The sequence below is a fragment of the Limibacter armeniacum genome, from assembly GCF_036880985.1.
Taxonomy (GTDB): Bacteria; Bacteroidota; Bacteroidia; order Cytophagales; family Flammeovirgaceae; genus Limibacter; species Limibacter armeniacum.
On sequence record NZ_JBAJNO010000008.1, the window covers coordinates 576,713 to 634,383 of the forward strand.

Sequence of the window (57,671 nt, forward strand, 5' to 3'; positions counted from 1 at the left end):
ACCGTGATAATTTCTACCTGTTTCTCTTCCTGACCAATGTATTTAAGCTGAAGGTCAGGATGATCCTTGGCAAATGAGTTTTCAAATTGACGAAGGAAATGTCCTGCTTCATGTTCTGTATTGTCAAGGTAAAACCTGTCAGCGTCGAAGTAATGCTCTGTCAGTTTCATTTTGGTCAGGCGTTCCATCATCTGTTGCTCTACAGTAGAGACCTGGCTGAATCCTGCAAAAACTACTTTCTTGATACCTAACTCCTTGACAGCATCCTCAAGCCTGTTGTAAGCTTGCCTGAAAGCCAAACCACCATAAGCAATTCCCTTCTTTTCCAGTTTCGCTCGAAAATTCCAATAGGTTTTGGACAGGTTCTCCCAAAATGCGAAGAACTCCGTCAATGATTTAGACTGACGCTCTTTTAGGGTTTCAGGTTCAGTTCCTAACTCTTCAGCCCAGCGTTCGATTGCTTTGATATCGTGGAGTTGGGTGAACATTTCTTCTGTTTGCTGCTCGTTGAGGTTGTTGTCAATCATATTGAAATCTCGGAGCATGGAGTTGCCTAGAGGAGCAAACTTTTCAAGCGTCACTTCAGGTTCTAGTTCCCGATAAGTTTCAAAAAGCTCAAACAGGAGGGTTACTCCATCCGCTTTTTGCAAATTACTGAGCTGTTTGGCAAAACCTTCCATAGAAAGAATAGCAGGAGAGAAGATGGTGTTCTCCATCACTTCACCTAGATACTGCTTGAAATACATACAGGCCCGCCTTGAAGGCAAAACGATGTAAAGTTCACTCAGTTGTTCTTTGTGTTGATGATAGACTTTTTGGGCTACTTCTCTCAGAAAAATTTCTTTCATGGTCTTTTTAGTATTAAGGAAAGAGACTAGCGGTGGAATTCAAAATATTCCCAACATCTCAAGTCTCCAACCTTATCTATAATCTATTATTTATAACTCATTTACTTCTGCCACTACAAAAGTGCTTCCTCCTATAAAAATCAGGTCTTGTGGATTGGCATGTTGCTTGGCTGCTTCTATTGCCTGATTGACGTCAGGAATAACAATACCGCTCAGCCCATGTTGAGTAGCTGCTTTCTGTAACACTTCAGCATCCAATCCTCTTGGAACATTAGGTTTGCAGAAATAGTAGGTGGCATCTTTTGGAAATAGTGGAAGTACTTTTTTCAAGTCTTTTTCAATCACTACACCAAGTACCATATGAAGGTGCTCAAATTCCTGATGGTTAAGCTGCTCCAGAATATAAGTCAATCCCCCTTCATTGTGTCCTACATCACAGATGATTGTAGGTTGCGTACTGATTTGTTGCCAACGGCCTTTGATGCCTGTTAGTGACACTACTTCAGAAAAGCCAGTACGGATATGTTCCAAGGTGATAGGTGTAGGCAGTTTGGGATTGAGCATTTCAATCAGTTGTAATACACCCAGTACATTTTTGTATTGATAATAGCCACTGAGTCCCAAAGTCACCTTTTCAAGAAAAGGGATATTTTCTTTTTGGATAGACACCTCATTAAGAGCATCTGTTTTTGTCAAGCTGTAATAGTCTGAAGCAAAAGCAATGTCAGCTTGAAGTGAGGTAGCTTTCTCTTCAAAAAGGGCTCTGATTTCTTCCTGTGATTCGCTGATGGCTACAGGTATATGCTGCTTGATGATACCAGCCTTTTCAGCTGCAATAGCTTGAATTGTATCACCCAAAATATCCGTATGGTCCATACTGATATTTGTGATCAGGCAAGCTTCAGGCGTGATGATATTGGTTGAGTCAAGTCTGCCTCCCAATCCTACTTCAATTACGGCATAGTCTACCTTTTCTTCTGCAAAATGATTGAAAGCCATTGCTACAGTCATCTCAAAGAAAGAAGGCTTGATTTGCTCCAAAGTTTGCTGATTCTTTTCCACAAACGCAATCACCTTGTCTTCTGGAATACTTTCTCCGTTGATACGGATGCGTTCTGTAAAGCTTTTCAGGTGAGGAGAAGTATAAAGTCCCACTTTATAACCTGCTGCTTGAAGAATCGCAGCGGTGAAGTGGGATGAGCTACCTTTGCCGTTGGTGCCTGCAATATGAATGGATTTGAACTTGTTATGCGGATTGTCCAATGCATGGCACAATGCAATTGTGTTAGACAGATCTTTCTTGAGTGCAGCTGCTCCAACCCGTTGGAACATCGGCAACTGATTATACATATAGTCGAGAGCTTGCTCGTATGTCATATTTTTAGAACCTAGAAGTCAGATGCTAGAGCCAAGGTAGGCCCATTTTTTATTTGAATTTCTTTGATCAATACCAAAAATGGCTGAACAGCAAATTTAGGCAATGTGCCCGCATTCTGTTCAGCCATCTTCAATTTTTTAGAAAGGGAAAGTCTCTTTTTATCGTGCCGTAATGATAAATGTGATTCGACCAACGGTATAGCCTGCCACCTCAGTGTCCAATTCAGTTGGCATAAAGATCAGTTCTTTGACTGCCTCTTCATAGTAAGTAGCTACAGCTCTTGATACAGAACGGAAAACCGTTTTGACACCCACTACTTCACCTACTTCGTCAATCTGAACTTCAATGACTACCTTACCTGTTTCAGTAGATTCGTCATTCACGACAGGGGCATCAACCCATTTCCAGCCTGGCATATCCAAGGCTGCTCCGCCACTACCTTTTCCACCTTTGTCAAGAATTGCCTCAGCATTGATATTACCTTCTTTGCTGCCTGCATCCCCAACACCTTCTTTGGCTGACCCATTATTGTTGGCTTTATTCTCGTCAGCAGTTCCGTTAGAACCAGACTCTTTTGGTTTTGGCAATAAGGCTGACTCATCTACAGTGCTACTATTGTCTTTTTTGACAGGGTCCTCCGGTACTTTTTCAGGCGTGTCTGCCTGCTTGTCTTTAGCAGGTTTAGCATCGTCCATCTGTACATCAGACTCAGCGTCTTTTACAGTATTGACAGCATCAGGTGTTTTAGAGATTTCCTCTTGCTTGTCTTCAATTGGTTTTGGTTGTGATTTTTGTTCAGGAATTGGTTTTTCCTCATCCTGTTTTGGTTTCACCTCCTCATTGACGCTTTCCTTTGGCTTTGCCTCATCCAAACTCTTGTTGTCATTTGGTGGGGCTTTGGATTGCGTTGATTCCGAGCCGCCAATCAAGTCGTTCTCACCCAGATTCACCTCAATGCCATAAACTGGTTTTGGAGGATCTGGCGGAGACCAAACAATTGTATATAAGGCAAGAAAGAACAAGCCAACATGCACCAATATTGTAGCAATGATGCCTGCTGCTTTAGCTTTCTTTTCTTTCCTTTTGTTATCGTCATTATATCCTTCCATAAGAAGAAAGTCGTATTTGATGTGAAATTACAGTGATTAATCAGGTTTGGCAGCAATACTTACTTTTGCTTTCAGCCTAGCTGCCATACTTGCTACATCTACTACCTTGGTGGCAGGAGCGTCCTTGTCAGCCGTGATTACAACTGAGCCTTCCTGCGTGTTGGGCAATACTGTTTTCAGTTCTTCTTCCAAGTACTCATAAGGAACTTGGACTTCATTGACAAAGTATTGATTATCATTGGTAATGCTGATGTACACCTTTGGAACTACCTTTGGCGGTGCCGGACGGCTAGTTGGAAGCGTAATTGGCAGACCGGAAGGTGTTACGAAATTAGAAGTCAGCATAAAGAAGACCAGCAACAGGAAGATCATGTCCGTCATGGAAGACATGTTGAATGATGGGTCAATCTTGTTTTCCGGTTTCAGTCCCATGTGTTATAGATTTTAGACTCGAGATAGGTGTTGTTGAGTAATTGAATACTCCGTTCCTGTGTCTCTGGTCTCTTATTTACTTGGAGTAATACTTACCTTAGCTTTTAGTTTTGAGGCAAGACTGGCGATATTCACCAGATTCTGGACAGGTACACCTTCTGCGACAGTCAGAATAATCAGCCCATCTTTTTCGGGTAATAATCCTGACAGTTCATCCTCTACATACTCGAAGGGTACTGCTTTTTTGTTGACGTAGTACTTGTCTCCTCTGCGGAGGCTGACCGTTACCTTAACCGTTTCCTTAGGCTTTTCAGTCTTCGTTTTCTTGTTTGTCGGAACGGAGATCGGCAAGCCGGCAGGTGTTACGAAATTGGAAGTCAGCATAAAGAACACGAGCAACAGGAAAATCATGTCCGTCATAGAGGACATATTGAACGTAGGATCAATCTTGTTTTCCGGTTTTAGTCCCATGTGTTATAGATTTTAGACTTGAGATATCAGTATTTAGGTATCTCAAGTCTTATGTCTTTAGTGTTAGATCTTAGTTTGGTTTCTGCAACAGGTCAATGAATTCGATGGTAGTTACCTCCATATTGTGTACTACCTCTTCAATCTGTCTTACCAAAAAGTTGTAGCTGATATATGCTGCAATTCCCACCAACAGACCACCTGCTGTGGTTACCATAGCACCATAGATACCTTCAGAAAGCAACTTAGGGCTAACAGACCCTTCTTCCTGTGAAATTGCAATAAAGGCAGTGATCATACCGATTACGGTACCAAAGAAACCGATCATCGGGGCTGCACCTGAGATCATACCCAACAGGCTGACGTTTTTCTCAAGGTGGTAAAGCTCGATCTTACCTACATTTTCGATAGAAACCTCAATGTTTTTCAGAGGAGAAGTGATGTGGTCAAGACCTGCTTTCAGCATCTTAGCCATTGGTGTACTTTCCTTACGGCAGTAAGCTTTTGCAGCTTCAATATCACCTTTCAGTACTGATGAGTTTACATTGTCCAGCAGTTGTCTAGGCTCTTTTTTAGCCTTGCTGATGACAACCATTCTTGTTACAAAAATATAGACTGTAATGATGGACATAACGCCCAACACAGCCATCGTCCACCCGCCTTTCTGAACCAGGTCAACGATTGAGATCGCATCTAGTGCCTCTTCCTGTAGTGCCGCTAATAATGTCATGGTTTTATTGTTATGCTTTTAATATGAGATGTTGAATCAAATTTTTGTCCAATTTTGAGTAGGTGTATCAGAATTTCCAAACCCAAGCACCTTTGAAATCTTGTTCGATGCTGCTCAGTTCGCTATTGGCAGAGCCTTGGTCTGTGAAGTCAGCTACCGATACCCTGTATTTGCCATTGTACTTGATGATTTTGCTTTCCTGATGTCCTTTAGCCTTGTATTGTTTCTGAGCTCTGGAAGCATTGGCTTCTGTTGTGAAACTAGAAACAATGATATAATACCTGCCTGTACGGCTGATGATTGGACCATCGGTTGTAACACTTGGTCTTGCTTTCTGTACAACAGGCTCAGGCTTTTCTTCTACCTCTTCAGTTGCGGTACTGCTATATTCCTCATCAGTAGTTTCACTGCTGGTAGTCTCAAAGCTTTCGTCTGATGTCGTTTCTTCACCAAATGAAGTATAGTCAGTACTGTCTCCAGCAGTTGCTAGCTCTTCTGTAGAAGAGGCTCCTTCAGAAGGCTGTGTTGTTTCAGATAGTGCAACATTGTCTGTGGTGTCATTTCCCATCAGTTTATCGTACGCCGAAGGATTGAAGAAGAAATAGATACCCAGTGCTGCAATGAAAATCAGTGGTACAGCCAGCCAGTAAATCAAGTTGTTGTTTCTTTGGTCTTCTTCATCGTCATTATAGCCCGGTGAAGAAGGTGTAGGCATATTCTGTTGAGGAGGCGTTGTCGCCCTGTATTCATCAACATCAGATTCTTCCTCAATGATAGGAGAAGCCGTGATTTTAGGAAGCCCAAAGCTATCAGGCAATACATTTTCCTCATCCAATTGGTGGAAGAGCAATCTGCCACCTAAACCGCCTTTGAAATAACCCAATCCTTTGATGCGGGCAATGTCACCAGTTTGCACCTGCTGCATAATACTGCTGACAAACAACTCCACTTGCATCCTAACCTCAGTCAGGTCTGCGTGTTCTTTATCTGAAATGAACTTGACAATGGATACATCCGGATCGAGGTTAACATCTTCAGTAAACTCAATATCCGCATGTGGTGGTGTAATCATGTTTCCGGCGTCACTTACCTCTGCGCCAGCTTCTCGTGAAGAAAAGGTTCCTAGTCCAGGTATTGCAGCAATACCCTGCTCCACTAATGCTTCCTTAATAAAGTTTGCAATCATCGCTATTGATTTGTAGTGCCAGTTGTTAGTTTTTTTACCGAGTGACGGGAGTTTAATTTAGGTTAAGTAGTAATGACAGACCAATAATCCGCCCTTCGGTAATTCCAGCATTATTCCAACAAAAATATATAATAGACAGCCCTAGAATGAATAGCTTGCGCCAGCCATAAACTGTATACCTCTCGCTTTATAGTTTAAGTAACGTTCGTAATTCTGACCAAACAGGTTCTGCAATTGCAGGAATGCGCCCAAGTGATCAGTAATGCTATAGTCCGCATGCAGACTAAGGTCAAAAATTGGTTTTAGTTTGGTGGTGGTTTCCTGTACAATGCCAAACTCATCAGGCTCAAATGCTTTGGCTTTGATGCCTCCATAATGGATCAAGTTGGTACCAAGGGTCAATTTTTCAAGATATTGATAATTAACCGAAAGCTTATTGATCATTGTAGGACGGTGCCAAGGTTCCTGAAGTTCGTCACTTACGCTGTAGGCGTTGAGTTGAGAACTTAAAGATGCTGTCAGCTCTCTAAAACGGGCTGAGCCTTCCAATCCGATATGGAAATTTCCAGTCGTTTCATCATTGTAAACTACATCAAATCTCGAAACATCTTCCCAATTATTTACAAAAAATCCTAGATTTTTTATAAGCGCATAACCGGCACTACCTCTTACCGAAACGTTACTGATCGGAATAAAGTCGAAACCTGCTGTCAGGTCTACCAGTTTGTCTGCATGAACCAATTGCTGAAGTTGTCCAATATAAGGGTTTTCCTCATTGAGAGAGCGTAATGTAACCCTTTCAAGGTTTCCTTCTATATCTACAAATGCACCGAGTTTACCCTCGTCAATGTTGTAGTAAGCATGCAAATTCGGGTAAATGTAGATATTCTTGTCAAGTTCTGTACTATCTGAACTGTAGGCAAAGCGTACGCCAACCGAATAAGTGAACGCATCAGCCTTGCCGTTAAATGAAGGTGACACATATAGGATATTACGGCTGTTTTTCAGCTCCACACTTTGTTCATTTTCAGTAAGGGACTGCTTAGCCTGATTGAGTACTGCTCCTACGTCCAATGACAGGCTGTTGTCTTTATTCAACTTATATTTGCCTGTAGCACTTAGCTCAAAGTTGTATTCTGTCGCGTCGAAGTTATCAGAGAAGATATAACCATCAAGCCTTGGCGTAACTTCAAAATCATTTCTGCTTCTGACAATATTATAGGCACCGCCAAATGTCAGCAAGTTGGTCATTTTGCGAATATCATCCTTATTGACTTCTTCTACAGGCTCATCGAAGCCGTAGTAGTGAACCACTCTGCGGGTATGTCCTATGTATGCAGAAATCTTATCAGACCCTTGATAGACTGTACCAAACAAATCTAGCTGGTTCAAACTGGAAGCTGACAAGTCTTTGTATACCGCACCTTCACCTGAAGAGAGGTGCTTGAAGCGAACCCCATAATCCATTCGGTCATTCTGACGTGAATTGAAAAAACCTTCAAGGTATGGCGTGATGTAATTACCAAATCCTGCTTTTAAATAGTTGCCATAAAGGTTCTCCGCTTTCTGGTGATGAATTCGTGCAGGATTTATTGGCGGATTCATTTCCGGAAGGTCATAGTTCAATAGCTTCAGGTCATAGCTGATAGGCTTGTCTGAACGTTCACGGACAGTCTTGTCCATCTTGTCAAAGTATCGGTTTGCCAAAGGAAGTGCCAACTGGCGGTCTTTCTGAATGACCACTTCAGCATCAGAAATATCTCCGTCATTAGTCCCATATTCTTCCTGAGCTTGAACCCATAGCGGGCTTGCTACTAGAAAGGAGATAAAAAGGCTTTTTATAAATCTATTGGTGTTCATCATTTACTATGCTCGAATTAGGTGTTGAGTAGGGGAGGTCATCAGGAGATTCCTCCCTCCATGTTGGTTACAGTTGCTTACTTCTTGTTTGCAGGCTTAGCATTGTCTTCGGCTACCTGTTTTTCAGGTTTTGCAGTGGATACCGATTTGGTGGAATCCTTTGCAGCTTCGGCCGCCTCTTCCGCTTCATCTGCCTCAATTTGGTTTAGCAGTTCCTGCGCCTTTTTCTTGTGGTAGTCACTTTCACTGTTTTCGATTACAGACTTCAGCGTAGCTTTCGCTTGGAAAGTATTGTCTTCGTCGTAATAGTTTTCAGCGATCAGGATATAAGCTTCATAAACCCAAGTACTGTAAGAAGCATATTTCTTACGCACATTAATCAGTTCTTGTGTGCTGTTTTTGAGGTCATCTTTGAGCCTTAGTGACAGACCAATCAAGTATTGTGCTTCAGCACCATATTTACTGTCTGACTTAGTGGTGATGTTGTTCAGCTCCACTATCGCAGCATCGTATTTTTTCTGCTTTACAAGAATTTTACCCCTGTAGAGTTCAGCCTCTAATTGGTAGCGTCTCATCTTGTCACTGATGATCTTGTCTACATAGGTTTTGGATGCAGCCCAGTCATTCAGCATAAAGTATGAACGCATCAGTCCGGCATATGCCAGTTCTGTATACAGGGACTTGTTACTGATTCTTTTCAGTTCCATAAATGCATTGGATGCTTCCGCATAATGTCCAAGTGCATAATGAGCATCGGCAATACGTCTTACGGCGTTAGGTCTTAGCTCATTTCCTTCAACCCCTTCAAATGCCTTGATGGATTCTTCCATTCTACCAAGAGACTTATAGCAGTTACCCAATGTCAGGTAAGCATCATCCCTGATTTCTCCTTTTGGAGCCTGTTTGATAAAACGTTCCAATGCAATGATTGCATCCGCATACTGCCCGTCCAAAAACAGTTTTTTGGCATTGTCATAATCCACTTTTAGCAGTGCTGTACTTTCAGGGTTTTCCTTTTCGTATCGGGCACGGTAAGTGGCAAGATCCTTTACAGGAGTTCCTTGGTTAGAGATTTCAGTCAAGGTCTGAATAGCACTTTTGGCATATTCAGAAGTCATGGATGTATCCAGTATTTTCTTGTAGTCATCAATTGCCATTTCTGGAGAACCCATATTCTTGAAAGCCAAGGCTCTTTCAGCATAAGTAGGCAATAGCAACTGACTGTTCTTGTGGTCATCAATCAGCTTGCTGAAGAATTGGATCGCTTGTCTCCAGCGTGCATTTTCAGCATAGATATTACCCAATTGGTAGAGTGCTTTGTCCCTGTGAGAGGAAGTCGGAAAGTTTTTTACGAGCATTTCCAATTGTTCTACAGCTTCATTGCTTCTACCATATGCACGGTAGGTATTACCTTTCTGGTACATGATGTAGTCCAGCGACTTATTGTCTGGACTGGTACTTACAGCGAGGTCATAGTTACGCAATGCTTGCTGGAAGTCTTTGTTGATATATTGGCAGTCAGCCAATCGGACATGTGCATCAGCTTTGCGCTCACGGTTTTGGTCACGTCCACTGCTTAGGTAACTACTGAAAGCATCAGCAGCTTTACTGTATTCTTTGCTATTATAAAGCGCATAACCAGTTCCGTACTGAGCACGTGCGTATTCAGTTGCATTTGGCTCTACTTGTTTGTAGCTAGCCAATGCTTGTGGATATTTGCGCCCATATGAATAGATTTCACCTTGCCAGAAATAAGCAGAGTTTTTCAGTTTGCTGTCATATGGGTATAGCAAAGATTGATTCAGCATATTGACCGCTTCTTCAAACTTACCGTCATTGTAATTCTCGACCCCCTTATTGAAGGCAATCTCCTGATAAGCTTCCTTGATCTGCCTGTTTTTGTTGCGGATCTTGTTGAAGTGCATCAGTGCCTTATCATAATCCCCTGTATTTAGGTAAGCCTCTGTTGAGAAGTTGTAAACATCTTGACCATGTGTGCCATTAGGGAATTTCTCGAAATAAAACTCACTGCCCTGAATGGTGGAAGTATAGTCTGAGGCATCATAACTGACTTTGGTATAATAAAATGCACCAAGTTCCTGCATGGCAGGGTCATACTCCAGTTTGCGACACTTGTCAAATGCTGCAATAGCCAATTCCTTACGGTTAAGCTTGATATAGCTAATACCCAAATGGTAAGCAGATACCTGAGCCAATGTGTCAGCACCATCAGCAGCCTTGCTAAGGTACGCTACACTCATGGCTGGTTTGTCTGTCTTGAAAAGGGAGTAACCCATACGGTAGTGTACATCCCTTGCTGCAGCCTTATTGTTTTTGATGTATTCACCAAAATACTTTTGTGCTTGCTCGTAGTCTTTCTTTTGGAAATAAGATTCTCCTGCAAACAGCTTAAGGTCTGACGGAACAGCTTCCCTTCTTTTCTCAAGGTCGGCTACAAAACTGATGACTTGGTCATATTTCCCTTGCTGGTAGTATATGCCAGGTATCATCACATAAGTTTCGGGTCTGATATCAGGGTCTTGTGAAGCCTTGTTTAGGTCTTCAAAGGCTTCTTTCAGGTTGCCATTGCGGTAGTTAATATAACCTGCATAATAGCTGGCCTTATAGGCATAAGCATGAACCCCTTTTTTCAGGAAACTGAATATTTTACCAGCTTCGTCGTACTGCTCAACGGCGAAGTACGAATAAGCCAACTGGTAAGCCTTTTCCATATTGGCAGGGTCCTCCATATCCATATTGCGGAGGTTCTTGCGGAAATACTTGACCGCTTTTTTATAGTCACCTCTTGAATAGTAATAAGAGCCTATATCAGTGTAAGCACGAAGAGAAAGGCTATGGTTAGGGTATTTCTCAATCAGCTCAGACATTTCCTGCTCAAACTCAGGGTGGTCTAGCTCAAGGTCACAGACACCAAGGTAGTATTGTGCCTGAACACTACGCTCACTTTGCTCATCTTTGGAAAGGTACTCTGAAAACAGCCGTCTTGCGGCTGAGTATTTTTGTTTTTGATAAAGGTCTAAGGCGTTTTCAAAAAGGTTTAAATTGTCGGTTTGAGATACATGGTCCTGTCCAAGCGCACTGAAGGACAGACCTGCACACATGACTAGCGTACTAAGACGTTTCAGCATATTGTATATATAAGTAAAGCGTGATAATCAGTGAAAAATGTTGAAAACAGTTGATGACCTTACATTGGCAATTTTTATTCCTGCTCTTGTATATTGGTCATATTTTTTTGAAAAAATAACATACAGTAGAATTCAAAAGTCTTTTCGTTTGCTTATCCTCTTAACACGAAGCACTCTGTAATGTTATATTCTCTTTGATTTAAGTGATCCCTTGCTATTCTATGTTTACGCCAAATAAATGTTGGAGACGTCATATTAAGCGTTGGGGCGTTTATTTATTGACAATCGAAAATAGTAATTTTCCATTTTTATATTAAATAATCCCTCGACTTTGTTGAAACGTTACGACTGATTTTTCTAGAAGGTTACAGGTACCATTGCTTGCGATATGTATCAAGATGAAATATTCCTGCAATCAGACTTTGTGAATGTAAAAGACCTAGGGTATCCAATCCACGGATGGATATAGGGTTGATTGAATAATCAATAGGATTCTTCTGATAAAATAGAGGAATTTATATATTGTAACTAACAATGTTATTTATTGGCTTTAAGTCAATTGTTTTCAAACTAACAAACACAATGAGGGCAACATCCATTCTCTCGATCTTTTTACTATGCCTGTATAGTCAGGTACTTTTAGGACAAGAGAAAACACACCTGACACCTGATGACCCTGCCATCCATAGAATTGATGCGCTGAACAATCATCATAATAGACAATCCTTGGCAGTACTAGACTCCTTGGGTGAGGTTTATCAAAACCCATCTGCTCCTGAGCTTGCTTTACTGCTGGAAAAGCGTGCACAGTTTTATGAGCGCATTTATGTGCTTGATTCTGCCATTCTCTACTTCAGTGAAGCAGTGCTGTTACATCCAAAGATTTCAGACAAAAGAGGGTTAAAAACCTTGGGGTTATGCTATAACGGCTTGGGGCATTGTTATTGGAAATCCGGTGACAATCAAAAAGGATTAGACTATTACCGAAAAAGCAATGAGGTCTATGAGGAAATAGGTTTTGAGCAGGGACTCGCCTACAACTATCAGGATATGGGGCTGATTTACCGTGAAAGAGGGGAATTTGTAGAAGCGATCCGTCATTACAAGCTCAGTATGCATTATGCCAAGAAAGTGGATGACAAGATGGGACTCGCCATCAACCTAAAGAATATGGGTAACATCAAAAAGAAGCTTGGACTGGGAAGAGAAGCACTCGAAAATTTTATAGAAGCGACAGCGGTTTTTGAAGCAGATAGCAGCATGGTGAAACAGCGCTACTACTTTACTTTTCTGGGAGAAAAGGCGCTGTTGTATCAAGAACTGAATGAATATGAGCAGGCAGAAAAGAATTACCTGAAAGCACTGAAGCTGGCAAAGGAAAGAAATGACCAATATTGGCATGCTACAATCCTGAGGAATTTGGGAAGTATGTATCTGAAACAGGATAAGCTGGAGCAGGCAGCCGATTGTTTCAATCAGGTAAGGGAACAGCTTGAAAATGGACAGTATAAAATGTCTACGATCTTTTTGTTCAAGAAGCTATCAAATTACCACAACATGTTGCATCATCAGGATAGTGCGATGTTCTTTATGGACAAGGCGGTGGTTTTGGCTGAGGGGGCTGACTCAAAAGAACATTTGATGGAAGTCTATAGGGAGAAGATGTACCTACTAGGTGAGTACAAGTATTGGGACAAGGCAATTGCTTTAGGTTTGAAGGTGTTGAAGTACGAAGAAGAACATCACGAATTGGGGCAGATGGCTGACACGGAAAGGAATTTGGCTAAATTCTATCAGGAGGGGAAGAAGGATTACAAAAAAGCAACAGAATATTACGGGCGTTATGCTATTCATAGGGATAGCTTGGACAAGGTGAACGAAGCCAATGACTTGATTAAGGCGGAGATCAAAGCTGAATACCAGATCGAGAAGAACAATATAGAACAGGAAAACCAACGGGAGCAGTTGATGCTCAAAAATGAGATTGAACAGGAGAAGTTGATGAAGACGACTGCACTGATAGTTTTACTCATGTTGACAGCCGGATTTGTGGTGGTATGGAGGTACTATCAGCAGAAGAAAAGAGCCAATGAATTGATAGCGGCACAGAAAGAGGAGTTACAGGTACAGCACGAACAGTTGGAAGAGCTCCTCAATTTCAAGGAAAATATGACCAGTATGATCGTGCATGACCTGAAAAACCCACTCAGTACCATCATTAATGTCTCCCGAAAAAAAGAAGCTGACCTAGTACGGATACAACAGGAAGGTAAACGTATGCTGAACCTTGTGATGAATATCTTGGATGTCCGCAAGTTTGAGGAAGCAACAATGTTGCTGAAGAAAGAAATCTACTCACTCAACTCGCTACTGGAAGAAGCAAAAGTACAGGTTAAGTTGCTGCAAAAGGATAAATCAATTGCCATGCACCTACCAGCAATGAGGCTTCAGGTTGAGGTCGATGTATATATGATGGAACGGGTATTTGTCAACCTGTTGACCAATGCGATCAAGTATTCACCTTTAGGTGGAAGTATTCACATTAGATGTGAGCAAGTAGAAGAGAACTGGGTAAAACTCAGTTTTGTGGATGAAGGAGTAGGTATTCCGAAAGAAGTACAGCAGCAAGTGTTTGAACCTTACCTTCAGGGAGTTGGAGAGAAGGTCAACTCTTCTACTGGGTTGGGCTTAAGTTATTGCAAATATACAGTGGAAGCACATGGGGGCGAGATTGGTATTGTATCTGAGGAAGGAAAAGGAACGGAAGTATATTTAACATTACCGTTAGTTGAAATTCAGAAAGGAGAGGTAGGATTGCAGCAAGAAGATAACCTGTTGCCAATTAATGAGGAAGAACAGGCTGTATTGGCACCGATCAGGAAACAGCTGAAGCAAGTTACTGCCACTGAGTATTCTGAGGTGGCAACCATTTTGAAGCAGCTGGACAAGGAAATACTTTCAGAACAGATGCTTGCTTGGATGGAAGCCATAGAGACTGCCAGTCTAACCGGAGACCAACAACGGTATGAGCAGCTTATAAGCTAAACTAACGGACATTAAAATTTGGGCTAAAATGACAAGGACTGTTTTAATTGTAGATGATGAATTGGCTAATATTAAGCTGATAGCCAACTACCTGATGGAGCAGGAAGGTAGCTTCAAGGTATTGACCTCACTGGATCCTGAGAAGGGATTTAAGGTGGCACAGACGTACCTTCCAGACCTAATCATATTGGATTGGGAAATGCCTAAGCTGAGTGGGATTACAGTGCTGAAAATGTTGAAACAACATCCGAATACAAAACAGATTCCCATCATCATAGCAACAGGAAAGATGACTTCTTCAGAGAATTTGGCAACTGCCCTAAATGCTGGAGCAGAAGACTACATTCGGAAGCCTTTGGATACTGTAGAACTGGAAGCAAGAATGCAAACAGTGTTTCGGTTAAGTGACCAATACAGGCAGATGGAAGAGATGCTGAAAGAAGAGGTGGAACTGAAAAACCGTAAGCTGGCTACCGCTACTCTGTATACCTCGCAGAGGAACCAAATGATGAGTGGAGTGATGAACCAGATTGAAAATATACTTTCAGGGAAAACTACTTTAGAGAAAATGAGTATGGACCTCGTAAACTTGAAAAAGGAGATGGGAGGTTTTTTGGAGCATGATGAGAGTTGGGATACTTATAAAATCCATTTTGAAGAGGTACATCCACAGTTTTTTGAAAGACTGAAAGAGGCTGAGCCTACTCTGACTCAAAATGACCTAAAGCTTTGTGCCTATTTGTGTATTGGTTTGCATAACAAGGAGATCGCTCATATGTGTAATATTTCCTATGAAGGCATTAAAAAATCACTGTACAGGTTGAAAAAGAAATTGCAGTTGGGTGAGGAGGATGACCTTAGAGTCTATATCAAAACGGCTTTTGCCTAGTTTTTTTCAAAAGTTTTTTATGAGGCTGTCCACCCTTTGTCTACCCATAAAATTAGGGAGACGAGAGGAATGCAGCTACTTTTGTATCGTTGTCATTTTTACTCATTCTGGTAACTAGTTAACCCAAACTTCTGCAATTAGCTAATACTTTAATAACCTAATATTTCATAGAGTTTAGCTGAAAATCATAATTCTCAAGGCGCAGCGGACACGTTGCGCCTTTACTTTTTCCAATGGTCTTGGAAATAGGGCTTCGGGAATGTCCACATTTTGTCCACCATCAATTCTTAACAGTAGCATTCGGGGTACGTACTTTTGTAACAAAGTATTCTTTCATTTTTCTATCAAGAAAATGCAAAAACTAAAACCGAAACGCACCACTACCGTGAATGACAACACTTCATGGATAAAGACGATCCTTTTTATTCTGATAAGCCTAATATCAATTCCCAAGGTGAATGCCATGTCATGGCAGCCTAACAATACCATGGAAGAAATCGATTATGAAGGATTTCTGTATAACCTGACTGCTCAGACAACTTTTTGGGAGACAAGGTTTACCTCTATGAGTTCTTCCGGTTCCAATATTATATTCCAGGTTTCATCATCAGTCAATGTTGATTCACAGCACTCCTTTTATTTGATGACAGGTAATCAGGTACTAGCTTCATTCGAAAATAAAAGTATTGCCAACAATACTTCAGCTTCCTATTCTATTACCTATGGAGGACAGGCGTTTACGATCTCGATTTACAAGCGGGTCAACGCTGATTCATCTTGGGAATATCTTGTCACCTTGCCCAAAACTTTTTACGACTACCTCAACAACAGCAATGCGTATTTTGCCTTTGCAATTGGAGAGAGTAATAATAGCTCAACCAGGGGAACCATTACCACTATTCCTTACAGAGAAAGTTTTTATGGTCAAAAAGATATACCCACTGTCGGAACTCCTCTCTATGACTACGATAACAACACGTTGACGTTGGAATGGGATACCCCTTTCAATATGCATTATGGCATCTTGGACTATGAACTCAATATTGCGGGATCAGTATTGGATGTAGGTTCTTTCTGGAACAATGCTTATCCCTATACGACTACTTTTACCTATAATGGAAAAACGTTCAGTGCCAATATTTCAGCTACCACTTCCGGAACCTATGGGGCACATTATACCATGGAGATTCAGGATGTGACAAATGGAGACGGACTTTGGCAAAATGCCTATCAGATGGTCATCAAGGCAAAGGGCAGCGCCGGTTTACTGGATAGGGGCGGCAACGCTGACGAAGTGGTATTCCAACCGAAAAATTATGATAACAGAGTTCAGCAACCTACGATTGCATTTGAATACCTGAGTGGTGATAAAGCCAATGTGACCGTTAGCTGGGACACCAAAGAGTATGAGTTACCTCATATGTATGGGTATGCGGTAGGAGCTAAACTGGGCTCACTTCTTACATTTGGTGATGTTAATTATGTTGTGCCAGGCAGTAACATCTGGTATTATAAGAAATATGTTTCTGGAGAGGAGGAGTCAGGTAACTGTAATGTATCAGTCCCTTCAAATTATGGAAGTGGCACTTACAGTATCCTGTTCAAGAACATGGACACAGGTTCAACAGTATTTCAGAACCTGAACCAGCTTTATATCTATCCTTTAGAGAAGCCAATACCAACTTCATTGAGACCATCCTACCGTGGGGCGGGATCAACCTATTCTTATCCGGTGCCGGTCAGTCCTGAACCAACCAATGTTAAATTGAACATGATTAACAATGGGGATAACACTTTTGACCTCGCTTTTAGTTGGAAGTCTGCAGCCAATACGCCTAATAACTTTTTTAACTACGGATGGACAGGACAGAACATTATTCCACCGATAAAGTCGGACAACACCTTAAATGGTTTGAGTGCAACGACAGCAGGGAGTATTCTACGATGGACCATTACAAAGGGAACCAAAACTTATACAGTTGAATATGACCAGTCATTGAGGGTGGAAGACAGTAATGGGGCGACTTCTTATAACCTTACTTTTAAAAATATACCGAACGATGATGCGCTGCTTTTGTATTTGCCGGAGATGCAGTTGAAATCATACATCACCAAAGCAGGTTTCTATTCTGAAGCGGTTGACTTTACTGTAGAACAGACCGACTTGCTTTCGGATATGGTTTTTACTGGTACGCCTTCAACGGGTTTGGTTCCTGTAATCAGCAAGCTTCCTGCACCCATATTGGAATACCATCTTTATAGCGATGATGTCAATAGTAGTGAAGTGATCACTTCCTTATTGCCTGAAGACTTTACAGCCGATGATATTAACAAGCTTTGGACGATACAGGCAAAACTGAAAAACAAGGAAGGATGGCTGACCACCAAGGTGGGAGTGGTGATTGCGAATTCCGAAACAGCTATCAGTTTTAGGGGGTGTGACCGACTCAGTATCCGCTACAATGAATTAGTATTGCCATCAGGGGTTTCCGGTACAGTGGAATATAGAATCAAGAAGAAAGTAGATGGCGAGGATACCGACTTCCAGAACTTTGCCACTACTTCCAGTACTACCTTTGAGGATACGGAAGTAGCAGCGAACAAGCTTTACAGCTATCAGACGGATATTATTTATGCGGATCTTGATGCAACGGGCACCAATTATCAGGGATTAGTAGGGGTTGTGGATATCGCTTCCACCACCGAAAAAGCCTCAATTGCTACGATGCCGACGGTGATCAATAAAGAGGTGACCTACAACGTGGATAGTGCAGCACTGCACAGTATCCTGACGCTTAATAGTGGTGAGTTAAGTGCCATCAAACAGGTAACGGTTTACAGGGTCAATGTCACAACAGGCACGCAATCACCTACAACTGTTCTGTATGATCGGGATACAGGAATGGACCCTGACTACGGTACCATTACGGCTACAACACTGGATTATTGGGATGATGATGCTAGCCTACAGAATTGTGAGGCATACCGCTACACATTTGTGCTGAGTGATGACTGTGACAACGATAAGTCTTATACGACAGATGCAGCCCTGATCAGTGCCGATATCTCCAATACCTTTAGTGAAGAGAAGAACCTTACCGCCACAAAAGGCTATTACGAAGACTATGTGGAACTGGAATGGGACAACGAAAACAACTCACTCGTTGATGCTTTCCATATCTACAGGGCGCTTTATTATTCTGATGATGAGTCAGACCTAAACTGGTTCAAGATTGAGTCAACGGGTTCGGGTACACACCAGTACATTGACCGTACTCTTCAGGCAGGTAAGCTTTACAAGTATAAGGTAGTGGCTGAAATCCCGTGTAATGGAGAGGTTTCAGAAATCACTTCCCACACCGTTGTTGGCTTCAGGTCGCCAAGAGGAGTAATCTCCGGACATATCGAGTACAAAGGTGGACAGGAAGTGAAAGATGTCCGCGTACAGGTAACACACGTAAGCAACTCAGACCGAGGCAGTGCCTTGCTGATGGAAAACGGTGACCTCCTTCTGACAGACAGTATAGCCAATGCCAACATTATTGAGGTATTGAAAGGCGATTTCACTTTTGAAACATGGTTGCAGCCGGAGCAAATTGCCAACGGACAATTACGCTATTCCTTGCTGGCAATAGGTGACTCGACCAATGCCGCCCTACAGCTTTATAATGCCGGAACAGGACTGGATGTGATGGTCACTGGAGGTACAGGAACAGCTGTAACGGATTTTGACGCAGTAAAAGGAGAATGGCACCAATATACAGTAGTGGCAGACACAGAGGCTGGGACTTTCAGTTTCTATCATGATGGCGAACTGAAAAGCCAGCAATCTCTTGCACAGTTTACTTCCATGATGGCTGCAGCACAGCCGGAAGATCAGGTGTATTTCCTCAACGGTTACAACGGTGGAGTGGATGAGCTGAGACTTTGGAGCCGTGCCAAGACTGCAGATGAGGTTGCTATTGACTACAGCCGCATTACCCATAATCAGGACAATGACCTGATGGTATATTATAACTTTGATGAAGGCGTAGGCGTAATGGCGTACGACCAGTCCAAGAATGAGGACAATATCTTTAACCAGCGTCATGCACTTGCCACAGCCAAGATTCTTCAGTTCCTGAAAGGAAACTTTATCCCGACTTCAGACCAGTTGGGGTATGTAGGCTATACGGACGAATACGGTAACCATATTGTGTACGGTATCCGCTACACGGGTTCTGGGGAATCGTTCAAGGCAATTCCGAACAAGGGTGTGCATGAGTTTTCACCTTCTTCAAAAGTAGTCTATATCGGCGACAACAGCCGTGCGGTAAACGGGGTGGATTTTCAGGATATTTCTTCTTTTGTCGTATCAGGTAAAGTGACTTTTGATGAGGACAGCGATCCTTCCAATACCTCACTCAACATTCCGGTAGATGGCGGTCTGGTGAAAGTAGACGGTGAAGCTGTCATCTATCAGGGAGAGCAAGTCTTCACCAAGGAAGACGGAAGCTTTGTGATCGAGGTACCGATCGGAGAGCACTTGCTGACCATTGAGAAAGATGGACACATTTTCAGAAATGAATATACGGCAACTACACTGCTGGGCGCAGATTCTACCTATTACAAGGTAGAAAACAAGGTGCGATTCTATCACGATTTTCAGGAGCCAATCAGTACCCTTACTTTTAAAGACATGACAAGGGTGATTGTGATAGGTAAGGTAGTCGGTGGACTGGTGGAAGCCGGAAAAGACCTGATCTTCGGAGGAACAGTGAACAACATCGGGGTGGCGGATATTACCTTCAAACCTCAGAATACCCTATACAATAGCCTTGAAACAACAGTTCGTACTGGTACGGAAACAGGTGAGTACAGAATAGAACTGCTGCCGATCAATTATATCGCCAGTGCACCTGTGGCACTCAATAATACTTTCAGCTTTGATGAGGAAGATGATCAGCGTCTCCTTTCCCTGAGCAAGACAGATTTGGTTAACCTCAATTCGGTATCGAAGGATTTTATCATATCTGATACCGAGTTGGATGTTTTTGAAGAAATGGAAACGTTGGGTTGGCTAGGCAGGGAAGAGTTGGTCAATGATACCACCGCAGTAGTGGACTCGGTAAGACTGACCTATCCTTTCCATGAGAAAGCAAGCTTTATGTATGCTGCCACTCCGAAATTGTCAGTTTTCAATGAGGATGGTTCCTTTCCACTGAAAGGAGCATTACAGATCGTAACAGAATACGATACGCTACAAGTTGATACGTTGGGATTGGCTTATCCGGTATTCCAGCAGGGAGATTCGGTAGTCTATCAGTTGAATGCTTACGAGGAATACCTGAATGCAGATAGTGATAGTATTGTTTCCCGTTATCCGGTAATTGGAGAGGTATTGTTCCAAAATAATTTTGCTTCAGGAAATTCGGAAAGGGTGTCTCTTACTTATGAAACAGGAGACGAGACCAGTCAAGCTTATTATGGTTTCCGTGTGGGAGAACCGAATGTGGTACCTCCACACCTGAAAGCCATGTCGGTAGAGTTGCATACCAGTACACAGGTGATTCCTTGGGACAATGGAGGAACCAATGTACAACAGGGTTATGTAGTAGGTGCCCGACAAGTGGACGGCAACTTTGTGACTGCCGGACCGGACAGGGTGAAATGGGTATTGAGAGATCCTCCAGGCTCCAACAGTTATGCCTATATCGATGAAGGCTCCAAGCTGACGGAATATTCGGAAACCCGTCTGACGGATATGACCAAAAACCAGTTTGAAGTACTGGCAGTAGATGATATCAGTATCAAGAAAGCCGTATTCTTTGGTTTGGGAGCAGGTTCAGTGGAAGATATTTTTAAACTGGATCTCAAATCCAAGGCAGGTACAGGTTTCAACCGTGACAAGACGACCAACAAGACCAATGCGCAGATTCTGACCACAACCACCAGGCAGCGTATCCAGACAAGCGCCGAGTCGGATGGGGTAGGCAGCAGTGCTGACTTATTTATCGGTTATGCACAGAACTATAAGGTTGGGCAGACTATTGGCGTGGAAATTCAGCGCAATGAAGATGGTACATATGGTATCGACTCTTTGAGTGTGTTGGGAATTCAGCCAGCTGACCAGACCTTCTTTACCTACACGCAGAATCACATCCGCAATTATTTGATTCCAGATCTGGTAGCGATCAGAAATAGTTATCTGGAAAATAATCCGGCACATTACACTTCTCATTTGGAGAAGGATCATCCACTCTACGGAATGAGCAATGACAGCCCAGTATTTGGAGCTGATACAGTCAGCTTGCCATTGGGAGTGTTTCCGGCAACAGGTTATGGTGGCGAAAGCTATACGTTTGTACCAAGCAATGATTTCCCGATGGACTCCGTATACATGACCAACCTTCAGATAGAGGAATGGATCAGTGCTCTGAGACAGAATGACCATATTAAGCTACTGGCAAAGCAGGACTTTGATGGTGGTAATACAGATAACCTACTGAAAGATTACTCCATGAGTGGTGGTGCAGAGGTGTCTTATGAAGAATCATTTGTAGCCAGCAGGGAATATAATGACGAATGGTTGGATGCCTATAGTGGCTACTTTACGAGTAATACTGAAGGTAAATTACTGATACTGGGTTATGGTGTCGGTTTTGATCAGAAAAGCAATTTCCTGACGATGAGGGAGACTTCCTTAAAAGTGGGGAATATCAGCGAAAATTCCGTGAAATGGGGCTTTGTCTATAGCGATCCTGAACAGGGAGACCGTATTAACTTTAAGGTGACCAAGCCATCCTTTAACAGGAAGAAGTTTGATGAAATGCGTATCAAGGAAGCGGAAGATATGTATGACAGGGATGCAGGTGATATTGTAGCGATGACACTGGTAGGGGTTAACTACGCCAAAAGTTTTGCGCTGACCAAAGCGAAGGTACCAGGATTGATAGCGGATCAAGTATTGTCAACAGCAATGGCTTTTGCCCTGATGAATATCGTGCAGCTCAATGATGACATTGTCAACGAGGCGTTCAACGACAGTACTGTGTCAGACTTTGAGACACCAGTATTTATCACCGAAGGAGGTATTACAGCTTGTCCGCACGAAGATGCAGAAGTCTCCTACCTGTCTCCGGAATATACGGATAGTAACTACAGCCCTGTTCTTTTGGGTAGCAGAACCTTGCAGCGGGATGTACCTGAAATTTCGGTAGGTACAAACCTGAAGCACCAGAAAATCTACAATGTGCCGGACGATCAGCCAGCAGTATTCAAGTTAAACCTGAGCAACCTGAGTGAATCGGGAGACACAAGGGTTTATTCCCTGAAAGTGTTGCAGGGCAGTAACCCAGACGGTGCTCAGATCAAGATTGACGGAATTTTCCCAGACAGGGATTTTGATATTCCGGCAGGAACAACCCTACGAAAGGAGTTGACACTGGAAAGAGGCGCAACCACACTGCAATATGATAGCATTATGCTAGTGCTACACTCACCTTGCCAATACTGGTTGGGAGCGCAGAATAACCTTGATCTGGCAGAGATTGCAGATACGGTTTACCTGTCAGCAGGTTTCCTGCCTACCTGTTCCACACCTGAATGGGAGCAGCCAGAGCAGAACTGGGTCGTGAACTACGATGACGGCGACCTTCTTGAATTGGAACTGGGAGGGTACGACATCAACTATTACAGCCTTGAAAAGATTACCCTGCAATACCGCAGGGTAGGAACAACGGACTGGTTGCCTGTGACGGACGCTTTTTATAAGCAGCAGGGCAGCTCGGTAAGTGCTTCAGGAACCACCGTCTATGAATACCGTGAGAATGGAATTACACTGTATGATTCCCTGACTGAAAAGCAATGGATACCGACCAGCAGCGCTACCCTTTCATGGCAATGGGATTTGAGCAATGTAGTGGACGGGGAATACGAAGTAAGAGCGGTTACCTACTGCCATGTGGATGGGCAGCTATCCAAGGAATATACGGAAGTGTTTGCCGGAACCATTGACCGTGAACTGCCAAGCGTATTCGGTTCGCCTTCACCTTCTGACGGCATTCTAGGCGCAGGAGAAGAATTGAGTATTTCTTTCAATGAGGATATCAACAGGGCATTGCTGAACGTAACAGGACAGCTGGATATCAGAGGCAAACTGAACTATGCAGAAATCAAGCATGAGGTAAGCGTTTCCTTTGACGGATTAGAACAGCATGTCCGTGTGCCTTTCGGTCCAGACCTGCGCTCGACTTCCTTTACAGTGGAATTCTGGGCAAAACATGAGGCAACAGGCAAGAAGGAGATTGTGATCTCGCAGGGACAGCAGGCAGTAAGCAGCTGGGAAATCGGTTTTGATGAAAGCAATGCCCTGTATGTAGGCATCAACGGTACAGAAAAAGTGGCTGCCATGCCGGTAACCGAAATAGGTTGGAACCACTACGCAGTCAGCTTCAACGAGGATTCAAAAGTGGTGGAGCTTTTTGTGAATGGTATCTGGAACAACAATACCTACGCCTTGCCGCAGCAGGTATATGCCGATGGAGAACTGATTGTCGGATACGGCAGCTATGATCAGGTACATTACTTCGAGGGCAGCCTGCACGAACTGAGAATCTGGAACCATGCCCGCAACAGTGGGGCACTGACCGAGTATATGAATGCGACCCTGTCAGGACAGGAAGCAGGATTGTTGGGTTATTGGTCAATGGATGAATTGGGCGAAAGTGAGCTGTTGGATAAGGCTCGCCATCGCAATGCAGAGATGAATGCTGCTTGGGAATTGGCACACAAAGGTTACGCCTATGACCTGAGCGCGATTGACAGCCTTTCAATCAATGCCTCAACCATTGGCTTTACTTCGGAACAGGAATATACAATCGAGTGCTGGTTCAAGACGAACACCCTGACATCAGCAGCAACCTTGCTTTCCAACGGAAAGGGAACAGCGGATGATCCCAACACGCAAGGCTGGTCAGTAAACCTGCTGGCGGATGGCAGTTTGCAGCTTACCAACAACGGACTGACTTTGACGGCAGCAGGCAACTATGGCGACAACCAGTGGCATCACTTTGCCATGACGTATGGAGAGCTGACAGGTGTAAGTGTTTACATGGACGGCAAACTGGCAGCCAACAGAAAAGGCGGCATCAGTGGCTTTGCAGGTTCAAGCATCTATTTCGGACAGCGCTACTTCCAGAACGGAACCCTGCTACAGCTTGACCAGAAAATGGACGGCGTAATCGATGAGATCAGAATCTGGAATACCAGAAGGACGGAAGCGCAGATCAGACGTTATCGCCATCAGGCATTGGAAGGAGATGAATTGGGACTGCTGGTGTACTTCCCGTTTGAGCAGTACCGTGAAACCAGTGGCATTGCAGAAGTGACGACAGACCTTGAAAGTGAAACCGGACTGAAAAACACCTCCCTGAATATCTCTCCATTGGGCAATTACTTCACACAGGAAGGTCCGCAGGTAAGTGTTCAGCCGGCAGTACAGCAGGTGCCATTCTCCTATGTGGCGAATGAGCGTGAGATCATCTTCACCCTGAACGTAGATCCGGCATTGGTAGAAGGAACACAGCTTGATATCAGTGTGGCACAGGTAGAGGACATGTTTGGCAACCCAATGAACGGCACCAAGACATGGACAGCCTATATTGACCAGAATCAGCTGATCTGGAATGACAATACGGTATCGCTGAAAAAAGAGGCAGGTGAGCCACTGACCTTTAGTATGCCAATCCTGAATAAGAGTGGACAGGTTGAAAACTACAATATCAGTAACTTGCCGTCATGGTTACAGGCAGCTCCGTTATCCGGACTGCTTGATCCGCAAAGCTATACCACCATCAATTTCACGGTGGATGCAGATATGTCACTAGGCACTTTCCAGGAAGACATTATGCTGACGGGTAATTTGGGTTATTCCGAAAAACTTCAGCTGGACTTGCAGGTGTACCGTGAGGCACCGGACTGGACAGTAAACGAATCGGGTTTTGAAACGACCATGCATTTTATCGGCATCGTGAAAGTGGGCGATATCATTTCCACAGACAGTGAAGATAGACTGGCGGCCTATGTCAACGGGGAGTTGAGAGGTTCCTGCCAGCTGAAGTACATCGAAGCACGTGGACAGTATATGGCATTCCTGACCGTATTCGGGAATAGCGATGAGAACAGCGCAATTTCCTTCAAGCTATGGGATGCCAGCGAGGGAAGAATCCGCGCGCAACTGACACCGGCAGATATGAAGTTTGAATCGAACCGCACGCAGGGAACCATCAGCAATCCGGTTGTTTTCCAGGCAAGGGAAGTATTCGAGCAGTTGGTAAGCCTGAAGAAAGGCTGGAACTGGGTATCGTTCTACCTTGAGCCTGACAGCCGAAGCCTCAATGACTTCTTCCCGCAGGAAGTGAAACAGGCGATGCTGGAAATCAAGAGCAGTGAACTGACAGCCCAATACAGTAGCAACAGTCAAATGCTGGTAGGTAATATGACGGAAGTGGAAGCGGAGCGTACCTACTTTATTGAAATGAAGGAAGCCAAAGAGTTCAGCTATATGGGAGAAGTGATCAACCCGACACTGAATCCGGTACCGCTGGAAGGAATGTGGAACCGTATCGGTTACATTTCCCGCCGAAACCTGCTGACAGCTGAAGCGCTGTCAAGCCTGAATCCGGCAGAAGGTGACCTGATTAAGAGCAGAACGGCATTTGCCATGTACGAACCGCAGTTAGGTTGGGTTGGCAACCTGCAGTATATGGTACCTGGAGAAGGATATATGTTCTACACCACAGGAACCGATACGGAGGTAATCTATCCGGAGTCGGGAATGTTTGACAGCAATTCCGCAAGAATGGCAGCATTGCCGTCGGTGGAAAGTCCTTGGTCGGTAGATGCTTATACCTACGAGGGCAATATGACAGCCGTGATTGAGGTAAAAGGCGTAGAGGTTTCGCCTCAGATGGTGCTGGGTGCTTTTGCAGATGGTAAGTGTGTAGGCGTATCAGCTCCTCAGTTCCATGCACAGCTGGAATCACCGCTGTTCTTTATCAGTATGCAGGGCAGTACTACTGTGAATGAAGTGACTTTCCAGTTGTATGATCCGACAGCAGTCGATCCTTTGCAGGCAGCGGACGTCATGACATTCCAGACCAATGCACAGGTGGGAACGGTCAAAATGCCTCAGCCGATTACATTTGAAGAGAAAATGTCAAACAAAGTAACAGCTTATCCGACCATTTTCAATGAAGAAGTAACCGTGACATGGCAGACGGCTGAAGCGGTAACTGTATCCATTGAGGTCGTAGACCTGATGGGCAGAGTCATCCGAACATGGGAGATGCCAGAAGGCAATGAGATGAAATGGAACGGCAAGATGGAAAATGGCAATCCGTTACCGTCAGGCATGTACCTGATGAAAGTGAAACTAGGAACAGACAGCCAAACCATCAAACTGATTAGACAATAGTCTGGCATTATCCCAAAACCAAGGGCGACCATGTAGGGTGCTCAAACTGGTGCAAGTATTAGCCTAACAAGGGAGCGAAGCGAGTGAAGTTGGGCGATACTTGTACCACCTATTTTGGGAAGCATATGCTTCCTTTTGAAAATAGTCCAAGCACCGCTTCGCTAATGCTTGAACTAGTAGAACATAATCCATAACTCATTTTGATATAGCGTTAAGTAATGACAAAACCGATTAAAAATCTGATATGCACGCTGTGGTTTTCCCTCAGTTGGATCAATGCCGAAGCACAGACAAGCAGTTGGGCAGTTAACGCTGCCGATTTTGAATACAGCATGACCATTACTGCCCTGCTACTGACAGATGAAGGAATTTCAGCTGACTTGCAGGATAAGGTGGCAGTATTCAGTGGTGAGCAGTGCCGAGGTGTAGCTAATGTTTCAAAGTCCAAAGATAAATGGGGAAGTAACCTCATTTTCTTGGTGGTCTATTCCAACAGCTATACAGAAGAAGGACTCACCTTTCAGTATTATGATGCTTCGCAGGATAAGGTAGTAGCGACCTCTGTTGCCATTTCTTTCAAGGATTCAGAGAGGTTGGGAACAGTAGATAAGCCAATCATCTTGACAGCAGATCAAATCAATAGACAGCCTGAAGCACTTGCATTGAGCAGCAATACGATTCAGGATGGAAGTGGGATTGGTACTGTCATCGGACAGTTTACTGTAGCGGATGATCAGACAGAAGGACATACCTATTATTTGCCAGAAGGAGAGGAAGACAATGATAGCTTTATGCTGGAAGGTGATATCCTCAAAGCGGCTACTGAGTTTAACCGGTCAGAAAAAGCATCTTATCAGTTGCTGGTAGGCGTGGATGATGGTTTTGGAGGTATGCTGGAAACGATGTTTGATATCTCAGTAATCGCTGCGGATTCTACAGGTTCACAAAATCCTGATCCCGATCCTGACCCTGATCCAGATAGTGAACTGCCTTCCAGTTTATCCTTTACCTCCATCATTACCCCGAATGGGGATGGTAAGAATGATCAGTTGCAGATCATCGCTGACAACCTTTCCGTGTTTACGGACTTTACGCTTGTCGTGTACAATGCTTCAGGATTGGAAGTGTATCGTGCTGTAAACTACCAAAGTGATTGGGACGGAACCTACAATGGTCACGCACTGCCAGCGGGGGCTTATTTATACCGTTTCAGTAGTCCGGCAAAAGAGTATAAAGGAACCTTTTACATTGTACAGTAACCCGTTATGAAAAACCGATTGATTCTACTGTTGATCATCCTGCTGACAGGAACGATGGCGCAGGCACAGTCATTGAATGATACCTATTTCTACACCCAAAATTTCTATAAGATAAATCCGGCAGCCACGCCCGGTTCAGGTCATCTACAGGCAATGGTACATGCCCACTTGCAGCAGATGTCGCCGGAAGGATTGCCTTCCCAGCGAATGGGCTTAAGCCTGAATGCCGGTTTGGGACAAATCGCTGTTGGAGGCAATCTGCTGTATACCCAGCAGGGCTTTTTGAATTCAACAAAGGCAAGTCTTTCTTTTGCCTATACCTTGGAAGTGACCCGTGAGGCAAGCATGTCTTTTGGTCTGTCGGCAGGGGTTTCCAATGATGATTGGCGCTTTGAAAGCAGCCAGCTGCAAGGCGTTGATCTGACGGATCCCTATCTGGAATATGGAACGGGATTGCTGAAACCTTCTCCAACTATTGGCTTTGGTACAGTTCTCAACTGGAAGCAGTTGACTGTTGGGATATCTTCCTCAGAACTGATGCGTATCTCGGACAACTATTTCAGTATTGCGGATATTTTTGCCCGATATGAGTGGGAACTGAATGAGCAAGTTACATTGGCTCCCATCGTGGCAGCAACTTTCCATAATGTAGAGAAAACAGTAACGGATATTCATCTTCAGGCAATTCTAAGGGAGAAGCTGTGGTTGTCGACAGGTTATCGTTCTACTGGAAAAGCGATGTTCTCGTCTGGTTTGGAGATGGGGTTGTTCAAGGTATCTTATGCTTACCTGCATAACTTCGGACAGTTATCAACATTTAATGACAGGCAACACGAAGTTGCGGTTCTATTCGATATTGAAACAAATAGTAAAAGCAAGGGCAGAAGTGCCCGAACGAGATACAGAAGAAGATAATTCCCCGCGAACAATAAATTAAATGGGCAGCACCAAGGTTTATAAAGTATTTTACTCTGGTATTGCCCATTGTTTTTTCTCCTTTTTTCACTTCATAACATTCCGTATGTTCATATGTTTGGATTTGAATTTGAAATGTTAAGTTGTACTGAAAGCAAGTCACTATAGGAATTCTCCAATGAAAATCATTTAATTAGAATTTCTATATTGCGACTTATTTTTGTGTTGGTGACAACTTGCCTTTAATCATCTCAAACCAAAACTGAACAATGAGAATCCAACTGGTACTCTCTGTCTTTTTACTACTTATATCTTACTGTAATTTATCTGCTCAAACGCAAGAAATGCTCACAAATCAGCACCCTGATATTGATCGGGTGGAAGCGTTGAGCAGAAAAGGAGACCGAAATTCTCTGATTGTTCTGGACTCTTTGAAGCAAGCCAGAAAAAACCTGAGTGCTTCTGAGGAGGTATTACTGCTACTGAATAGGGGCCGCTTTTATGAAAATGCACTGAAGTTTGACTCTGCCAGTATTCATTTTGAGCAAGCGATCACTTACCAAGACAAGGGATTAGAGTCTTTGGGATTCAAATCCTTGGGCTTCTGCTTCAATGCACTTGGGCACTGTCACTGGAAGATGGGGAACTATGATCAATCCATCGGGAATTATAAAAAAAGTATTTTCTACTTCGAAAAGATCAGCTTTGATAAGGGACTCTCTTTCAGTCATCAGGATTTGGGACTCGTCTACCAGGAGGGAAAAAGCGACCTGGTGGAGGCAATCAAGCAGTTCCGGAAAAGTATGGCTTATGCTGAGAGCAGTGGTCAGAAACTGGGGATCCCGGTAAATCTTCATAACATAGGGTTAATCAAGTTGGAGCTGGGCTTGGGCAGGGAAGCACTTGAAACTTATGTGAAGGCAACTGAATTTTTTGAATCAGATTCATCCCTGAAAAAAGAAAAAAATTACCCCTATTTTCTGAGTAAAAAAGCCCATGTACTCATCACCCTCGGTGAGTATGAGCAAGCCGTTAAGCTATACGATAAAATCCTGTTGATCGCCAAAGAGTGGAATGATCAGAGACTTACGGCCCTAACTCACCGGAACCTTGGGGGTGTCTACACGAAGATGAATGAATTCGAACTGGCCAAAAAATACCTGTTTACTTCTAAAGAAAAACTGGAAAGGCTGGAGTACAAAGAGCCTGCTGTCCTGCTGTATCAATTGCTGGTGGATTATTATGACCGGACTGGTGAGGTAGACAGCGCTTTGTATTATATCGAAAAAGCCATTGACCTGGCAGATACCAAAGGAGGAGAAGAAAGTCAGGTCAAGGTGCGTGAACTGAAGCTGAAACTGCTCATTGATCAGCAGCAATGGAAGGAGTCACTTGAATTGGGGGGAATCCTGCTTCAAAAAACACAATCCCGGAAACAGCTGAAACTAGTGGCACAGACCCAGAAACTGATGGCGGAAGCGCATAGGCAGCTAGGAAACTTTCAGGAATCGGTAGCATATTATCAGGGGCATGTGCTCAACCGAGATAGCTTAGACAAACTTAACGAAGCCAATGACCTGATCAAGGCTGAAATTAAAACAGAATTCCAGACTGAGAAACTCAAGATTGAGAAAGAAAATGAGCGGAAGCAGTTGCTGCTTAAGCAGGAAATAGAGCAGGAGAAACTTTTACGGACAATTGCTGTAATGGTACTTTTACTGGTCGTGGTCGGCTTGGCGATTGTCTGGCGATTTTACCAGCAGAAGAAAAAAGCCAGTGAGCTGATTGCGGCACAAAAGGCAACACTGCAGGCGCAGCATGAGCAACTGGAAGAACTCCTCAATTTTAAGGAAAACATGACCAGCATGATTGTGCATGACCTGAAAAACCCGTTGAGTACCGTGATTAATCTTTCCTCTGGAGGGCAGGTGGACAGCAAGCGAATTCAGCAGGAAGGGAAACGGATGCTCAACCTGGTGATGAATATCCTGGAAGTGGGCAGGTACCGTGAAGCGAGTGTTTCCGTGAAGCTAGAGGAAGTTTCGCTGGCGGAATTGCTCGAAGAAGCCAAGGCTCAGGTCAGCACGATGCAGCAGGATAAGTCGATTGTGATGCAGCTGCCAGAGGTGGATATCACCCTGAAGATCGACCCCTATCTGGTGGAAAGGGTATTGGTGAACCTGCTGACAAATGCCATTAAGTTTTCTCCTTTGGGCGGCAGTATTCGCATTACCTGCCAGCCGGTCGATGAGAAATGGGTACAGATCAGCATGCAGGATGAAGGCATTGGCATCCCGAAAGAAGATCAGGAGATAGTTTTTGAATTGTACCAGCAAGCTGGAGGCGAAAAAATCAAGTCTTCGACAGGATTGGGCTTAAGTTACTGTAAATATACCGTGGAAGCCCACGGCGGTGAAATCGGTATCAGGTCGGAAGAAGGAAAAGGGACAGAAGTATTTTTCGTCTTGCCGTTAGCTGAAAAGCAAATAGAAAATAACTCAGTGGTTCCGGTGAGCGCCTTGGCAAAGGATGAAAAAGAAGAGGGGGTGTTGGTGCCGGTCAAGACAGAACTCAGCCAGTTTTCGGCTTATCAGTACTCGGAAGTCGTGAAAGTACTTGACCGCTTGAAGAAAGAGGAACTTTCCGGACAAATGATTGACTGGATGGAGGCCGTAGAGATGGCCAGCCTGACAGGTAACCAGGCTAAGTATGAGCAGCTGACCAAAACGAATTAGACCTAAACTTATTTAAATGCCCGAGCGAGGGACAGAAGACGAGAATACCTTCAAAAAAAATAGCTGAATGGGCAGCACCAAGGCATTTACATTGGTGCTGCCCATCTGTTTATTCCCTCCTGAAAAAATTTTCCACCCCACGATAACACCCTATTTGTTTGGGTTTGGATTTGAAATGTTAAGTTGTAATGAAAGTAGGTCATGATAGGAGTTTTCTAATGAAAATCATTTAATTAGAATTTCTATATTGCGACTTATTTTCCTGTGCACTGATTACAACTGGACTTTCCTTCATCTCAAAAATAACGGAACTGATGAGACAACTGCTGCTCTCTACTTTACTGCTGTGCTTTTTTTTACAGAACGGGCAAGCCCAAAGCAACGAACGGCTTACTCCTGAACATCCTGATATTAATCGTGTTAAAGATATTCTTAGAGGGAATCATGGAAGAAAACCTTTGTTTCTTCTGGATTCTATACAGCAAGCGCGTCAGCACCTTAGTGTGTCTGAAAAAGTCTTGTTGCTTCAACTGAGAGGACAGTATTATGAATACTCCCACCGTTTTGATTCCGCAATTATCATTTTCAAAGAAGCACTCCAATTTCAAAATGCTGAATTGGACTCAATGGGAATAGAGGCTTTGGGGCTTTGCTATAATGGTTTGGGGCACAGTCATTGGAAAAAAGCCAAGCGTGAGGAATCTATCCAATATTATCAGGAAAGTAATAAGCTTTATGAAAAGATTGGGTTTGAGCAGGGACTGGCCTATAACTTTCAGGATATGAGTCAGGTGTATTATGCTGATGGGAATATTGTTGAATCCATACGACACTCCAAACAGGCAAAAGTCTACTCTGAAAAAGTGGGAGATAAGGTAGGAATCGCTTTTTCTTTGAAGAATATCGCAAATGTAAAGCAGGACTTAGGTTTGGGAAGGGAAGCTTTACAGAACTATATCTTGGCTACAGAAATATTTGAGTCAGATTCGTCACTTATTAAACAGCGATATTATGTCTGGTTTCTGAATCAGAAAGCCATTCTTTATCAGGATTTGCATGAGTATGAGCAGGCAGAGAAGAATTATAAGAAGGCATTACTGTTCGGAAAGGAAAGAGGTGATGAATATTGGATTGCGTTAATCAAGAGGAATTTAGGTGCTTTATATACACGAATGAAGCAATATGATCTGGCTGAAACTTATCTGTTTGAGGCAAAAGAACAGATGGAGGCCTCAGAGTATAAGGTTTCTTCTGTATTGATGTATAAAAATCTGGCTATTTATTATCAGGAAATAGATAAGCACGATAGTGCCATGGTTTACATCGACAAGGCAGTAACGCTAGCAGATAGTATGGGTCGCCATAATAACCGCGTTAATATGCGTAAGGTGAAAGTGCATTTGTTGGGTGAAGAAGAAAAGTGGGATGAAGCTATTGCCTTGGGACTAGAAGTCTTAGAGCTTTCTGATGGGAAAAATGAGTTAGGTAATTTGGTTGAATTAGAAAAGCAGCTAGCCAAACTGTACTATAAGCAAGGGAAAAACTATAAAAAGGCAGCAGGTTTTTTTAACCGATATATCCATAACAAGGACAGTCTTGATAAGCTGAGTGAAACTAAAGACTTGCTCAAAGTTGAGATTCAGGCAGAGTACCAGATTGAAAAGAATAATATCGAAAAAGAAAATGAGCGAAAACAGCTGATACTTAAGCAGCAGGTAGAAAAGGAGAAACTACTAAGGACTGTCTCATTGGGTGTTTTGGTACTTGTGGTCATTGGTTTATTGATTGTATGGAGGTTCTACCAACAGAAGAAAAAAGCCAGTGAACTGATTGCAGCACAAAAGGAAGAACTACAGACACAACACGAACAGTTGGAAGAGCTTTTGAATTTTAAGGAAAACATGACCAGTATGATTGTCCATGACCTTAAAAACCCTTTGAGTACTGTGATTAACCTTTCTAATAATGACCATGCCGATCTGAAGCGCATACAGCAGGAAGGTAAGCGTATGTTTAACCTGGTGATGAATATACTGGATGTCCGTAAGTTTAAGGAAGCCAATATGTATTTGCAGCCAAAGCCCGTTTCCCTTTATCACTTGCTGGAGGAGGCCAAGACTCAGGTAAAGTTGCTCCAAGATGATAAGTCTATTCTTTTCCATCTTCCTGAGATTGAATTGACAGTGAATGTAGATGCTTATATGGTCGAAAGGGTATTTGTCAACCTATTGACCAATGCCATCAAGTTCTCTCCATTAGGGGGAAGTATTCATATCAAATGCGATCAGGTAGATAAGGATTGGGTCAAAATCAGGTTTATCGATGAAGGTATCGGTATTCCGAAGGAAGTGCAGGAACAGGTGTTTGAGTTGTATCAGCAGTCAGGAGGGGAGCGTATCAACTCTTCTACAGGTTTGGGCTTAAGTTATTGCAGGTATACGGTAGAGGCCCATGGTGGAGAGATAGGAATCGTATCAGAAGAGGAGAAAGGAACAGAAGTATATCTTACTTTGCCGTTAGCTGCAACAGAAGTAATTTATTCAAATACTTCAGCTGTCAATGTTAAGCCTGCTATTGGAGCTGAGCATATAGCCTTCCTTAAACCTATTAAGGAACAATTGGAAAATATACCAGCCTACCAATATTCGGAAGTGTTGTCAGTGTTGTCTCAGTTGGATAAAAATAAGGTTTCTGAAAACATTACAACATGGATGGGAGCAGTAGAGGCTGCGAGTTTAACGGGTAATCAGGAGCAGTATGAGCGACTTTTGAAGAGTGAATAGAACCTATGGTAAGTGTTTCTCGTATGTTGGGAATGTGAATTTTTGAATAAAATAGCAAAAGAAATAATGCGAAAAACAGTGCTGATTGTAGATGATGAAGTAACAAACATCAGACTCATTGCAGAGTATTTGGCAAAACAGAAAGATACCTATGAGCTACTGACATCCCTAGATCCTGAACAGGCATTTAAGGTTGCAGCAGAACATATCCCTGATTTGATAATATTGGATTGGGAGATGCCGAAAATGACAGGTATTGAACTGCTGAAGGTATTAAAGGAGGATAACCGTACGCATTCCATCCCTGTTATTATTGCTACAGGCAAAATGACTTCTTCTGAAAATTTGGCAACTGCATTGGAAGCTGGGGCAGAAGACTATATCCGAAAGCCACTCGATACCATTGAGCTGGAAGCAAGGATAAGAACGGTGCTGCGCTTGAGTGAGCAATACAAGCAGATGGAGCAAATGCTGAAGGAGGAAGTGGAGCTTAAAAACCGGAAACTGGCTACAGCTACCATGTATACTTCTGAGAGAAACCAACTGTTGAGTGGGGTTGTAAATAGGTTGAGCAATATGCTTGAAAAGCCAGATGAGAGCCATCAAAATCTACTGAAAGACTTAAAGGCTTTGAAAAAGGAAGTAACAGGCGTTTTGGATATGGATGAGAACTGGAATACTTATAAGATCCATTTCGAAGAGGTGCATCCCCAGTTTTTTGAAAAGCTGAAGGAGGAGCAACCCACCTTGACAAATAATGACTTGAAACTGTGTGCATACCTCTGCATTGGCTTGGAAAATAAGGAGATTGCACATATGTGTAACATATCGTATGATGGCGTGAAGAAATCACTTTACCGTCTCAAGAAAAAATTTCAGTTAAGTGAAGAGTATAGCTTGAGAACATATATCTCAAACTCCTTTGCTTAATGGCTTATGCAACTTTTTGCTAGCCTGTCTACTATTTGTCTACTGGGTAAAATAGGATGAGGGAGTGAGAGCCTATACATTTGTACTGTTGTCATTTAACTCATTCTAGATTAACCCAGACTTTATAGTTAAACCATGATTTCATAGCCAACGATGACATGACGTTTAGCTAAAAACCGTAATCTTAAGGGCGTGGAGAATTCTTCCCGCCCTTTTTACTTTTAGCTCAAAAGATAAGGCTCCTTTTCAATGTTATCTCACCTTACGGAAACACATTCTTTAGTACCCCCCTTTTTATTCCTGGACCATAATCATGATGAAAACTTAAACAGATGGGAGGTAGTTTAACAGTTAGACCTCTACGTTGATTGCCAACCAGAGGAAGGTATTACCATGCTGGAGCAAGGCTGAAATAATGATTGGTAAATTGGTTTGAAGACCCTTAATAATTTGCCAAGTGCAATATTTTACCCGTATATTGAAGCTCTAATACAACCAAGATTAAACAACATACTAAAATCAGACACAATGAAAGAAGTATTTATCGTATCAGCGGTGAGAACACCAATCGGAAGCTTTGGTGGTGTACTGTCAAGTGTTCCTGCAACCAAATTGGGAGCGACAGCCATCAAAGGTGCTTTGGAAAAAGCCAATGTTTCGGCTGACAAAGTGGATGAGGTGTTTATGGGAAATGTGGTTTCTGCCAATCTGGGTCAGGCTCCTGCTCGTCAGGCAGCATTGTTCGCAGGTATTGGACAGAATGTGCCATGTACAGCGGTGAATAAAGTATGTGCATCAGGAATGAAGTCAATCATGTTGGCTGCTCAGTCCATTATGCTGGGAGATAACAATATTGTAGTGGCAGGTGGTATGGAAAGTATGTCCAATATCCCGTACTATGTGCCAAAAGCAAGGTATGGTCAAGGCTACGGTCATGGCGAATTTTTGGATGGTTTGGTAAAAGATGGTCTGACTGACGTATACAATGGTCAGGCGATGGGTGTTTGTGCAGATGCTACAGCAACCAAATGCCATATCACCAGGGAGGAGCAGGATGAGTTTGCTATTAAATCATATGAGCGTTCTGCCAATAGTACTGAAGCAGGTCTTTTTAGTGATGAGATCGTAGCAGTAGAAGTACCTCAGCGTAAAGGCGATCCTATTATGGTTACGGAAGATGAGGAATTCAAGAAGGTGAGATTCGACAAGATTCCGAACTTGAGACCGGTTTTCACAAAGGATGGTACCGTAACAGCAGCCAATGCATCTACCATTAACGATGGTGCAGCAGCATTGATCTTGGCAAGTAAAGAAGCAGTAGAAGAATTGGGATTGGAGCCAGTAGCTAAAATCGTATCGTTTGCAGATGCAGCACGTGAGCCAGAATGGTTTACAATTGCTCCTCCTTTGGCTGCCAACAAGGCATTGGAAAAGGCAAACTTGTCTTTGGCTGATATTGATTTCTTTGAGGTAAACGAAGCTTTCTCAGTAGTGACGTTGGCTTTTGCCAAAGAGATGGGAATCGATCTGGATAAGGTAAACGTACATGGTGGTGCTGTTTCTATTGGTCACCCACTAGGAGCTTCAGGTGCCAGAATTGTAGTGACCCTTAATGGTGTACTCAAGCAGCAAAAAGGCACTAAAGGTTTGGCCGCAATCTGTAATGGTGGCGGTGGCGCCTCAGCTATGATTATCGAAAGAGTCTAAACCATAGTTGGTCATATAGAAAAAGGCTGAAAAGGAGAGCACTCCCTTCAGCCTTTTTTATTGGGGTTGTATCTAATATTAGGTGAGTAATCCGATCTTAAAAGCAAAAGCAACCAATTGAGTTACATTGTTCAAACCTAGTTTAGAGAGCATCTTCCGACGATGTGTATCCACCGTATGGCTACTGATAACAAGTTCTTCCGCGATATCCTTGCTGTTTTTGCCTTCCGCCAAAAGCGATATGATTTCCTTTTCTCTTTCTGTAAATGAGCCTTCCAAGTTTTTTTCTACTGATAGCTCGTACCTACTGGTGTCTGATGACCATGTGCAGAGCCAAAAAACAGGATAGTTGTGACGGTCAAAAGCAAGAGGTGTAATACTTTCAATCACCCTGCAATATCCCCTGTTTTTGCGGTACACCTCAAATGAGCGTGACACCACCCACTGTTCTGCCTCCTTTCGGGGTTTATGAGGATATTTACTAAGAATGATTTCACTCAATTGGTCAATCAGTTTTGACTGGTCTTTATGGTGTATCAAACTAAACAGTTGTGCTATGCTCAATGAGTGGTGGGGAATGCCTAAAAACTCAATCAGTTCATTGCTGCAATCATGAATTTGCCCCTTGTGAAGGTCAATAATATAATAGGATTGCCCCGGAAGCATACTGAAATTATCCACAATACTTTCAATGGCAAGCTTATCCTTGTATTGAGCTAAGTTAGTGTCAAAATTTAGTTGATTTACGAGCCTTTCAAAGTTGATGGTCAATAGTTCTGTCGTCTGCGCATTCATAAAACAAAAGTGTTATTGATGATAAGTGGGTTGTTTGGTGTGTTTTATCGTCACATCAGTATTGATTTACTAAGATTGTGTGGTGAAGTTAAAGTAACTATCAATAATAAAAGGCTAAAGTTTAGCTTACTAAACAGCATGTAAGAAGTAAATCAAGGGGATTAATATTAACACGATTGGATCAGTTGATTAATACAATAAAAGAGACACTTTATAAGTGAAAAGTGCAATTTGAGTTACAGAAAGGATTTGGTTATGTTGATAACATTTTATACACAACAGGAGAGAGAATGTAAGTTTTACAAAAAGCGAATGGTAGATGTAAAATGTTATGAACAGGATTTATTAAAACTTACATGTGAGTAGGCAATAACCTAAAAAGGATAATAAATGAGAGTTCTATTTGTTTGAAAATGAGTTATTTACATTTATTAAGAAATGGATTTTCGTAATAAATACATATACATTCTGACTTAAGTACAAGCTGTAAGTACATTTGTAGCGTAATAAACCATAAAAATAATATGATAAAAGGAGTAATTCTGGACATGGATGGTTTGCTGATTGACTCGGAGCCATACTGGAGAGAAGCATTGATCAACGTAATGAAAGGTGTTGGAATTGAGTTGACGCCTGAAAGAGCACGACTGACAATGGGACTCCGTACAGAGGAGATTGTAGAGTATTGGTATCAGGTAGAGCCATGGGCACATAAGGCTACCGGCGAAGTGGCAGAAGAGATTGTAACGGAATCTTTAAGACTGATTCTTGAAAAAGCTGCTGTAATGCCGGGTGTTCATGAACTGATCAACTTTGTCAAGCAGGAAGGGTTACGTTTGGGCTTGGCATCTTCTTCCCCGATGAACATGATCAAGGCGATTGTTCCAAAAATAGGTATTGAGAATGAGCTGGAAGTACTTCGTTCAGGAGATCAGGAAAAGTTGGCAAAACCACACCCTGATGTATTTATTCATGCAGCAGAAGAATTGGGTTTAAGACCCAATGAATGTTTGGTTTTTGAGGATTCATTTAATGGTTTGCTGGCGGCAAAAGCAGCAAAAATGAAAGCGGTGGTGGTTCCAGAAGATTACGATGATCCCCGTTTTGTGATTGCAGACCTGAAACTACGCTCACTGGAGGAGTTTACGGCAATCCATTTTGAGGAGTTGAACCAATAATTTTTTGACATGAAAAAAACTGTACAGGTAGTAGGGGCCGTAATTCGGAATGAAAAAGGAGAAATACTTTGTGCCTTGCGCTCACCTAAAATGTCTTTGCCTAACCTTTGGGAGTTTCCGGGTGGTAAGATAGAGAAAGGAGAATCACCTGAGCAGTCACTGATACGTGAGATAAGGGAGGAGTTGGGCTGTTCCATTGAGGTTTTCGATCAGGTAGAAGATACTATCTATGAATATGAAAAGGTAATCGTAAACCTTAAAACCTATTGGGCTAAGGTTACAGAAGGAGTCCCGAAGCCATTGGAACATCAGGTGCTGATTTGGTTGCCTGTGACTTCACTGAAGAGTTTGGTTTGGGCACCTGCTGATATTCCTGCCGTACAAAAAATCATTTCCATATAATAAGGATACCCTTCTAGCTTAAAAACTGGAAGGGTATTTTTTATCCTTCAAACCTACTGATTACCACTCATGTAAAACATTGTGCACCCTGTCACTATTTTTAGCTCAACTCCGTACTTTCCACTTAGAGAATAATTTTTTCTTGAACTTATCATATAACATATTCATGAAACTTTCTATTAAAAACCTTTCTAAGACTTACTCCAATGGAGTACAGGCACTCAAAAACGTGTCGCTTGAGATTGAGACAGGCATGTTTGGTTTGTTGGGCCCTAACGGAGCGGGCAAATCTTCCTTGATGAGAACCATTGCTACCTTACAGGATGCAGATGAAGGCAGCATTACTTTTGATGGGATCAACGTATTGCAGCAAAAAGAAGAGGTACGTAAAATACTTGGCTATCTGCCACAGGAGTTTGGTGTGTACCCTAAGGTAAGTGCCGTTGATTTGCTGGATCATTTGGCAGTGTTGAAAGGTATTACCAACAAGAGTGAAAGAAAGGAAGTAGTAGCAGCTCTTTTACATAAGACCAACCTTTATGATGTAAGAAAGAAACATTTGAGTGGTTATTCTGGTGGTATGAAGCAGCGTTTTGGTATCGCACAGGCACTTTTGGCAAACCCGAAACTAATCATTGTGGATGAACCAACAGCGGGTCTTGATCCGGCAGAAAGAAACCGTTTTCATAACCTGCTGAGTGAGCTTGGTGAGAATACGGTTGTGATTCTTTCTACCCACATTGTGGATGATGTAAAAGAGCTTTGCACCGATATGGCGATCATCAACAAAGGGGAAGTGCTGTTGAAAGGCAACCCGTTGGAAGCTATTGATAGTATCAGTGGAAAGGTTTGGAGAAAGAGAGTGGAGAAATCCGAAATCTACGAATACAAGTCTAATTACAATGTGATCTCTGACAGGATGATTGCAGGCAAGCCAGAAATCCATGTGTATGCAGATAGTCTGCCGGGCGAAGGTTTTGAGGCAGTAGAAGCAACACTAGAGGATGTTTACTTCTCTCAGATTTTTGGATTGAAACAAAAGCTTGAGCAGGAAGCAGCAAGTGAGACTTTGTAATTCATTTTTTCAACTAAAACAATTGCTACATGAAATGGCTTGAAATATTCAGGTTTGAACTGACCTACCGGAAAGTCAGACCTGCAACCTATATCTATTTTGTATTGGCATTGGGTATTTCCTTTGCCTTGGTAACGACTGATTCTGTCAAGACAGGAACACAGGTGATGGAAAACTCACCTTTTGTGATCTCCAATATTTTGAGTGAATTGGGCGTGATTTTTATGATGGTGGCTTCTGCGGTGATGGGAGTTTCTGTTTTAAGAGACTTTGAGCACCATACACATACACTGTTTTTTACAACTCCAATTAGTAAGGCAGACTACCTTTTTGGACGTTTTCTGGGTTCTTTGCTGGTAACAGGATTAATCTTTTCAGGACTGATGCTTGGTATGATGGCAGGGGAGTTTGCTTGGTGGAGAGATGGGGATAACCTGTTGGCATTTGACATGATCTCATACCTGAAGCCTTTTGTGGTTTTGGTGTTACCTAATATGCTGTTTGTGGCAGCGGTGTTTTTTGCAAGCGGAGCCTTGAGCCGAAATATGATGGTGATTTATATGCAAGCCATTGTACTGCTTGTATTATACTTGGTAGGTAGTCACTTTGCTCGTGAGATGGAAAGTCGTGAATTGGCAGCTATGCTGGATCCGTTTGGTGAGCAAGCTTACGCCTTGCAAACTCGCTACATGACTACTGCTGAGAAAAACTCAATTCAGATTAGCCTTTCCGGATGGCTGTTGTATAACCGATTGCTATGGATGGGAATGAGTTTGCTGATTTTGTTTGCCACTTACAAGGCTTTCAGCTTTAATGTGGTATTGGGTAAAAAAGGCAAAAAGAAAAAAGAGGTTGAAGAGACAAAAGTGGAAGCCGCAAATGTGGTAGTACCAAAAGTACAGTTGCATACCGGATTGGGCACTTCAATACTTCAAGTATGGAAACATGCCATTTTTTACAGCCGATTGCTCTTCAGGCAGGTACCGTTTTTAGGAATAGCCATCTGCGGAATGATCATGGCGGTACTGATTGCTTACAATAGCTTTAACAGCTATGGAACAACGACTTTACCTGTAACTTATGCTACAGCTGAGATAATCTTCGGAGGGTTTGGACTTTTCTTCTTGATTATCATTGCTTTTTATACTGCTGAAATGGTTTGGATGGAGCGAAGCGTAAAAACTGACCAGATTATAGATGCCTATCCGGTTCAGGATGCTGTTCCACTTGTCAGTAAGGCTATCGGCTTGATCCTTGCCAATGTGGTACTGATGTTTGGTTTGGTGCTTTGCGGTATGCTGACGCAAGCGATCAAGGGGTATTTCAACTTTGAGCTTTCTGTTTATATGCTACAGGTATTGCAGACATTGCCGTTTGTACTGTTCTATACCTTGGTTGGAATATTCTTCCAAAGTGTGATCAACCATAAGTTTATGGGAATGGTAGCAGTCCTGCTTTTCTACTTCTTGACTATCTCACTAAGTGGATTGTTGGAAGTGGAACACCCAATGTTCCAGTTTGGTAGAACATTCAGCGGCAATTATTCAGACATGAATGGAGTAGGGCATTACCTGCCAAGGTTCTCTTACCATGTGATTTATTGGACAACCTTTACCCTGCTGCTTTTTGGGGTAGCTGTACTGTTGAATGCAAGAGGTACAGACACTTTGTTTAAGCAGCGTCTGCAAAAGGCAAAGGGCAGGCTAGGCAAAGGGATGATCAGTTTTCTTAGCATTGCTGCATTATCGTTTACGCTATCTGGCTGTCTGATGTATTACAATTACAATGTGGCAGATGAATATACCCATTCTGATCAGGATAAGGAGTTGCAGGCAAATTATGAGAAAACACTGTCCAAATATAAGCAGGTGCCTCAGCCAAAAATTGTAGATGTAAACCTGAAGGTGGAAATCTACCCTGAAACCAGAAGTATGGAAACGGCAGGGTACTACCTGTTGAGAAATACGCACAGCCAACCGATCAGTGAGGTACACTTGCAATTGCAGAATTCTAATAATGTGGATTATACCCAAATGGAACTGCAAGGAGCTACCTTGAAGGAAGAATTAAAAGACTATGCCTTCAATATCTATGCGTTGGAGCAACCATTGCAGCCAGGAGATACATTAAGACTTGATTGGGCTTTAAAGCTGGAGCCTGATGGGTTTGGAAATGAAAGTATGGGTACTAGAATTGTTCAGAATGGTACTTTCTTCAATAATGCACATTGGTTCCCGACTATTGGGTACAACGAAGGGTATGAGTTGCAGAAAAAGGATGACAGGAAGGATTACGACTTGGCGGAACAGGAAGATATGGCGGAGCAGGATGACGAGTGGCATCGCAGTATTAACCTTTTTGGTGATGACGCAGACATGATCAGCTTTGAGATCGTATTGGGGACTTCAGAAGACCAGATTGCTATTGCTCCAGGTTACCTTCAGAAAAAGTGGACTGAAAACGGCAGACATTATTTCCATTACAAGACTGATGCACCAATGGTGAACTTCTTCAGTATGGTATCTGCTCGTTATGAGGTGATGAAAGACCAGTGGGTCCCTGCGGAAGTCGATTCTATAAACAAGCCGGTCAATTTGGAGATATACTACCATAAGGACCATGCGTATAATCTTGATCGCATGATGAAAGGTATGAAGGCTTCTTTGGATTATTATACAGCCAACTTCTCGCCATTCCAGTTTAAGCAATTGCGTATCATGGAGTTTCCTCGTTATGCGTCATTTGCTCAGTCATTTGCCAATACGGTTCCATTCTCGGAAAGCATCGGCTTTATTATGGACATTGATGAAAAAGACAAGGAAGAGGTAGATGTGGCATTTTATGTGACTGCCCATGAGGTAGCGCACCAGTGGTGGGGACATCAGGTATGTGAGGCACAGGTAAAAGGTAGTTCAATGCTGTCAGAAGCCATGTCTCAGTACTCTGCGCTGATGGTGATGAAGCATCAATATCCAAGAGAGTCTATCCGTAAATTCCTGAAGCATGAGCTGGACAAGTACCTGACAGGTAGAGCGATGGAAAGTAAGAGAGAACGTCCATTGGCTGAGGTTGAACGTCAGCAGTATATTCACTACAATAAAGGATCGGTGGTATTCTTTGCCTTGCAGGATTATATCGGAGAAGACAGTCTGAACAAGGCGTTGAGAAATTACCAACAGGAGTGGGCTTATCGTACTGATCGCTATCCTGCCACACAAGACCTGCTGAAGCATATCCGTGCCGTAACGCCTGACAGCATGCAATACGTCATTACAGATATGTTTGAGACAATTACGCTGTTTGAAAACCGTGCTGATACTGTATCTTATACACAGCAGGCAGACAGTACTTACCAAGTGGAGCTGTCACTGACTACGGAGAAATACAGGGCAGATAGCCTTGGCGTAGAACAGGCAATTGCTGTAGCAGACTGGATTGATGTAGGCATTTACACAGAAGATGAAAATGGAGATGAGAAGCTGATCTACCTGGAGAAACACAAGTTTACTGACAAGGAAAACAAGCTGACTATTACTGTAGATCAAAAACCTACTAAGGCTGGTGTTGATCCGCTTCATAAGTTGATTGACCGTCATACAAATGACAATACAAAAACGGCAAAACTCAAAGCGTTAGCGATGTGATTTGTTTTGTGTTATTGAAAATAAAAACCACTCAGAGGGATGCTTCTGAGTGGTTTTTTTGTGATAAATATAAATGTGTGATGAAAGTTTTTTATTTGTTTGAAATTATATTTTTAAGTCATTTTGTGATAACATTTTGCATTTAAAATATCCTTGTTAATTGTTGGTAAATAACTCTGTTTGTGTTTTTATATTTTGATTTTGAGGTGTTTATTGAATCATCAATCAAAAACATCTACTATATTTTTTACTTATTAAATCAATTCTATGAAGATTAAAATCCTATTTTTATTTATGGTTTGCTGTGCTTTATGTGAGAGTATAAGTGCGCAGGTGAAAACTAAAAAAGGGTCTTCCTTTATTGGAGGAGGGGTGTGTGTGAGTTTTTCAGATTCTGAAAAAGTTGAGGAAGGTTATAGTAAACATCATAAAATAAACTTGAGGCCTAGTTATGCTTATTTTATTAGAGATAATTTTGCAATTGGAGGTGGTGTGATTTTAGGCGTGAGTAAACAACGAATGTATTATCCTTCTAATGAATCGTTTGCGGAAGAGTCATATAGCAGCCTGTCAAATAATAAAATAAAAGGAGTTGAGGTGTTCGCGAAAAAAATTATTCCTGTTTATAAGCATAAAATTGGTGTGATTGTCCAGCCAACTCTTGAGTATGTTGAAAGTGTTTATGTTAATAAAAGTGAGCATCCTATGCCATATACAGACGGTGCCTATCCCAATGAATTGTGGAAGAATAGTATAGTTAATGAGGATTTGAGTGTTGAAGTGAGGTTAGGCTTGTATTATTTCTTAACTGAACACTTCTCAGTTGAAATTAATTTAATGAATGTGGAATGGCTTAGGAATAAAAATGAGGAGGTGAATATTATTGATAGGAAAGAAGGTTACGTGGAAAAGTATGGAGTAGATGATATTAATACTGTATCCGATAAAAATGTAACAAATGATTTTGATTTTAATAGCTTGGGTGGGATTTCATTTGATAAGCTTATTGTAATGAATTGTTATTTTTAATTCTAATAAAGTATGAAAGGTTTAATAATATTTTTGTCTCTATTTGCTTTTTTAAATGGAGTGTCAATTGCACAATATGACTTTTACAAAGGTAAGTCTGTAATAGGATTAGGAGGAAAGTATTCCAAAGAGCAAGAGGGTTATTTTGATAATGGATTTAGTAGTCAACACAACAAGGAGCAACTAACAAGAAAAGTATATCTTTCTTATAGTTACTTAATTAGAAAGAATACTGCTATCGGTCTTGATGTTAGAACTAATAAAACAGAAACGAGCTATTTTGATGGTAATAGTGAGTTATTTAATTTTTATACTAATAAGGGGATTGAAATGAACCTTTTTTTAAGAAAATATAAGCCTCTATATAAGTTTATTGGAGTATATGCTGAACCTAATATAGGATTTGGAAAATGGAAAATGGTTAGTGGTATTCAATCAAAGACAGAAAGTGATAATAGAAGGTACAATTTGAGATTATACTCCGGCATTTATTGTCTGGTTGCTAGACGATTGTTATTGGAAATGAATGTGTTGACTTTGGCTTATACACAGACTTATATAAATGATCATGTTAACGGGAAGGAAAGTGAGGATAAGGAAATATCATACTATGCTGGGCTGTCCTTTGACAACGAATTCAGCTTCAGTGATACTTTCAAACTAAGCCTGATTTTTTAACTCATATAACAAGGTTTACTCAATGTAAAAGTTGAGTAGACTTTATACCTCAAAGCCTATTACCAAAACATCATCCGTTTGTTCCTCTTCCCCTTTCCATGTATCGAAAACCTGTCCAAGCGTGCGCTGCTGTAATTCAAAGTCCATATCATTCATTTGGAAAAGAATATCGATCAGTTGCCTTTTTGTAAACTTCTTCAGTTTAGGGCCTCCAAACTGGTCCTGAAAACCATCACTGAAGAGGTAACATCGCATTCCTTTCTTGAGAGGGATGGTTTGGTTGTGGAAATGGATATTTCGCTCAAAGTTTCCACCTATATGGTAAGGGCTTCCTTTTAGAAATAAGGAACCATCACTGTCTATACAGAGTATTGGATTTTTGGCTCCAGCAAAGGTTAATGTTTTGTTGATAGGATCGATTTTACAGATGGCCATATCCATTCCATCCATATTATGTGAATGTCGTTGTTGCAAGGCTTTGGATATATGGTCATTCAGGTTTTTAAGTAGGGTCGCAGGGTCCGTTTTTTGTTCCCCTTGTGTCAATTGGTCGAGGTATGCTTTAGCCATCATGGACATCAGGGCGGCAGGTACACCATGGCCCGTACAGTCAATAGCTGCAACAAGTAACACATCCTTGATTTTTTCAGCCCAATAGAAATCTCCACTTACAATATCCCTTGGCCTAAAGAAGATAAAGTGTTGAGGTAGCAATGATTTCAGGTGTTCATGGGTGGGAAGCATGGCAGACTGTATCCGTTTTGCATACTGAATGCTGTCATTGATATGTCTGTTTTGATTTAATATCTGCTCAAATGCCTTTTCGAGCTGTACATTGGCCGATTCAATTTCTGCTTTCTGTTCTGTAATCTCATCCCGTTGTTTCAGGATTTCCTTGTTCTGCTTTTTCAGCAGTTCATTGGTGGTCTTCTTGATATGTATATTGCGGTACTGCATCAATGCAACAGCGATTACAGTAAATAATCCGATGCCTAGCAGGATCACAAAAATCTGTTGGTTCTCAAGTTTGGCCTTTTGTGCCGTTAGCTGTATTTCCTGTAGTGTCTTGTCTTTTTCCAGTAGTTGAATCTGTGCATTCTTCTTTTCGAGATGGTAAAGGTTCTGAAGTCTTTCGATCTCTGCTTTTTGGTCAAGGAGGTCTACACTATCCTTATAAGCTTCTGACCTTTTGAAAAAGTCAATGGCACTTTTATACTGTTTGCGTGCTTCATTGCTTTTGGATAATCCTAGATAGGTAACTGCTAGTGCTTCTTTGTCCTTGAGGGTCTTGAAAATGCTTAATGCTTTGAGGTAATATTGATCGGCTTCCTTATACCGCTTGAGGGTAAGGTTTACATCTCCCATTGCTCTCAGGAGGTCGGCTTGCTTGTGCTTATTTTTCAGTTGAGTGAATAGCTTGTAAGACTTCAGGTAGTTTTCACTGGCAAGGTTCAGCTGTTTGCCTTCATTATAATAGTTACGGCCGAAGTACTCATACGTTATAGCCAAACCAAAAGTATCCTTCCGTTGCTGGTTTATAACCAGCAGTTTTTGGAAGTATTCCTGAGCTTTCCAATAGTCTTTCTTTTGAGAGTAATAATCCCCAATGGTCAGGTAATTCATGGCGACGCCTAATGAATTGTTTCTTTTTTGCTCAGCTTTCAGTGCGCGCTGGTAATAGGGAAGTGCTTCGTCAATTCGGTCAGGGATATTGAGTAGCGTATTGCCAATTCCGTTACATGAAATAGCAATATTTTTGAGATCATTTTCTTGTTCAGCAACCTTCAGCGCAATAAGGTGGTATTTTACAGCCTTGTTGTATTCATTGGCATAGCGGCTGGCAACACCCGTATTATTGGCAAAAATCATTTTCTGAAGTGGAGGTACAGGCTTATTTTCTACCAGTTGGTAAGCTTTGGCGTGAAGGTCAATAGCCTTTTTGTACATCTGGTGATAGCGGTATAACAAACCCAAGTTATCCAAGGCTTTGGCGTGCAGCAGTGTATCGTTCAGTTCCAGAGCCAAGTTGATGGCATCATTGGCAATATTGTATTCGGTGTCGGGCTGATGTTTTGAGTAGTGTTGTTGACGGGATATACTGATAGCCAACTCAATACGAAGTGAGTCATTGGTAGCCTTTTGGTACAGGTTTTTCAGGCTGTCCAATTTACTTTGGGCAGCTAACTGTCCTGTTGCTGTGAATATCAAAAGCAGGCAAAGGGTCACAGTAATCCTTTGGAAATAGCTTGTTTGTCTTGGGTTCATTTCAAAAAAGTCGCTTTATTTTCAAAAAGCATTATTTCTGAAAATTAGAGGAATAATTCGTTAGAGCAAAATAAGATTGATAGGAGAATTACTATCTTGCTTTATTCATATAACCAATATTTACTTTTTTAATCTTTTCAGATATGATCAAAGGAGAAAACATCATATTAAGGCATGTGAAAGAGCAGGACTTGGATTGGTTGATTGAGGTGTTGAATGATTTGTCACTTCGTGGAGATTACTTGCGTACAACGTTAAAATCCCCACATGAGATCCGTAAAGGGTTCAAGGAAACAGGCTTTGCTTCCGCACAGAATGAGTTGTTTATCATCACAGACTTATCAGGTAATCGTATTGGTACGATCAACCATTTTCTTACCGTTCCCTATTCTACATCAAAAGAACTGGGATACAGCATCTATGGCGAACATGGTAAAGGGTATGCAACAGAGGCTGTAAAGCTGGTGAGGGATTATCTCTTCAGTAGTACAGAGTTGAATCGTGTAGAGATCAAAGCCCATGTAGAGAATATTGGCTCACAGCGTGCTGCATTAAAGAATGGCTTTCAGCATGAAGGGACATTGAAAGGTATCATGTTAGTAAAAGGCAAATACATTGATACGCACGTATATGGTATGGTTAGGGAGGATTGGAATGCGCTTAGCTGATTACCATTTTTAGATTACTTTTTAAGCTTGTCAGATATGATTAAGGGAAAAAATATTATCCTCAGGCATTTAAAAGAAGAGGATTTGGATTGGTTGATTGAGATGATGAATGATTTGTCTTACAGGGGTGAGTATATGTGGACTTACCTAAAGTCACCACATTCAATCCGTGAGAACTTTTATAATACAGGCTTTGCTTCTCCACAGAATGAGCTTTTTGTCATTACTGATCTGGAGGGAAACCGTGTGGGTAGGATCGGCCATTTCTTGACTGTACCCTATTCGACAGCAAAAGAAATTGGTTACAGTATTACAGGCGCACATGGCAAAGGCTATGCAACGGAAGCTGTAAATTTACTCAGGGACTACCTGTTTAACAGTACAGAACTAAACCGTTTGGAAATCAAAACCCATCCGGAGAATATTGGTTCCCAGAAAGTAGCACTTAGAAATGGCTTTCAATTGGAAGGAACACTGAGAGGGGTGATGCTGGTGAAAGGAAAGTTTACCGATTCCAATGTATATGGTTTGGTAAGGAAAGATTGGGAAGCTTTAAATGCATAAAAATAAAAAGCCCGATGTTTTACGGGCTTTTTCATTATAAATCAGTTTTTGAATTACAGCTCTTGTGCTTCTGGGAAGTCGATAGGAATCTGTGTCAGGTTATGCAAATAGTTGCTGATAACCTTATCGCCTACTGCAACAATCACATCAATCAGGTTCCCTTTGTTATACCCTGCCTCGAAAAACCTGTCCAGCGTTTCAGGGTTTACATTCCCTCTTTTTTCTGCAATCTCTTTTGCCAGTTTTACCAGTGCATCCAGTTTGGAGTCAAAAGATGCCGAACCTTTTCTCAGTTCAATGATTTGCTCATCTGTAAAGCCATTCAGCTTGCCAATGGCAGTGTGGGCTGATTGACAGTAGCGACATTCATTTACCTGACTGACTACCAAGTTGACTACCTCTTTTTCCTTGGTTCGTAGGGAAGTCTTGGCATTCTGGAAAGTAAGGTAGTTGCCTAAAGCTGTATCAGAATAGGCAAATGTTGCATAGAGATTTGGGACAAATCCTACTCCTTTTTCGAGTTGGTCAAAGATTGCCTGATTCTGTTCTGATACTTGTGCTTTGGTTGGAACGTCAAATTTTAGTGCTGTGCTCATTGTCTTGGATGTTTAAGTGAGTGTTTCGATTAACTTACATGACAAAGGTGTAGCATTTGACCTTGGAAGAACATGATAGTATTTCCCGCCCTGTTACCAATTCTTCCCTTTAGGGTAAAATCACAGTGGATATCCTCTTTTTCAGTGAAGGATTTTCGTCAATAAGCAGTCACTTTCGTATTGAATTTTTTGTCTAACAATTGGTTTCATATGAAAAAAATAACCCTCCTGACTATTGCTGCTGTAATGGTAATGACCAATGTATTAGGACAGCAAGCCATTACTTGGAAAGCCACTGATACGATTGAATTGCCCAAAGGAATAACCTATCTCCAATCTGAAGGAATGCTCTATGACAGTATTCCCCTAAGTGCTCATTGTCTGCTAATTGATTTTTCAGAAGGCAAGTTTAAGCTGGAAGCAGCCCAGACAACAGGTTTTAAAACACCTTCCCAATTTTCATCACTGCATCAGCAAGAGGTTTATGCCTGTATCAATGGTGGCTTTTTCAGTAAGTCAGCATCGGTAAGTTTAATTATTGATAAGGGACAGGTATTGGCAGAAAATCCACAAAGCCTTTCCAGACCAAAAGGGCAATATTTTCCGACCCGTGCGGCATTTGGGATTGACAAGCGTGGCAATATGGCGATCCATTGGGTGTACCATACAGCTAAAGGTTTATACGCTTATGAAGCTCCTGCACCTAATCAGTTAGATAAAATGCCATTGGAACAGCCTGATGCAAAATTTCCTTCCAAAGGGAAAAAATGGCAACCTTATGTGGCAATGGGGGCAGGTCCTGTTTTATTGAAAAATACCGAGCCTGTCACGATGGCGTATGAACTGTTTCCGGAAGATATTATGGATTCTGTAGCGCCCAGAACAGCCATTGGTTATACAGCTGATGGGCATCTTGTGATGTTGGTGGTGGATGGGAGACAGCAAGGAAAAAGCGAAGGCGTTACTTTGGCGCAATTGGCATTACTGATGAAAGAGTTGGGGTGTAAAGATGCCATGAACCTTGATGGTGGAGGCTCTTCTGCCATGGTTGTAAAAGGGAAGCTGGTAAATACTCCTTCGGATAAGTTGAAAGACGGAAGCCACGGCAAGGAAAGGGCCGTCAAGTCAGTATTGATGCTTTCCGCAGCAAAGGATTTGTAGGTTGCTATTTTTCCTCTGTAGTGGATAAAGCATTTTTTTCTTCCCTGAATGTTGAGGGGGAAACACTTACCTGTTTCTTGAAGAATCGGCTAAAGTGTGACACTTCTGAGAAGCCCAGTTCAAAGGCAATTTCCTTAGTGGTTTTATCTGTATAAAGTAAAAGGCGCTTGGCTTCCAGTATAATTCGCTCCTGAATGACCTGTAAAGGTGTCTGGTGACTGAAGGAGACAAAAAGGTTGGAGATGGTTTTAGGTGATCGGTTCAACATATTGGCATAGTCCTGCACCTGATGGAATTCCTTGTAATGGTTTTCTACAAGAAGGTTAAACTCTCTGATCACATCAATTTCCTGCTCTTTGAGCGTAACGGCTTTCTGCTGCTTTAGGAGACGGGTGATTTTGATGATTAGGCGTTTGAGTAGCATCCGTAGCATCTCGCCTTGAATATTGTCGGCTGTTTGGTATTCGTCAATAAAGACCGTAAGCAATGCTTCAAATTTCTTCTGTTCCTGTACGTCCAATTGGAGAAAGGAATTCTGCTGGACATTGTAGAATAACAGTCCGGCACAAGAAACCTCCTTATCGTGATCCAGAATACAATAAAACTCCCTGTTAAACTGCCACAGTACGATGTCTTCAGCTTTTGAGAAGTGAAAGGTTTGGTTATTGACCAAAGAAAGGACAGCATTGGAGGCAAGCGGGTAGTCTATTCCGTCGATATGTACCTCCTGCTCCTTTCCAATATTCCATGCAAGGGAGAGCAGTTTTGAATCCTTGTCACGAAGGTAGTGGCGGGAGAGGTGCTGCTCACCTTGGTACATTCTGAAAATGCCCCCTGTTTTAGGTTCTTTGTATTCAAATAACATATGGAAAGTATCAAAGTATTTGGATTGCTTCTAGGTATAAAGTGCAAATTGGAAGGAATTGTTTCTGAAAAAAAGCGGTAGGCGCTTATTCAAAGTTTCTCGGCTTCAACCATATAGCTGAAGCCGAAAAGCTTATGCCAAAAAGGATAATGTTTTAGGCTTGTCCAGCAGCCATCCGGCAATGCTGTAACGTTCTTTGTGCGTAAGTAGGACTTCATGCTCCAGCTTGTCACTTCTGAAAATCAGCAAGCGACCTGCTTTTGGTAAAATGTCCAAGGTCTTTTCGTTTTCTCCCTCAGGAAAGAAAAGCCTTAACTGTCCGCCGTCAGCTTCTGTCCATTCTTTGTTCAGGTAACACAGGATCGTAATCTGCCTGTTTTTGTCCTGATGGAACTGATCCAGATGCCTTTTGTAAAAAGTGCCTTCAGGATATACGGCAAAATGTGCCTCAAAATCCTTAAGCCCTAGGTAACAGGTCTGGTTAAGGAAGTCGATGAGTGTCCGAATTTTTTCAGCAAAGAATGACAAATGTGTGTCACTTTCCTCAATCCATCGGATATGGTCTCCTCTTATCTTTTTGTTGACCTGAAAATCATCCTGCTGTCCAATGCCAGCCTTCTTGAATTCATCTTGTTGCTGATAAGCTTCAAATTCATTCAAGAGCGTGTCCACTTCCTCACCCGTGAAGAAGTTGTCCACTAAACCGAAATGCTGCTCGGCAAGTCCATCAACCAGTTGGTCGAGTTGCTGTGCCAGGGCATTACGATCCAGCCCTATACTCATATGTTTAAAGAACGATAATGTAAGTAATGAAAAACAACTTAATGCTTAACCATTACGCTGATAGACAATTTTTTATGCTCGCTATCAGACAGTAAAAAGCTTGCAATAATAAATGATTTTAGGCCAATGTCAACACTATTTTTTGAGTATTTAGATAGGTGACTGGAGGAGTGAGGTTTATAGGTGTGAATAAGAAAGGAGACCCAAGCGAGTCTCCTTTGATCTGATATCTATTATTGTAGCCCTTCCATCACATAGTTAATGACAGGATTGGAATCTATAGGGCTTTCAAATGAGCGAGTAATGTATTTAGGAGGAACACAAATCTTTCGCTCAATCATTTCATTGATGATGTTTTGGTAACGAAGTGTCGTTTTACCAATCAGCAATGGCGACAAGTCGTTACCTTCCTTGTAGTGTTTCAGAATGTCACGGAAACCTCTAAGGTACAGGTAATCTTTGGTGAAGCCGCCCCCTCTGAAGATACGGGCAGCCAGATAGAATGCCTGCTGCTGATCCAAGTGCTTGGAGTCTGCCAAATAGTGGAATACAGCCTTGAAGTCATTTCCTTTCAGGAACAAGTCAATCGCCTTCACCCTTAGCGCAAGCATTTTTAATCTTGACACTGTAATATTGTTGGACAACAGCTCACTCAAAATAGCCAACCCTTCTTGTGTATGGGTATTGTGTGGCATACCCAACCTGAAAATGCTCAAAGGTTGCAAGCGGGCATTGACTGTTGTAACCATATGTACCCCAATCTCATGTTCTGCCAGCGCATAAAGTGACTTCTCTGAGAACATGGCATCCTTTCGGATTTTAACCGATTTCTGCTTGTTGATGATCAGTACTTTGGAGACAATTTGCTTGGAGATTTCCACCTTTGCCTTGAATCCGTAAGCATCCATGACTTCTTTAAAAAACTCTTTTACTTCTACAGGTGAAAGGTTTTCTTCCTCATCGCCATCTATACTTGGAGAGCAGTGCAGCAAGTAATCGGCATTGCGAACGTCCTTGTAGTCTGGTTCTCCGAAATAGCGGAGGGAGTTGTACAGAAACTTGTCAGTACCAATAGAAGCGATCATATCGATCTTGTCAGCATAGGAATCGATGATATCCTGATACAGCAACTTCAATGAGATGTCACTGATATCTTCTACAGGAATCGCATAAAGCTGCCTTTTGACCTCGAATGGATTAAGCGTCAGTTGACGATACTTAAAGGTTGGGTTTACCTGAAACCTCGACTTGAAAAACTCCTTTTTTGCCTGCTCAATATTGATTGGGTTGACCATACTCAGGATCTCAAACCCTTTGGCGATCTCCATAAGCATCTTGTCTACCTTCAGCAGGTTGTCATCCACCTCAAATGAAAGCAAGTGGTTCTTCTTGACGACAGTAAGGTTGGTTCGGTTGCGAGCAAAGAATGCAGCCGTATTGATAATGGCTTTCTTGAGCTGGTTGGTCAGCTTGTCCACCACAACAGGGTAAACCTCACCTGTTTCTTCATTACAATATACTTTCTTGACATCGGTAGAGAATACCAACGTCTTGGCAAACTTTTCGGAAAGGTGTTCCAATAGGTAACCGTTGCCAAAGAATACCTCGTTCTCGGCAGCAGACACATCAATGCTTGGCAACTTGATACGCTTCAGTTCCTTCAGGAAGAAGTTGATATCCTTGCGGTAATGTGTATCGTCCAGCAGTTCAGTACCTACATTGAATGTAGGGGTAGGATGATCTATTCGCTTATGGTTAAATGCATGAATATCAAATACCAGTACAGCCGAAAACTTATTTTCCAGCACTTGGATAAGCGTATCCAATATCTGGTAAAAGGTACGGTGCTTTTCCAAAGAAAGGTCTTTTTCCTTCTTGGTCAGGTTCTTATTCCATACCTCCTTGTTCCATGCGGTTTTGTATACAGCCTTTGACTCAGGTCGGTTCAGGTCATATTCAAAGCGTGAATCGTTGCCAGCCAGTACAATAGGTAGGGAAGAGATCATATCCAATGAATAGGGCGCTTCTTCGTACCAGCGTTCTTCTTCGGTAAGCGCACATTTCTCTTGCAGCTCTTCTCTGAGTTGGTTTCCATTGTGCAATGCAATGCCTGCAAATGGTGTATAGTCTTCAATTTTGATATAAAGAGAGTTGTCAGCTGTTTCTGCTTCAAAGCATTGTCTGCGTTGAATTTTTTCAATGATCTGTGCCGCCGTAAGTTTTTGCATGCTAAGCTATTTAAATTCCTTACTATTCCGCAAAAGCACTTTAGTAAACAAAACTTTGTTGCCAATTGGAATACGAGGATATCCAAGTGAAAAATAGTTGACTTAAGCCCTCAACAAGATAAAAAAATCATTGTGAAAAAGGACTCTCAAAACGAGCGGCAAATATGGTTACAGAATTGATATAATTTGTATTTGTATCCAGAAATTTTAAATAATATTGCTGAGGAATTAATAAGGAACCATTCAAAATACTAACAGGTTCTGAATCATGTATTTGACCGCTGATACGGTTGAGGAATAAAAACACCCAAATTGCAAACAAAGTGAATGATTGTAACGGAATTGAACAAATTCAATACGCAATCAATTCATATAAGATAAGGAAATTGAAAAATAAGCATAGATAACTATATGGAACAGATAACAGAAACTACTGAACAGGAACAGCATATAGAACTGAGACACCTTCAGATTTCGGATTATGTGGAACTGAATGAAGCCATGATTCAGGCTTATTCAGGTTTGGATATGTCATGGGAAAGGAAAAACATCGCAAAGCTGCTAAACATTTTTCCTGAAGGACAGCTTTGTATCGCTGTGAACGGAAAGGTGGTGGCAAGTGCCCTGTCCATTATTGTCCAGTATGGCAAGTTTGGTGACAACCACACCTTTAAGAGTATTACAGGAAACCATACGTTTGATACCCACGATCCTGACGGAGATGTGCTGTATGGTATTGAGGTGTTTGTACACCCTGATTACCGTGGTATGCGATTGGGACGAAGGTTATACGATGCCCGTAAGGAGCTTTGTGAAAACCTGAACCTAAGGGCAATCATTGCGGGTGGACGTATCCCGAATTATGAGAAATATGCTGACGAGCTAAAGCCTCGTGAATATATCAATAAGGTCAGGATGAAACAGATCTATGATCCTACGTTGAATTTCCAGCTGTCCAATGACTTTCACGTAAAGAAGGTTTTGCGCAATTACCTGTTGGGTGATACGCAGTCAAAGGAATATGCGACACTGTTGGAGTGGAACAACATCTACTTTGAGAAGGATCAGCCAGTGATCAGTCCACAGAAGACGGTCGTAAGGCTAGGGTTGGTACAGTGGCAAATGCGTCTTTTCGAAGACTTTGAGGCTCTGATGCGTCAAGTGGAATACTTTGTGGATGCAGTGAGTAACTACCACTCTGATTTTGTGATGTTCCCTGAGTTTTTCGAGGCACCACTGATGGAACCTTATAACCACTTGGGTGAAGCAACAGCCATGCGCCAGTTGGCAGGCTACACTGAAGAAATCAGGAAAAGGATGTTGGATATGGCCGTATCGTACAATATCAACATCATTACAGGTAGTATGCCTTATCTGGAAGATGATACGCTGTACAATATCTCTTACTTGCTCCGTAGGGACGGTTCTTGGGAAGAGTACCGCAAAATCCATATTACGCCTTCAGAGATAGAGGCTTGGGGGATGGTTGGCGGAAACGAAGTCGCTGTATTTGATACGGACTGCGGTAAGGTCGGAATTCAGATCTGCTATGATGTGGAGTTCCCTGAGCTATCACGAATCATGGCTGAACAAGGTATGCAAATCCTGTTTGTTCCTTTCCTGACAGACACCCAAAACGGTTATATGCGTGTGAGAAATTGTGCACAGGCAAGAGCGATTGAGAATGAGTGTTATGTAGCCATGACAGGTAGTGTAGGTAACTTGCCTCAGGTAAACAATATGGACATTCAGTATGCGCAGTCAACCATCTTTACGCCATCTGATTTTGCATTCCCGATGAATACAGTGAAGGCGGAAGCAACGCCAAATACGGAGATGATGGTGGTGGCAGATATTGACCTTGAATTGTTGAAAGAGCTGCACGAACACGGTAGTGTGCGTAACCTGAAAGACAGACGTAAGGACCTGTACGACCTTAGGGTAAAGAAGTAATAATATGAGTTATATACCCTTTCAGGATATAGTACTGGTGGATTTCAATCCATCTTAATTAAAAGCAAAAAAGAGAACCCCAATCGGAAGTAATCTGATTGGGGTTCTTATATATTCTAGCATCCAGCATCTTGATTATGCCTGATACATAAAGCGCTTGATGCTTCGTTTTGGAGTTTTCTCAAATTCAGTTGGACTGATCTTGAAATCCGAGATAGTCATATAACCCGGCACTCGGTGGTTGATTGCCTTGACCTCTTTTTTCAGTAAGTCGCTCAACTGATCCTGTGAAAGGTTGTTTTTGTCTACTACCTCAAAGTCAGGGTAGATCAGTGCCACCAGTTTGTTATTCTTGTCAATCACGATTGACTCCGTAATGTACTGAGAGTTGTTCAACAGAGACTCTAACTCTTCAGGGTAGATGTTTTTGCCTGAAGGACCAAGAATCATACTCTTGCTTCTACCTTTGATAAAGATATTGCCCTCATGGTCTATAACACCAAGGTCACCCGTACGGAACCAGCCATCGTTATCCAGCACTTTTTCTGTCGCTTCAGGATTTTTGTAATAGCCCTTCATTACATGGCTACCTTTTACCATAATCTCCCCAACAACTTCTCTTTGGTTGTCTGAATCGATTTTAACCTCTACTTCATCAACAGGACGACCAGAAGCACCTAGCTTTGTCGTGTTCCAAGAAGCGTAAGAAATCAGAGGTCCGCACTCTGTCATGCCGTAGCCTACTGTAAAAGGAAACTTGATCTTGTTGAAGAATGCTTCCACTTCAGGGTTGAAGGCAGCACCACCAATTACAAGTTCCTTAAAGTTGCCACCAAAGCTTTCGTAAACGCCCTTTCTGATTTTGTTGAATACCAGATTTCTTAGTCCTGGAATCTTGATCAGTTTGCT

Annotated in this window: 36 protein-coding genes (2 of these 36 running past the window's edge); 19 read left to right on the top strand and 17 right to left on the bottom strand. The window is 42.2% G+C overall.

What is annotated here, in order from left to right; translation table 11 throughout:
• From V6R21_RS08390 to V6R21_RS08430, 9 genes are all read right to left on the bottom strand, one after another.
• A protein-coding gene (locus V6R21_RS08390; protein WP_334242655.1) for a PD-(D/E)XK nuclease family protein crosses the window boundary here: on the bottom strand, positions 1-848 show its beginning. It extends 2,110 nt beyond the left edge of the window; 848 of the gene's 2,958 nt are visible here — the first part of the coding sequence; it begins with the start codon at positions 846-848; its stop codon lies off the left edge, out of view.
• A gap of 90 nt (positions 849-938) precedes the next feature.
• A complete protein-coding gene (locus tag V6R21_RS08395; protein ID WP_334242657.1) occupies positions 939-2,225 on the bottom strand; it encodes a bifunctional folylpolyglutamate synthase/dihydrofolate synthase in 1,287 nt (428 codons plus the stop codon).
• A 159-nt stretch (positions 2,226-2,384) separates the two neighbouring features.
• Positions 2,385-3,335, bottom strand: a complete 951-nt coding sequence (locus V6R21_RS08400) for a hypothetical protein (RefSeq protein ID WP_334242659.1) — start codon at positions 3,333-3,335, stop codon at positions 2,385-2,387.
• Between the two features lie 36 nt (positions 3,336-3,371).
• The gene (locus tag V6R21_RS08405) at positions 3,372-3,767 is read right to left on the bottom strand and encodes an ExbD/TolR family protein (RefSeq protein ID WP_334242662.1); all 396 of its coding nucleotides are present in this window, start codon (positions 3,765-3,767) and stop codon (positions 3,372-3,374) included.
• A 72-nt stretch (positions 3,768-3,839) separates the two neighbouring features.
• A complete protein-coding gene (locus V6R21_RS08410) occupies positions 3,840-4,238 on the bottom strand; it encodes an ExbD/TolR family protein (protein ID WP_334242664.1) in 399 nt (132 codons plus the stop codon).
• Positions 4,239-4,308: 70 nt separating this feature from the next.
• Positions 4,309-4,965, bottom strand: coding sequence for a MotA/TolQ/ExbB proton channel family protein (locus V6R21_RS08415; RefSeq protein WP_334242667.1), 657 nt, complete (start codon positions 4,963-4,965; stop codon positions 4,309-4,311).
• Positions 4,966-5,032: 67 nt separating this feature from the next.
• Positions 5,033-6,151 carry an SPOR domain-containing protein gene (locus tag V6R21_RS08420; RefSeq protein WP_334242669.1) on the bottom strand — a complete coding sequence of 373 codons (1,119 nt, stop codon included), beginning with the start codon at positions 6,149-6,151 and terminating at the stop codon, positions 5,033-5,035.
• Between the two features lie 141 nt (positions 6,152-6,292).
• Complete coding sequence (locus V6R21_RS08425; RefSeq protein ID WP_334242671.1) at positions 6,293-8,014, bottom strand: TonB-dependent receptor; 1,722 nt, start codon at positions 8,012-8,014, stop codon at positions 6,293-6,295.
• 74 nt (positions 8,015-8,088) lie between these two features.
• Positions 8,089-11,160: a tetratricopeptide repeat protein gene (locus tag V6R21_RS08430; protein WP_334242673.1), complete on the bottom strand. Its 3,072-nt coding sequence runs from the start codon at positions 11,158-11,160 to the stop codon at positions 8,089-8,091.
• A gap of 582 nt (positions 11,161-11,742) precedes the next feature.
• Between V6R21_RS08430 and V6R21_RS08435 the strand changes: the two genes are divergently transcribed.
• A complete protein-coding gene (locus V6R21_RS08435; RefSeq protein WP_334242675.1) occupies positions 11,743-14,205 on the top strand; it encodes a tetratricopeptide repeat-containing sensor histidine kinase in 2,463 nt (820 codons plus the stop codon).
• Positions 14,206-14,233: 28 nt separating this feature from the next.
• Entirely contained in the window at positions 14,234-15,094 is an 861-nt protein-coding gene (locus tag V6R21_RS08440; RefSeq protein WP_334242676.1) for a response regulator, read from the top strand.
• Positions 15,095-15,268: 174 nt separating this feature from the next.
• On the opposite strand, the gene V6R21_RS08445 is transcribed toward V6R21_RS08440, so the two are convergent.
• Entirely contained in the window at positions 15,269-15,394 is a 126-nt protein-coding gene (locus V6R21_RS08445) for a hypothetical protein (RefSeq protein WP_334242678.1), read from the bottom strand.
• Positions 15,395-15,446: 52 nt separating this feature from the next.
• Between V6R21_RS08445 and V6R21_RS08450 the strand changes: the two genes are divergently transcribed.
• From V6R21_RS08450 to V6R21_RS08480, 7 genes are all read left to right on the top strand, one after another.
• A complete protein-coding gene (locus V6R21_RS08450; RefSeq protein WP_334242680.1) occupies positions 15,447-26,549 on the top strand; it encodes a LamG-like jellyroll fold domain-containing protein in 11,103 nt (3,700 codons plus the stop codon).
• Between the two features lie 218 nt (positions 26,550-26,767).
• Entirely contained in the window at positions 26,768-27,808 is a 1,041-nt protein-coding gene (locus tag V6R21_RS08455; protein ID WP_334242682.1) for a gliding motility-associated C-terminal domain-containing protein, read from the top strand.
• 6 nt (positions 27,809-27,814) lie between these two features.
• Entirely contained in the window at positions 27,815-28,723 is a 909-nt protein-coding gene (locus tag V6R21_RS08460) for a PorP/SprF family type IX secretion system membrane protein (protein WP_334242684.1), read from the top strand.
• Positions 28,724-28,992: 269 nt separating this feature from the next.
• Positions 28,993-31,458 carry an ATP-binding protein gene (locus tag V6R21_RS08465; RefSeq protein WP_334242687.1) on the top strand — a complete coding sequence of 822 codons (2,466 nt, stop codon included), beginning with the start codon at positions 28,993-28,995 and terminating at the stop codon, positions 31,456-31,458.
• 314 nt (positions 31,459-31,772) lie between these two features.
• A complete protein-coding gene (locus V6R21_RS08470) occupies positions 31,773-34,241 on the top strand; it encodes an ATP-binding protein (RefSeq protein WP_334242689.1) in 2,469 nt (822 codons plus the stop codon).
• Positions 34,242-34,307: 66 nt separating this feature from the next.
• On the top strand, positions 34,308-35,171 hold the full coding sequence (locus tag V6R21_RS08475; protein WP_334242691.1) for a response regulator: 864 nt from the start codon (positions 34,308-34,310) through the stop codon (positions 35,169-35,171).
• Between the two features lie 528 nt (positions 35,172-35,699).
• On the top strand, positions 35,700-36,878 hold the full coding sequence (locus V6R21_RS08480; protein WP_334242692.1) for an acetyl-CoA C-acyltransferase: 1,179 nt from the start codon (positions 35,700-35,702) through the stop codon (positions 36,876-36,878).
• Positions 36,879-36,956: 78 nt separating this feature from the next.
• On the opposite strand, the gene V6R21_RS08485 is transcribed toward V6R21_RS08480, so the two are convergent.
• On the bottom strand, positions 36,957-37,673 hold the full coding sequence (locus tag V6R21_RS08485; RefSeq protein ID WP_334242693.1) for a LuxR C-terminal-related transcriptional regulator: 717 nt from the start codon (positions 37,671-37,673) through the stop codon (positions 36,957-36,959).
• A gap of 524 nt (positions 37,674-38,197) precedes the next feature.
• Here V6R21_RS08485 and hxpB point away from each other — a divergent pair.
• The 6 genes from hxpB (at position 38,198) to V6R21_RS08515 (ending at position 45,679) form a co-directional block, all read left to right on the top strand.
• On the top strand, positions 38,198-38,851 hold the full coding sequence (gene hxpB, locus V6R21_RS08490) for a hexitol phosphatase HxpB (protein ID WP_334242695.1): 654 nt from the start codon (positions 38,198-38,200) through the stop codon (positions 38,849-38,851).
• A 9-nt stretch (positions 38,852-38,860) separates the two neighbouring features.
• Positions 38,861-39,253 carry a (deoxy)nucleoside triphosphate pyrophosphohydrolase gene (locus tag V6R21_RS08495; protein WP_334242698.1) on the top strand — a complete coding sequence of 131 codons (393 nt, stop codon included), beginning with the start codon at positions 38,861-38,863 and terminating at the stop codon, positions 39,251-39,253.
• Positions 39,254-39,419: 166 nt separating this feature from the next.
• Positions 39,420-40,328, top strand: a complete 909-nt coding sequence (locus V6R21_RS08500) for an ABC transporter ATP-binding protein (RefSeq protein WP_334242700.1) — start codon at positions 39,420-39,422, stop codon at positions 40,326-40,328.
• 29 nt (positions 40,329-40,357) lie between these two features.
• Entirely contained in the window at positions 40,358-43,972 is a 3,615-nt protein-coding gene (locus V6R21_RS08505; RefSeq protein ID WP_334242702.1) for an ABC transporter permease/M1 family aminopeptidase, read from the top strand.
• A gap of 267 nt (positions 43,973-44,239) precedes the next feature.
• On the top strand, positions 44,240-45,001 hold the full coding sequence (locus tag V6R21_RS08510) for a hypothetical protein (protein ID WP_334242704.1): 762 nt from the start codon (positions 44,240-44,242) through the stop codon (positions 44,999-45,001).
• Between the two features lie 12 nt (positions 45,002-45,013).
• On the top strand, positions 45,014-45,679 hold the full coding sequence (locus V6R21_RS08515; protein ID WP_334242706.1) for a hypothetical protein: 666 nt from the start codon (positions 45,014-45,016) through the stop codon (positions 45,677-45,679).
• Positions 45,680-45,721: 42 nt separating this feature from the next.
• Here V6R21_RS08515 and V6R21_RS08520 read toward each other — a convergent pair whose 3' ends face one another.
• Positions 45,722-47,944, bottom strand: a complete 2,223-nt coding sequence (locus V6R21_RS08520; RefSeq protein WP_334242709.1) for a tetratricopeptide repeat protein — start codon at positions 47,942-47,944, stop codon at positions 45,722-45,724.
• Between the two features lie 143 nt (positions 47,945-48,087).
• Between V6R21_RS08520 and V6R21_RS08525 the strand changes: the two genes are divergently transcribed.
• A complete protein-coding gene (locus V6R21_RS08525) occupies positions 48,088-48,612 on the top strand; it encodes a GNAT family N-acetyltransferase (protein WP_334242710.1) in 525 nt (174 codons plus the stop codon).
• 36 nt (positions 48,613-48,648) lie between these two features.
• Complete coding sequence (locus V6R21_RS08530; protein ID WP_334242712.1) at positions 48,649-49,176, top strand: GNAT family N-acetyltransferase; 528 nt, start codon at positions 48,649-48,651, stop codon at positions 49,174-49,176.
• Between the two features lie 53 nt (positions 49,177-49,229).
• Here V6R21_RS08530 and V6R21_RS08535 read toward each other — a convergent pair whose 3' ends face one another.
• The gene (locus tag V6R21_RS08535; RefSeq protein WP_334242714.1) at positions 49,230-49,772 is read right to left on the bottom strand and encodes a carboxymuconolactone decarboxylase family protein; all 543 of its coding nucleotides are present in this window, start codon (positions 49,770-49,772) and stop codon (positions 49,230-49,232) included.
• A gap of 210 nt (positions 49,773-49,982) precedes the next feature.
• Here V6R21_RS08535 and V6R21_RS08540 point away from each other — a divergent pair, with 210 nt between their 5' ends.
• Positions 49,983-50,933 (top strand): phosphodiester glycosidase family protein, encoded by a 951-nt coding sequence (locus V6R21_RS08540; RefSeq protein ID WP_334242716.1) that lies wholly within the window; start codon positions 49,983-49,985, stop codon positions 50,931-50,933.
• Positions 50,934-50,937: 4 nt separating this feature from the next.
• Here V6R21_RS08540 and V6R21_RS08545 read toward each other — a convergent pair whose 3' ends face one another.
• The 3 genes from V6R21_RS08545 to V6R21_RS08555 all read right to left on the bottom strand — a co-directional run bounded on the left by V6R21_RS08545 (position 50,938) and on the right by V6R21_RS08555 (position 54,809).
• Positions 50,938-51,798, bottom strand: a complete 861-nt coding sequence (locus tag V6R21_RS08545; RefSeq protein ID WP_334242719.1) for a helix-turn-helix domain-containing protein — start codon at positions 51,796-51,798, stop codon at positions 50,938-50,940.
• A 132-nt stretch (positions 51,799-51,930) separates the two neighbouring features.
• Positions 51,931-52,581 (bottom strand): 2OG-Fe(II) oxygenase, encoded by a 651-nt coding sequence (locus V6R21_RS08550; protein WP_334242722.1) that lies wholly within the window; start codon positions 52,579-52,581, stop codon positions 51,931-51,933.
• A 233-nt stretch (positions 52,582-52,814) separates the two neighbouring features.
• Positions 52,815-54,809: a flavohemoglobin expression-modulating QEGLA motif protein gene (locus V6R21_RS08555; protein ID WP_334242724.1), complete on the bottom strand. Its 1,995-nt coding sequence runs from the start codon at positions 54,807-54,809 to the stop codon at positions 52,815-52,817.
• A 411-nt stretch (positions 54,810-55,220) separates the two neighbouring features.
• On the opposite strand from V6R21_RS08555, the gene V6R21_RS08560 reads away from it, so the two are divergent.
• Positions 55,221-56,762, top strand: a complete 1,542-nt coding sequence (locus tag V6R21_RS08560; protein WP_334242726.1) for a bifunctional GNAT family N-acetyltransferase/carbon-nitrogen hydrolase family protein — start codon at positions 55,221-55,223, stop codon at positions 56,760-56,762.
• A 135-nt stretch (positions 56,763-56,897) separates the two neighbouring features.
• Here the strand turns inward: V6R21_RS08560 and V6R21_RS08565 are convergent, their stop codons facing one another.
• Positions 56,898-57,671, bottom strand: partial view of an AMP-binding protein gene (locus V6R21_RS08565; RefSeq protein WP_334242728.1) — the 3' portion only. Its footprint extends 879 nt past the window's final position; 774 of the gene's 1,653 nt are visible here — the last part of the coding sequence; its start codon lies off the right edge, out of view; it ends in the stop codon at positions 56,898-56,900.

What these genes read in the sequence shown, in the direction of transcription:
- V6R21_RS08415 (WP_334242667.1), bottom strand. Translation starts at nt 4,965, where the DNA reads ATGACATTATTAGCGGCACTACAGGAAGAGGCACTAGATGCGATCTCA.
- V6R21_RS08465 (WP_334242687.1), top strand. Translation starts at nt 28,993, where the DNA reads ATGAGAATCCAACTGGTACTCTCTGTCTTTTTACTACTTATATCTTAC.
- V6R21_RS08445 (WP_334242678.1), bottom strand. Translation starts at nt 15,394, where the DNA reads ATGCTACTGTTAAGAATTGATGGTGGACAAAATGTGGACATTCCCGAA.
- V6R21_RS08450 (WP_334242680.1), top strand. Translation starts at nt 15,447, where the DNA reads ATGCAAAAACTAAAACCGAAACGCACCACTACCGTGAATGACAACACT.
- V6R21_RS08550 (WP_334242722.1), bottom strand. Translation starts at nt 52,581, where the DNA reads ATGAGTATAGGGCTGGATCGTAATGCCCTGGCACAGCAACTCGACCAA.
- V6R21_RS08505 (WP_334242702.1), top strand. Translation starts at nt 40,358, where the DNA reads ATGAAATGGCTTGAAATATTCAGGTTTGAACTGACCTACCGGAAAGTC.
- V6R21_RS08500 (WP_334242700.1), top strand. Translation starts at nt 39,420, where the DNA reads ATGAAACTTTCTATTAAAAACCTTTCTAAGACTTACTCCAATGGAGTA.
- V6R21_RS08470 (WP_334242689.1), top strand. Translation starts at nt 31,773, where the DNA reads ATGAGACAACTGCTGCTCTCTACTTTACTGCTGTGCTTTTTTTTACAG.
- V6R21_RS08555 (WP_334242724.1), bottom strand. Translation starts at nt 54,809, where the DNA reads ATGCAAAAACTTACGGCGGCACAGATCATTGAAAAAATTCAACGCAGA.
- V6R21_RS08475 (WP_334242691.1), top strand. Translation starts at nt 34,308, where the DNA reads ATGCGAAAAACAGTGCTGATTGTAGATGATGAAGTAACAAACATCAGA.
- V6R21_RS08520 (WP_334242709.1), bottom strand. Translation starts at nt 47,944, where the DNA reads ATGAACCCAAGACAAACAAGCTATTTCCAAAGGATTACTGTGACCCTT.
- V6R21_RS08410 (WP_334242664.1), bottom strand. Translation starts at nt 4,238, where the DNA reads ATGGGACTAAAACCGGAAAACAAGATTGATCCTACGTTCAATATGTCC.
- V6R21_RS08525 (WP_334242710.1), top strand. Translation starts at nt 48,088, where the DNA reads ATGATCAAAGGAGAAAACATCATATTAAGGCATGTGAAAGAGCAGGAC.
- V6R21_RS08560 (WP_334242726.1), top strand. Translation starts at nt 55,221, where the DNA reads ATGGAACAGATAACAGAAACTACTGAACAGGAACAGCATATAGAACTG.
- V6R21_RS08530 (WP_334242712.1), top strand. Translation starts at nt 48,649, where the DNA reads ATGATTAAGGGAAAAAATATTATCCTCAGGCATTTAAAAGAAGAGGAT.
- V6R21_RS08495 (WP_334242698.1), top strand. Translation starts at nt 38,861, where the DNA reads ATGAAAAAAACTGTACAGGTAGTAGGGGCCGTAATTCGGAATGAAAAA.
- hxpB (WP_334242695.1), top strand. Translation starts at nt 38,198, where the DNA reads ATGATAAAAGGAGTAATTCTGGACATGGATGGTTTGCTGATTGACTCG.
- V6R21_RS08515 (WP_334242706.1), top strand. Translation starts at nt 45,014, where the DNA reads ATGAAAGGTTTAATAATATTTTTGTCTCTATTTGCTTTTTTAAATGGA.
- V6R21_RS08435 (WP_334242675.1), top strand. Translation starts at nt 11,743, where the DNA reads ATGAGGGCAACATCCATTCTCTCGATCTTTTTACTATGCCTGTATAGT.
- V6R21_RS08440 (WP_334242676.1), top strand. Translation starts at nt 14,234, where the DNA reads ATGACAAGGACTGTTTTAATTGTAGATGATGAATTGGCTAATATTAAG.
- V6R21_RS08420 (WP_334242669.1), bottom strand. Translation starts at nt 6,151, where the DNA reads ATGATTGCAAACTTTATTAAGGAAGCATTAGTGGAGCAGGGTATTGCT.
- V6R21_RS08460 (WP_334242684.1), top strand. Translation starts at nt 27,815, where the DNA reads ATGAAAAACCGATTGATTCTACTGTTGATCATCCTGCTGACAGGAACG.
- V6R21_RS08510 (WP_334242704.1), top strand. Translation starts at nt 44,240, where the DNA reads ATGAAGATTAAAATCCTATTTTTATTTATGGTTTGCTGTGCTTTATGT.
- V6R21_RS08485 (WP_334242693.1), bottom strand. Translation starts at nt 37,673, where the DNA reads ATGAATGCGCAGACGACAGAACTATTGACCATCAACTTTGAAAGGCTC.
- V6R21_RS08455 (WP_334242682.1), top strand. Translation starts at nt 26,768, where the DNA reads ATGACAAAACCGATTAAAAATCTGATATGCACGCTGTGGTTTTCCCTC.
- V6R21_RS08425 (WP_334242671.1), bottom strand. Translation starts at nt 8,014, where the DNA reads ATGATGAACACCAATAGATTTATAAAAAGCCTTTTTATCTCCTTTCTA.
- V6R21_RS08535 (WP_334242714.1), bottom strand. Translation starts at nt 49,772, where the DNA reads ATGAGCACAGCACTAAAATTTGACGTTCCAACCAAAGCACAAGTATCA.
- V6R21_RS08540 (WP_334242716.1), top strand. Translation starts at nt 49,983, where the DNA reads ATGAAAAAAATAACCCTCCTGACTATTGCTGCTGTAATGGTAATGACC.
- V6R21_RS08395 (WP_334242657.1), bottom strand. Translation starts at nt 2,225, where the DNA reads ATGACATACGAGCAAGCTCTCGACTATATGTATAATCAGTTGCCGATG.
- V6R21_RS08405 (WP_334242662.1), bottom strand. Translation starts at nt 3,767, where the DNA reads ATGGGACTGAAACCGGAAAACAAGATTGACCCATCATTCAACATGTCT.
- V6R21_RS08430 (WP_334242673.1), bottom strand. Translation starts at nt 11,160, where the DNA reads ATGCTGAAACGTCTTAGTACGCTAGTCATGTGTGCAGGTCTGTCCTTC.
- V6R21_RS08545 (WP_334242719.1), bottom strand. Translation starts at nt 51,798, where the DNA reads ATGTTATTTGAATACAAAGAACCTAAAACAGGGGGCATTTTCAGAATG.
- V6R21_RS08480 (WP_334242692.1), top strand. Translation starts at nt 35,700, where the DNA reads ATGAAAGAAGTATTTATCGTATCAGCGGTGAGAACACCAATCGGAAGC.
- V6R21_RS08400 (WP_334242659.1), bottom strand. Translation starts at nt 3,335, where the DNA reads ATGGAAGGATATAATGACGATAACAAAAGGAAAGAAAAGAAAGCTAAA.